This is a genomic window from Nocardioides mangrovi (genome assembly GCF_020073815.1).
In the GTDB taxonomy this organism is placed as follows: Bacteria; Actinomycetota; Actinomycetes; order Propionibacteriales; family Nocardioidaceae; genus Nocardioides; species Nocardioides mangrovi.
Window position 1 is genome coordinate 168,170 of record NZ_JAIQZJ010000007.1, and the last position, 54,851, is coordinate 223,020.

Consider the following 54,851-nt stretch of genomic DNA (forward strand, 5'->3'; position numbering starts at 1 on the left):
GGCGCCCTGGACCGGCTCGGCCGGCACCGCCGGCCTGGAGCTGCGCCGGGTCGCGTCGTACACCTTCCGTGCGCAGGTCGCGGACCGCTGGCGCGACCGCCGGGTCCTGCTCCTCGGCGACGCCGCCCACCTGACGCCGCCGTTCATCGGCCAGGGCATGGGAGCCGGGATGCGCGACGCCCACAACCTGGCGTGGAAGCTCGCCGGCGTCCTCGCGGGCGACCTCGAGGAGTCCTGGCTCGCGACGTACGAGGCGGAGCGCGCCCCCCACGCCCGGACGATGATCGGCGTCGCGGTCTGGATGGGCCGCGCGATGACCGCGGGCGGCCGGCTCGGCGACCTGGCCCGCAACGTCGCGGCCCCGCGGGTCGCTCGCCTGCCCGGCCTGCGCGAGCAGATCGTCGACGGCGCCACCCCGCCGCTGCGGGTCCGCGGCCGCCGGCCGGCCGGCCGGCTCCTGCCCAACCTGGAGGTGCCGGGCGGCAGCCGGTACGACGCGACGCCGGCCGCCGGCCGCTTCGCCCTGGTGACCTCGGGCGCGCTCGACCAGTACCACCGCGCGCTCGTCGAGCACCGCGGCGGCCACGTCGTCGACACCGCCCCGGGGGACCCGCTCCGCGACTGGCTGGAGAGCCAGCGGGTGCGGGCCGCGCTGGTCCGCCCCGACGCCACCGTCCAGGCCGCCGGTCCGAGCGCCGCCGCGCTCGCCGAGCTCCTGCCGACCTTCCACCCGACCGACCGCACCACCGACCGCACCACCGACCGCACCAGCCAGGGAGAACACGCATGGAGATGAACCGCCGCCAGGTCCTGGGCACCGCCGCCGCAGGAGCCGGAGCCGCCGTGGCCGCGACCGGCCTCGCGGCCGGGCCCGCGCAGGCCGCCACCGTCGCCCGTTCCGTGCCGAGGACCGGCATGCACGTGGTGCTGCTCGGCACCGCCGGCGGCCCGCCGCCGGTCGCCGGCCGGCTCGGCATCTCCACCGCGATCGTCGTCGACGGCCGCGTCTACCTGGTCGACCTGGGCCACGGCGCCTACGACCAGTTCTTCAACGCCGGGCTCCAGGCCTCCGACCTGCGCGGCGTCTTCGTCACCCACCTGCACTCCGACCACATCGCCGACCTCTTCACCCTGCCCTGGCTGCGCTTCGGCGGCGGGTCGACGCTCGGCCCGGCCATGATGCGGCCGCTCAAGATCTGGGGTCCGGGTCGCCCGGGTGCGCTCCCGAAGGTGCGCGAGGGCGGTACCGATGCCGTCGTGCACCCGAGCGACCCGACCCCGGGCACCAAGGGCTTCATCGACGGCGCCATCGCCGCGGCGGCGTACGACATCAACATCCGGATGCGCGACCAGGGCTGGCCCGACATCCGCACGATGATCAAGGTCAAGGAGATCGAGCTGCCCAAGAAGGTCAAGGCCAAGCCGCACGGCCCGGTCGCGCCGGCGATGGAGCCCTTCCAGGTGATGAAGGACGGCTACGTGACCGTCACGGCGACCCTGGTGAAGCACCCGCCGGTCTTCCCGTCCTTCGGCTTCCGCTTCGACTCGCAGTACGGCTCGGTCGCCATCAGCGGCGACACCGCGGCGATCCCCAACGTCGTGACCCTCGCCCGGGACACCGACCTCCTCCTGCACGAGGTCATCGACCTGGCGCTCGTGAAGTCCGCGGGCGGCGTCGACGACACCCAGTACGGCCACCTCGCCGAGAGCCACACGGATGCGACCGAGGTCGGGGGGATCGCGCAGGCCGCCGGCGCGAAGAAGCTCGTGCTCCACCACCTGTCGCCGGGCACCAACCTGGTCCCGGACTCCAACTGGCAGACCAAGGCGCAGCAGGGGTACGACGGCGAGGTCGTCGTCGGCCACGACCTCACGGTGCTCACGGTCGGGGAGTGAGCGCGCGCAACCTCACCCTGCGCCCCAGGATGCGTCGGGCGGTCCCGCTGACACTGGCGGCGCTCGGCGCCTTCCTCGCGACCGCCGGGGTGATCGCGCTGACCTGGGTGCCCGGGCAGGTCGAGCGGACGCCGCTCGACACCGACAAGGCGACGCTCCTCTCCGGGTCCGCCAGCGTGCTGGGGGCCGACGGAGAGCTCCACGAGGGCCCCGTCCTGGCCTTCAGCCACCACGCCGTCGATGCGGCCCGCTCCGACCACGACGTCGCCGTCTGGTCCACCTCGCTGTGCCTGGTGCGCGACGAGGACGGGATCGACGGCTGCGTGGACGCCGACGACCCCGACGCCCGCCTGATCAACGTCGACGAGCGGCTCTTCGTCACCGACCGGGTGACGGCCGAGGCCGTGTCCGACGACGGCTACCTGCCGGCGGGCACCCCCCAGCCGAGCGGACTCCAGAACAAGTGGCCCTTCCACGCCGAGAAGCGGACCTACCCGGTGTGGGACGACATCGTGGGCGCCGCCGTCGAGGCGACGTACCAGGGCGTGCAGGAGGTCGACGGTCTCGAGGTGTACGAGTACTCCTACGCATCGAGCGTCGGACCGGTGGTCCTCGTCGGGGACATCGAGGGCACCTACGACGCGACGTACACCTTCGACGTCGAGCCCACGACCGGGGTGATCGTCGACCAGGTGGTCCACCAGGAGCGGATCGCCCACGGGATCGACCCGATCCTGGTCCTCGACCTCCGGCTGACCGACGACCAGGTGCGGGCCAACGTCGAGGAGGCCCGGAAGAGCCTCGCGACGCTGCAGCTGCTCGAGGTCGTGGTGCCGGCGGTCGGGCTCGGGGCGGGGGTGCCGCTGCTGCTGGTCGGCCTCACGCTCCTGGCGCTGTCGCCTCGCACGCGGCGCTGACCTCGACCACGTCGACGACGCGGGTCAGCTTCGCGGCGACGCGGTCGACCTGCCAGTCGTCGCCCTCGACGTCCACGACCACGTGGGCGCGCCCGTCGGGGACGGTGCGGTAGCTGAAGCCGCTGACGTCGTGCGGGCCGAGCAGTGCGGTGAGCCGGCCGAGGAGCGCGTTGCGGTGCACGGCGGTGACGTGCAGCCGGCGGGTCATGCCGCCAACGTAGGGCCGCCGCCCGCCTGCGCCGTGGTCCGCTACGACGAACCGGCACGGCTCATGTCGTCGGATCGGACGAACATCGCGGACGGCGCGGCTCCTACGTTGCCGTCGTGGGCACTCTCAACGACGTACAGGCCTGGGTCGAGGACACCCTCCCCGGGCTCCTGGCGAAGTACGACGTCCCGGGTGCGGCCTGGGCCGTCCTCAAGGACGGCGACGTCGTCGACGGCGCCGCCGGGCTCCTCAACAAGGGGACCGGCGTCGAGGCGACCGCCGACTCCCTCTTCCAGATCGGCTCGATCACCAAGCTGTGGACCGCCACGCTGGTGATGCAGCTGGTCGACGAGGGCCTCGTCGACCTCGACGAGACCGTCCGCACCTACCTGCCGGACTTCCGGGTCCGCGACGAGAGCGCCGCCGCCTCGATCACGGTGCGGATGCTGCTCACCCACACCGCGGGCTTCGAGGGCGACATCTTCACCGACACCGGCGTCGGCGACGACTGCGTCGAGAAGTACCTCGGCGTCCTCCACGACGTGCCCCAGCTCTTCCCGCCGGGCGAGCGCTTCTCCTACAACAACGCCGGCTACTGCGTCCTCGGCCGCCTCGTCGAGGTGCTGCGCGAGAAGTCGTACGACGACTGCCTGCGCGAGCACCTCTTCGCCCCGCTCGGCCTCACCCATGCGGCCGCCGGCCCGTACGAGGCGATCATGTTCCGGGCCGCGATGGGCCACGTCGAGCTCGAGCCCGGCGCCGGCTACCAGCCCGCCCCAGTCTGGTCGTTCGCCCGGTCGAACGCACCGGCCGGCTCCCAGCTCTCGATGCGCCCGCGCGACCTGCTCGCCTTCGCCCAGATGCACCTCCGCGACGGACAGGCGGCCGACGGCACCCCGGTGCTCGCGCCCGGCACCGCCGCCCGGATGCAGGCGAAGGCGGTGGAGCTGCCCTACCTCGGCGTGATGGGCACGTCGTGGGGTCTCGGCTTCGAGCGCTTCGACACGGCCGACGGGGACATCGTGGGCCACGACGGCAGCACGATCGGCCAGAACGCCTTCCTGCGGATGGTCCCCGAGGCCGGCCTCGCCGTCGCGCTGCTCACCAACGGCGGCGACGTGCTCTCGCTCTACCACGACCTCTACGACCACGTGCTCGGTGAGCTGAGCGACGCCACCCTCCCGCCGATGCCCGTGCCCCCGGCCGAGCCGCGGCAGATCGACGCGAGCCGCTACCTGGGCACCTACTCGGCCGAGGTCTTCGACCTGAACGTCACCCAGGACGACGACGGCCGGATCTGGATCGAGACGGTCCCCAAGGGCCTCTTCGAGGAGCTCGGCGAGCAGCCGGAGCGCAAGGAGCTCGTCCCCTACCGCGACGACAGCCTGATCCCGGCCGAGGCCGAGCGGGGCATGCACCTCCCGCACGCGTTCCTCGGGGACGACGGGCAGGGTCGCGCCCTCTACCTCCACATCGGTCGCGCCGTCCGGCGTGCCGACAGCTGACCCGCACCGCCACCACCGCCACCACCGCCAGACAGGAACCGCCCATGAAGGTCGCCGCCTCCGCTCTCGGTCTCTGCATCACCGCCGCCCTGCTCGCCGCCTGCGGGGGCAGCAGCGACGGCTCGTCCGGCGGGGGAGGTGACAGCGAGTACGTCAGCGGTGGCACCTTCACCCTCTCGATGGCCGGTGACCCGGGGAAGCTCGATCCCCAGTCCTCGGCCAGCACCCAGCTCTTCACCGTCAACCAGATCGCCTACGACAACCTGGTGTCCGTCGACGGCAAGACCGGCGAGATCGAGTCGCAGCTCGCGACCGACTGGAAGGTGGACGGGACGACCGTCACCCTCACCCTGGGCAGCGGCATCACCTGCTCCGACGGCGCCGACTTCACGGCGACGATGGCCGCGGACAACATCAACTACGTCGCCGACGTGAAGAACAAGAGCCCCTACCTCGGCACGTTCATCCCGGCGGGCGCGACCGCGAAGGCCGACGACACGGCCGGCACCGTGACCATCACGCTGGCCTCCCCGGCGCCGTTCGTGCTCAACGGCCTGGCCAGCCTGCCGATGGTCTGCGCCCAGGGCATGGACGACCGGAAGTCCCTCGCGAACACCACCGACGGCACCGGCCCCTACGAGCTCACCGAGGCCGTGCCCGGTGACCACTACTCCTACCAGATCCGGGACGGCTACACCTGGGGCCCCGACGGCGCCACCACGGCGACCCAGGGGATGCCCGACACGATCGTGGTGAAGATCGTGCAGAACGAGGGCACCGCCGCGAACCTGCTCCTCTCGGGCGACATCAACGCCGTGACCATCCAGGGCCCGGACGCCAAGCGCCTGGACGCCGCCAAGCTCTTCAGCACCAGTACGCCGGCGATGGTGGGCGAGCAGTGGTACAACCACAACTCCGGCCACGAGACCAGCGACGCCGCCGTGCGGATGGCGCTGACCCAGGCGATCGACTTCAAGGAGCTCGCCTCGGTCGCGACCGCCGGCGCGGGCGGTCCGGCCACGACGTTCGCGGCCATCGAGCCGGTCTCCTGCCCGGGTGACTCGATCTCCGGGTCGCTGCCGGCCCAGGACGTCGACGCGGCGAAGTCGGTCCTCGCCGGCAAGAAGCTGACCTTCCTCTACTCCAGCGCCGCCGGGTCCGCGGTCTCCGCCGCGGCCGAGCTCGCCGTCCAGGAGTGGGAGGCCGCCGGCGCCACCGTCACGGCCAAGGGCGTCGACGAGACCGCGCTCCAGGGCGCGATCTTCGGCACCGGCGACTGGGACATCGCCTGGGTCCCGCTGAACGTGAACAGCCCCGACCAGCTGGTGCCGTTCCTCTCCGGCCCCGGCCTCGCCGACGGCGGCACCAACTTCTCGGGGATCGACAACAAGGACTACACCGACGGGGTCACCCAGGCCAGCTCGATGAACGGCACCGACGGCTGCGACACCTGGCTCGACGCCGAGTCGAAGCTCGTGGCCGCGGCCGACATCGTGCCCTTCGCGAACAGCGCGGTGAAGACCTACGGCAACGGCGCCGAGTTCGAGTACCCCGGCACGTTCATGCCCACCAGCATCCGGATGACGAAGTAAGGCACGACGACTGATGTCCCTGGCGAGCTCGGTCGCCCCGGCGTCCCCACGGGTGGGAGTGGCCTCCCACCCGTGGGTCCGGTTCGGGGTACGACGCCTCGGACGCCTGCTGGTGTCCATGTGGGTGCTGGTCACCGCGTCGTTCCTGATGATCCACCTGATCCCGGGCGACCCGGTGCGGGCGGCCCTCGGGCCGACGGCGCCGGCGAGCCTGGTGGCCGCGAAGCGTGCGGAGATGGGCCTCGACGACCCGATCCTGGTGCAGTACTGGCACTACCTGCAGCACCTCTTCACCGGTGACCTCGGCACCTCGATCGTCTCGCAGCTACCGGTCTCCGAGATCGTGTCCCAGCGGCTGCCGGCCACCCTCCAGCTGGCGCTGCTGGCCTTCGTCGTCGCGGTCCTCGTCGCGGTGCCCGTCGGTGTCCTCATGGGCGTCCTCACCCGCCGCGGCCACGGGCGCCGCACCGAGCTCGCCTTCACCACGACCAGCGTCGTGCTCGGCATCATCCCCGACTTCCTCGTCGGCGTCGGCCTCGTCTACGTGTTCGGCGTCCACCTCGGCTGGCTGCCGGTCGCGGGCGACGACACGCCCTCGGCGTACGTCCTGCCCGTGCTCTCGCTGGCGATCGGCCCGGCCGCGATCCTGTCCCGGATCATCCGGGTCGAGATGGTCACCGTGCTCGAGGCCGACTTCGTCCGAACCGCGCGCGCGAAGCGGCTGCCGGCCCGGACGGTCTACCTCGGGCACGCGCTGCCCAACGCGCTGACCGCGTCGCTCACGATCGGCGGCCTGATCCTCGGCTCGATGGTGGCCGGCACGGTGCTGGTCGAGAACGTCTTCGCCTGGCCCGGGCTGGGCAGCACCATCGTCTCCTCGATCCTCAACAAGGACTACCAGGTCGTGCAGGCCGTCGTGATCGTGTACGGCGCCAGCGTGCTGGTCGTGAACACCCTGGTCGACGTCGCCCTCGCCGTCCTCGACCCGCGCTCGATGATCCGAGAGGACTAGATGGTCCCGATGCGCCGCTGGATGAACGTGTTCCGCAGCCCGCTGGGCCTGGCGGCCACCGCACTGACGGCGGTGGTCCTGGTGCTCGCCGTGGTCGCACCGATCCTCTGGACCGACGACGCGGACGCGACCGACACCAGCAACATCCTGGCCGGGCCGTCCGGCGACCACTGGGCCGGCACCGACAACCTCGGCCGCGACATCTTCTTCCGCACGCTCGTCGCCACCCGCCTCTCCGTCGAGCTCGCGCTCGCCGCGACCGTGATCGCGGTCGTGGCCGGGCTGCTGCTCGGCACCGCGGCGTTCCTGCTCGGCCGGCGGCTGGGCCGGGTCGTCACCGCGAGCATCAACATCGCGGTCGCCTTCCCCGGCATCCTGCTCGCGCTCTTCTTCGCCGTGATCTTCGGCGTCGGCGCGACCGGCGCCGTGCTCGCGATCGGGCTGGCCGGCGCCCCGGGCTTCGGGCGGCTGACGCAGACGCTGGTCGCGGGCATCGAGTCGCGCGACTACATCGCCGCCGCCCGGGTCGCCGGCGTCGGCCGGGTCCGCATCCTCTTCCGCCACGTGCTGCCGAACATCGCCGAGCCGCTCGTCGTCAACACGACCATCAGCGCCGGCGGTGCGCTGCTCGCCTTCGCCGGCCTGTCCTTCCTCGGCCTCGGCGTCCAGCAGCCCCAGTACGACTGGGGCCGGCTGCTCTTCGACGGCATCTCCTCCATCTACGTCAACCCGGCCTCGGCGCTCGCGCCCGGCACGGCCGTGCTGCTCGCCGGACTGGCCTTCAACCTCTTCGGCGAGTCGGTCGCCAAGGCCCTCGGGGTCAGCGTCGTCGGCCGCCTCCCCGTGCTTCCGGCCATGGCCGCGACGCTCGACGAGGACGAGGCTCAGGTGGCGGCGACCGGCCACGCCGCCGGCGAGCTGGTCCTCGACGTACGCGACCTCGAGGTGACCTTCCCCGGACCGGGTGGTCCGGTCCGGCCGGTCCGTGGCGTCACCTTCGCCGTACGACGCGGCGAGGCGGTCGGCGTCGTCGGCGAGTCCGGCTCGGGCAAGTCGCTGACGGCGCTGGCGGTCTCGCGCCTGGTCGGGGACCCGGGCCGCGTCGACGCGGCGCGCCTCGAGCTGCTCGGCACGGACCTGCGGGCGGGGGACGACAAGGCGCAGCGGCAGTTCCTCGGCACCTCCCTCGCAATGGTCTTCCAGGACCCGATGACCTCCTTCAACCCCACCCAGCGGATGGGCCGCCAGCTCGCCGAGGTCGCGACCCACCACCAGGGGATGGACAGGAGGTCGGCTCTCGCGCGGGCGGTCGACCGGCTGCGCGCCGTGCGGATCACCGAGCCGGAGCGCCGGGCGCACCAGTACCCCCACGAGTTCTCCGGTGGCATGCGCCAGCGCGCGATGATCGGGATGGGCCTGATGGGCTCGCCCGCGCTGATCATCGCCGACGAGCCGACCACCGCGCTCGACGTCACCGTGCAGCAGCAGGTGCTCGACCTGCTCGCCTCGATCCGCGCGGCCGACGACGTCGCGCTGGTGCTGATCAGCCACGACGTCACCGTCGTCGGCGAGGTCTGCGACCGGGTGATGGTGATGTACGCCGGCCGGATCGTCGAGGACCTGCCGGCCGCCGACCTCGCGACCGGCGCGCGGCACCCCTACACGCGGGCGCTGGTCGCGGCCGTGCCCGACATGGACACCGACCTCGACGCGCCGCTCGCGACGATCCCCGGCCGCCCGGTCGACCCGTCCGAGGTGCCCGCCGGCTGCGCCTACGCGGCCCGCTGCCCGCTCGCCTCGGCCCGCTGCACGACCGAGGAGCCGGCGCTCGTGACCGACGGCGCGGGTCGTCGGGTCGCCTGCTGGCACGCCGGCGAGGCGATCGATCTCGTCGTACCCGCCCCGCGCGAGGAGGTCGAGGCATCGTGAGCGACCTGCGCTTCGAGGACGTCACCGTCGAGTACGGCGCGACGCGTGCCGTCGACGGCGTCAGCCTGACCGTGCCGGCGGGGGAGGTGGTCGGGCTCGTGGGGGAGTCCGGCTCCGGCAAGTCCACCCTCGCCCGGGCCGCGGTCGGGCTCGCCCCGGTCGCCGGCGGGCGGATCACGCTCGCCGGCGCACCGGTGCCCTCCCGCGGTCGCCACCGCCCGCTGCAGATGGTCTTCCAGGACCCCTACTCCTCGCTCGACCCGCGGATGAGCATCGGCGAGAGCATCGCCGAGGCGATCCCGCCCGGCTCGTCGCGCGCGGCCCGGAAGGCCGAGGTCGAGCGGCTGCTCGAGCTCGTCCACCTCGACCCGGCCCGGGCCGGCGCCCGTCCCTCGGAGCTCTCCGGCGGCCAGCGCCAGCGGGTCGCGCTCGCCCGGGCGCTCGCCGGCCGCCCGGCCGTCGTGATCGCCGACGAGATCACCTCCGCGCTCGACGTCTCCATCCAGGGCGCGGTGCTCAACCTGGTGCGCGAGCTCCAGCGCGAGCTCGGCCTCTCGATGCTCTTCATCTCGCACAACCTCGCGGTGGTCCGCTACGTCGCCACCCACGTCGCGGTGATGCGCGACGGCCGCATCGTCGAGGAGGGGCCGACCGCCGAGGTGCTGGCCCGCCCCGACCACGACTACACGCGCGAGCTGCTCGCCGCCGTACCCGGACGCCACCACGAGACCAGGAGTCCCCGATGACCCGCCGCCAGCGCATCGACGACCTCATCGACATCGCGGTGCCCTCGCAGCCCGCGCTCTCCCCGGACGGCACCCGCGTCGTCTACGTGCTCCGCACGCTCGACGCCGAGGCCGACCGTCCCGTCGACCGGCTCTGGACCGTCCCCGCCGCGGGTGGCACGCCGCGCCGGCTGACCGTCGGCACCGGCGACTCGAGCCCCGCCTGGTCGCCGGACGGCACCCGGCTCGCCTTCCTGCGCGAGGGCCAGGTGCACGTCCTGGGCGCCGAGGGCGGCGAGCCCGAGCAGGTCACCGACCTGCCGCTCGGCGCCGGTGCCCCGGTGTGGAGCCCGGACGGCGAGCGGATCGCCTTCGCCGCCCCCGTCGACCCGACCGACGGGAAGGGCCCCCTGGTCACCCGACGGGTCGACTACCAGGCCGACGGCGCCGGCGTCTTCGGCGCGGTCCGCGGTCAGCTGCACGTCCTGGACCTCGGCACCCGCGAGCTCCGGCAGGTCACCGACGGCGACCACGTCGGCAGCCCGGCCTGGGCGGCGGACGGCCGCACCATCGCCTTCACCCGCAGGGTCGGCGCGGACAGCGACCTCACCTTCCGGACCGCCGTCCACCTCCTCGACGTCGACGACCCGAAGGCGCAGCCGCGGGTGGTCGCCCTCGAGGACGGCATCGCCGGCACCGTCTCCTTCAGCCGTGACGGCGCCAGCCTCCTGGTCGTCGGCCACCCCGGGCTGGAGCTCGGCCACGCGCACCTCCTGCGCGTCCCGCTCGACGGCGGCCCGGTCGTCGACCTGGCCGCACACCTCGACCGCAACGTGATGCCCGGCGGCCCGGCCTACCCCGGCGCGCTGCCGGCGGAGACCGAGGGCGGCCGCGTGCTCTTCGCGGTCCGCGACCACGGCTGCTCCCACCTCCACGACGAGGACGGACCCGTGCTGGCCGGCGCCGGCCGCGTCGTCTCCGGCCTCTCGGTCGCGGGCACGACCGCCGTGGTCGCGCTCGCCACGCCCACGTCGTACGGCGAGATCGTCGCGCTCGACCTGACCACCGGCACCGAGACCGTGCTGACCGACCACGGCGCCGGCCTCGCCGAGGTCGAGCTCTTCGTCCGCGAGGAGCGGACCTTCACCGTCTCCGACGGCACCGAGGTGCAGGCCTGGCTGGTCCGCGACCCCGAGCGGGAGGGCCCGCTGCCGCTGCTGCTCGACGTGCACGGCGGCCCCCACAACGCGTGGAACGCCGCGGCCGACGAGATGCACCTCTACCACCAGGAGCTCGCCGCCCGCGGCTGGGCGGTGCTGCTGGTCAACCCGCGCGGCAGCGACGGCTACGGGGAGGGCTTCTACCGCGGCGTCGACGGCGGCTGGGGCGTCGCGGACGCGCAGGACTTCCTCGAGCCGATCGACGCGCTCGTCGCCGAGGGCCTGGTCGACGGCGACCGGCTCGCCATCACCGGCTACAGCTACGGCGGCTTCACCAGCTGCTGGCTCACCGGCACCACCGACCGCTTCAAGGCGGCCGTCGCGGGCGGCGTGGTCAGCGACCTCGTGAGCGAGTACGGCTCCAGCGACGACGGCCCGCTGATGGCCCGCTACGAGCTGGGCGGCACCCCGTGGGAGTCGGCCGCGCGGTACGCCGAGATGTCGCCGCTGACCCGCGTCGACCGGGTGACCACCCCGACGCTGGTCCTCCACGGCCAGGACGACCTGACCTGCCCGGTCGGCCAGGCCCAGCAGTGGCACACCTCCCTGCGCCAGCGCGGCGTCCCGACCGAGCTGGTGCTCTACCCGGGCGCCTCGCACGTCTTCATCCTGCTCGGCCGCCCCTCGCACCGGATCGACTACAACCGCCGCGTGGTGGCCTGGCTCGACCAGTACGTCGAGCGTGGCGGCCGACCGCGCCTCGACCTCGCCCACTGGCAGCGCCGCCTCGAGGTGCTCGCCCGCAAGCACCACGTACCGGGCGCGCAGCTCGGCATCCTCGACGGGGACGACCGGAGCTGGGACATGGTCGAGGCGGCGTACGGCGTCCTCAACGTCCGTACCGGGCAGCCGGCGACGACCGACTCGGTCTTCCAGATCGGCTCGATCAGCAAGGTGTGGACCGCGACCGTGGTCATGCAGCTGGTCGACGAGGGCCGGATCGCGCTCGACACCCCGGTCGTCGAGGTGCTCCCCGAGCTGCAGCTCTCCGACCCGGACGTCACCAAGCAGCTGACCATCTGGCACCTGCTCACCCACACCAGCGGCATCGACGGCGACGTCTTCACCGACACCGGCCGCGGCGACGACTGCCTGGAGAAGTACGTCGCGCTGCTGGCCGACGTCGCGCAGAACCACCCGCTCGGCGCCACCTGGTCCTACTGCAACTCCGGCTGGTCCCTGCTCGGACGCGTCATCGAGGTGCTCACCGAGCAGACCTGGGACCAGGCCATGAGCGAGCGGCTCTTCACCCCGCTCGGCCTCGACCACACCGTCACCCTCGCCGAGGAGGCGATCCTCTTCGCCGCCGCGGTCGGCCACGTCGACGGCCCGGACGGCCAGATGCCCACCCCTGTCTGGGACCTGCCGCGCTCGGTGGGTCCGGCCGGATTGATCAAGTCGACCGTCCGCGACGTGCTCGGCTTCGCGCGGATGCACCTCTCCGAGGGACGCGCGCCGGACGGCACGCAGGTCCTGTCGCCGGCCTCGACCGAGGCGATGACCCGCCACGAGGCCGACCTGCCCGACAAGTACATCCTCGGCGACTCCTGGGGCCTGGGCTGGATCCGCTTCGGCTGGGACGGCGAGCGGCTCGTCGGTCACGACGGCAACACGCTCGGCCAGGCCGGCTTCCTGCGGCTGCTGCCCGCCACCGACGACCACGGCCCGCTCGCGGTCGCGCTGCTCACCAACGGCGGCCACACCCGCGACCTCTACGAGGACCTCTACCGCGAGGTCTTCCGTGAGGTCGCCGGCGTCGAGATGGCGACGCCGTTCGCGCCGCCGGCCGAGCCGGTCGACGTCGACATCGCGCCCTACGTCGGCACCTACGCCCGCTCCTCGGTGCGGATGGAGGTCCTGGCCGGCGAGGACGGCAACGGTCCGACCCTGCGCACGACGGTGCTCGGCCCGCTCGCCGAGATGGTGCCGGACCCGGTCGACGAGTACCCCCTGGTCCCGGTCGGTCCCGCGCTCTTCGCGGTCCGGCCGCCGGAGGCCGACACCTGGGCGCCGGTCACCTTCTACGAGCTGCCGACCGGCGAGCGCTACGTGCACTTCGGCGTCCGCGCGACCCCGAGGGTCGACTGATGGATCTCGACTCCCTGCTGGCCGACGTCCGCGAGCTCGTCGAGTGCGAGTCGCCCTCGACCGACCTCGCCGCCGTCGCCCGCTCCGCCGACGTCGTCGCCCGCCAGGGCGAGCGGCGGCTCGGACTGCCGCCCGAGCGGATCGTGGTCGACGGCGTCACCCACCTGCGCTGGCGCCTCGGCGGCCCGACGCGGGTGCTGCTGCTCGGCCACCACGACACCGTGTGGCCGCTCGGCTCGCTCGCCGACCACCCGTGCGCGGTCGTCGACGGCGTGCTGCGGGGCCCCGGCTGCTTCGACATGAAGGTGGGCGTCGCGATGGCGCTGCACGCGGCCGCGCTGCTCGACGACCGCGACGGCGTCACGATCCTGGTCACCGGCGACGAGGAGGTCGGCTCCCTGACCTCGCGGACCCTGATCGAGGACGAGGCCCGCGGCGCCGAGGCGGCGCTGGTGCTCGAGGCCTCGGCCGACGGCGGCGCGATCAAGACCGAGCGCAAGGGCGCGTCGATGTACGACGTCCGGGTGATCGGCCGGGCCGCCCACGCCGGGCTGGAGCCCGAGCGCGGGGTCAACGCGACCCTCGAGCTCGCCCACCAGGCGCTCGCGGTCGCCGAGCTCGGCCGTCCCGAGGCCGGCACCACCGTGACGCCGACCGTGCTCGCGGCCGGCACCACCACCAACACCGTCCCGGCCGGCGGCTCCTTCTCCGTCGACGTCCGCGCCACGACGCTCGCCGAGCAGGAGCGGGTCGACGCCGCGATGCGGGCGCTGTCACCGGTGCTCCCCGGGGCCGAGCTGGTGGTCACCGGTGGCATCAACCGCCCGCCGCTCGCGGCCGCCGACTCGGCGGCCCTCTACGACCGCGTCCGCGCCCTCGCCGTACGACGGGGGCTCCCGGTGCCCGGGTCCGCGGCCGTCGGCGGTGCGTCCGACGGCAACTTCACCGCCGGCGTCGGCACCCCCACCCTCGACGGCCTCGGCGCCGTCGGCGGGGGAGCCCACGCGGCCGACGAGCACGTCCTGGTCGACGAGATCCCGTCCCGCACGCTGCTCCTCCACGCGCTGGTCGCCGACCTGCTGGCGCACCCGACGAACCGTCCCGAACCGACTGGTGCGGCACGACCATGACGAGCCCGGAGAACCTCAGCAGCATGAGACGCGTGACGAACCTCGCCTCGGTGCCCCCCGTCGTCGACAGCGACCTCGACGACGCCGTCCAGGCCGCCGACGCCGCGGCCCTGGCCTCCGGCGTCTCGGTCCGGGAGGTCACCGACCTCGCCGAGCTCGACGCGGTGGTCGCCCTCTTCGCCCACGTGTGGGGCCGCCCGGACAGCCCGCCGCTCCCGCTGGAGCTGCTGCGCGCCTTCAGCAAGGCCGGCAACTACGTCGGCGGCGCGTTCGAGGGCGAGCGCCTGGTCGGCGCCTGCGTCGGCTTCTTCCACGCCCCCGGCGAGGACGCCCTGCACAGCCACATCGCCGGGGTCGCCGGCGGTCTCGCCGGCCGGCACATCGGCTTCGCGCTCAAGCTCCACCAGCGCGCGTGGGCGATGCTGCGCGGCGTCTCGGAGATCGCCTGGACCTTCGACCCGCTGGTCAGCCGCAACGCCTACTTCAACCTCGTCAAGCTCGCGGCCCGCCCGGCCGAGTACCTCCCCAACTTCTACGGCGCGATGCCCGACGCCATCAACGGCGCGGACGACTCGGACCGGCTGCTGGTCCGGTGGGTGCTGCGCGACCCGGCCGTGGCCGCGGCCTGCGCGGGCCGCACCGCCCCGGCGACCGCGGACGACGAGCTCGCCGCAGGCGCTGTCGTCGGCGTCGGCATCGGCGCCGATGGGGGACCGGAGGACGGCTCGCTCGACGGTGGGACCGTGCTGGTCGCCGTACCCCCGGACATCGGGGTGCTGCGGACCACCGACGCGGAGCTGGCCGCCCGCTGGCGGCGCGCCGTCCGCGACGCCCTGACCGCGCTGGTCGCCGACGGCGCCCGCATCACCGGCTTCGACCGTGCCGGCTGGTACATCGTGCGAAAGGACAAGTCGTGAAGCTGACCGGGGTCGAGCTCCGCCGGGTGACCATGCCGTTGGTCGCGCCGTTCCGTACGTCGTTCGGGACCCAGACCGCCCGCGAGCTGATGCTGCTGCGCGTCGTCACCGACGAGGCCGAGGGCTGGGGGGAGTGCGTCGCGATGCCGGACCCGCTCTACTCCTCGGAGTACAACGAGGCGGCCGCCGACGCGCTGCGCCGCTTCCTGGTGCCGGCGCTCGCCGCGGCCGGACCGGTCGACGCGGCCGCGGTGGCGCACGTCCTCGAGCCGTTCAAGGGCCACCGGATGGCCAAGGCCGCCCTGGAGATGGGGATCCTGGACGCCGAGCTGCGCAGCGAGGGCCGCTCCTTCGCGCGCGAGCTGGGTGCCGTGCACGACCGGGTGCCGTGCGGGGTCTCGGTCGGGATCATGGACAGCATCCCGGCGCTGCTCGACGCCGTCGGCGGCTACCTCGACGAGGGCTACGTCCGGATCAAGCTGAAGATCGAGCCCGGCTGGGACGTCGAGCCGGTGCGCGCCGTGCGGGAGACGTACGGCGACGACGTGCTGCTGCAGGTCGACGCCAACACGGCGTACACGCTCGCCGACGCCCGGCACCTCGCGAAGCTCGACCCCTTCGACCTGCTGCTGATCGAGCAGCCGCTGGAGGAGGAGGACGTGCTCGGCCACGCCGACCTGGCGAAGGTGATCCGCACGCCGGTCTGCCTCGACGAGTCGATCGTCTCGGCCCAGACCGCGTCCGCGGCGATCCGGCTGGGCGCCTGCGCGATCGTCAACATCAAGCCCGGACGGGTCGGCGGCTACCTCGAGGCCCGGCGCATCCACGACGTCTGCGTCGCCGCCGGCGTGCCCGTCTGGTGCGGCGGGATGCTGGAGACCGGTCTCGGCCGGGCCGCCAACGTCGCGCTCGCCGCGCTGCCGGGCTTCACGCTGCCCGGCGACACCAGCGGGTCCGGCCGCTACTACCGGACCGACATCACCGAGCCGTTCGTGCTCGAGGACGGCCACCTGCGCGTCCCGACCGGACCGGGCCTCGGCGTCGTACCGCTGGAGGACGAGCTGGCCGCGGTGACGACCTCGAGCGAGTGGCTGCCGGTCTGAGCACGACCACGACCGCCCGTAGGCTGGCCACCGCCATGACCACGGTGCCCAACCCCCGCCCGCGCGCCAGTCTCGGCCGGGTCCTCGACGACCTGGGCGCGACGCTGCTGGACCTCGTCCACGGCGACGCCGAGAGTGCGGACGAGATCGGCGGCGTGGTCATCCACGACCCGGTCGACGCGCCGGTGCTGCCGGCGCACGCGCTGGTGCTCGGCGTCGGGGTCGAGGACCCCGACCGGGTGGTCGCCCTGCTCGGCGAGCTCGGGCGTGCCGGAGCCGCGGGCCTGGTGGTCCGCGCACCGGTGCCCGCCACGCCCCAGGTCCGGGCCGCCGTCGACGCCTCCGGCGTCGCGCTGCTCGGGCTCAGCCGGGGGGCTCCCTGGGCCCACCTGGCCGCGATGCTCCGCTCGCTCCTGGCCGAGGGCGACGTCGGCACCGACGGCCAGGAGTCGCTGGGCGGGCTGCCCTCCGGTGACCTCTTCGCGGTCGCCAACGCCATCGCGTCCCTGCTCGACGCCCCGATCACGATCGAGGACCGCAGCTCGAGGGTCCTCGCCTTCTCGGGCCGCCAGGACGAGGCCGACCCGTCGCGGGTCGAGACGATCCTCGGCCGGCAGGTGCCCGAGCGCTACTCGCGCTACCTCAACGAGCGCGGGGTCTTCCGCGAGCTGCACCGCAGCGACGAGCCGGTGTTCATCAGCCCGGTCCCCGACGGCGGCGACGCCTTCTCGATGCCGCGCGTCGCGATCGCGGTGCGTGCCGGCGACGAGGTGCTCGGGTCGATCTGGGCGGCGGTGTCGGGGCCGCTGAGCGAGGAGCGGACCCAGGCGCTCGAGGACGCCGCCAAGCTCGTCGCGCTGCACATGCTGCGGGTCCGTGCCGGCGCCGACGTCCAGCGTCGGGTCCGTGCGGACCTGGTCGCCTCGGTCCTCGAGGGCGGGTCGGGCGCCCGCGAGGCGCTGGAGCGGCTCGGCCTGCTCGGCACCCCGCTGATCGTGCTGGGGCTGACCCTCGCCGTACGCGACCCGGCCGACGACCACGCGGCGGACGCCGCAGTGACCCAGGAGCTCCAGCGGCTCGGCGACGCCTTCGCGATGCACCTCAACGCCGTCAGCACGCGCTCCGCGGCCGCCGTCCTCGGCGGGGTCGTCTACGCGCTCGCGGCGGTGAGCGGTACGCCGGCCGACGCCGAGCAGCGGGCCGTCCAGCTCGGCACGGACTTCCTCGACCGGATCGGCGACCGGTCCCGCGCCGTGGTGGCCGTCGGCGGCCTGGCCACCGTGGTGCCGGAGATCGTGCGGGCCCGGGCCACCGCCGACCGGATCCTGCGGGTGATGCGCGAGCGCGCCGTCGAGCAGCCGGTCGCCCGGCTCTCCGACGTCCAGACCGACGCGCTGCTGCTGGAGCTGCGCGACCTCGCGGTCGCGCGCGGTGAGGAGCCCGAGGGCGCGCTGGCCCGGCTGATGGCCTACGACCGCGAGCACGGCGCCCACCTCGTCGACACCGTCGGCGCCTGGCTCGACGCCTTCGGCGACGTCGCCCGGGCGTCGACCGCCCTCTACGTGCACCAGAACACCTTCCGCTACCGGCTCCGGCGCGCGACGGAGGTCGGGGGGCTCGACCTGGGCGACCCCCGGCAGCGGTTCGCGCTGATGCTGCAGCTCGCGATCCTCGACGAGCGGTGACTCACCTATCCGGGTGAAGTCGGTCGGCAGCTGGGGGATACCGCCACGGCGGCCGGGCCGTTGTGCCACGATTTGCCCCGTGGCGGAGTCGCGCGCGGCCGTCGGCCCGGACCTGTCCCGGGTGTGCCTCGCGGCGATCCGGGCGCTCGACGCGCCCGCCGCCACGCTCTCGCTGGTCGCCGACGGCGGCTGGACCTGGGCGGTCGGCGACGCGACCGCGACCGGTGACAGCCTCGAGGTGTCGCTGACCTCCGTCGACGAGCAGGTGCTCGGCACGCTGACGGTCACCGCGATCGGTGCCCGCCTCTGGACCGACCGCGACCGCGAGCAGCTCGAGGACCTCGCGCACTGGGCCGTCACCGAGCTCGCGCTCGACCGGGCGCTCACGACCGCCGAGGCCGACCGGCTGGCGTGGCGGCTCGCCGTGGACGCGGCCGGGGTCGGTGCCTTCGAGTGGGACCTCGTCACCGGTGACCTGCGCTGGGACGCCCGGCTGCTCGAGCTCTTCGGGCTCGACGAGCGCTCCTTCGGCGGCACCATCGAGGCCTTCAACGAGCGGCTCCACCCCGAGGACCTGCCGCGCGTCACCCACGCGCTCGAGCACGCCATCGAGACCTGCGGGGAGTACGTCGCGGAGTACCGCATCCTGATGCCGGGCGGTGGGGTGCGCTGGATCGCCGCCCGCGGGCGCGCGCTCGCGTCCCGGCCCGGTGGCGAGGCGGTCCAGCTGCTCGGCGCGGCGTACGACACGACCGCGGTGCAGGAGGGCGAGGCCCGGGTCGCGCGGGTGCTCGAGTCGATGCCGACGGCGTTCTTCCAGCTGGATCCGGTCACCTGGCGCTTCACCTACGTCAACTCCCAGGCCGAGCGGCTGCTCGGCATGACCCGGGCGGAGATGGTCGGCGGAGTGATCTGGGACCTCTTCCCGGGGGCGGTCGACAGCGACTTCGAGGACCGCTACCGCTATGCCGCGGAGACCGGCGAGCCGGTGTCGTTCGACGCCTACTACCCGCCGCCGCTCGACGCCTGGTACGAGGTGCGGGTGTGGCCGGCGCCCGACGGGCTGGCGGTCTACTTCCTCGACGTCACCGCCCGCCACGTCGCGCAGGAGGAGCTGGACCGTGCGGCCCGGCGGGGCCACCTGCTCTCCTCGGTCACCGATGCGCTGGCCGGCACGCTCGACGCCACCGAGGGCGTGAGCCGGCTCGCGGACCTGCTCGTGCCGCTGCTCGCCGACTGGTGCCTGGTGACCCTGGTCGACGACCCCAGCCGGAGCGACTGGCGCCGTGGCCTGCGCGACCTCGGCTGGGCGCACGCCGACCCGATCCACCGCGACACCCTCAGCCGCTACGCCGACCTGCGCCTGGACGCCATGACCGACGCGTCCTACCTCGTCCGGGCGCTGCACAGCACCACGCCGATCGTGATGGCACAGGACGCGGCCGGGGAGATCGCGGACGTGCTCGTCCCCGGTGAGGCGCGCGACCTGGTCCGCGAGCTCGACCCGAGCGCGGCGTTCATCGTCCCGCTGCCCGGACGCGACCGCACCGTCGGCGTGCTCAGCGCCTTCCGCGGCCGGCATCGCGCCGAGTTCTCCGCCGCGGAGCAGGCGCTGCTCGTCGACATCGGCGCCCGCGCCGGGCTCGCGCTCGACAACGCCCGCCTCTACGCCGAGCAGCGCGACGTCTCCGAGGCCCTGCAGCGCAGCCTGCTCACCGAGCCGCCGCAGCCGGCCGGCCTCCGGATCGCGGTGCGCTACCAGCCCGCCGCGGAGGCCGCGCAGGTCGGCGGCGACTGGTACGACGCGTTCGTGCAGTCCTCGACGGCGACGGTGGTCGTGGTCGGCGACGTGATCGGCCACGACGTCGCCGCCGCGGCCGCGATGGGCCAGGTGCGCGGGCTGCTGCGCGGCATCGCCGCCCACAGCGGGTCCGCGCCCGCCGACGTGATCCACGGCGTCGACGCGGTCATGGAGTCGCTGCGGGTCGACACGACGGCCACGGCGGTGGTCGCCCGGGTCGAGCGCGCCGGCGCCGACCTCGTGGTCGGCTGGTCCAACGCCGGCCATCCGCCGCCGGTCCTGGTCACCGCCGACGGGCGGGTCACGGTGCTCGCAGGCCCGGACGGCAACGACCTGCTGCTCGGCTTCGACCCCGCCACCGACCGCCACCAGCACACCGCGACCATGGCGCCGGGCGCCACGCTGCTGCTCTACACCGACGGCCTGGTCGAGCGCCGCGGCCGGCACATCGACGACGGCATCGCCGACCTGGTCCAGCACCTCGGCGAGCTCGTCACCGCGGGCACCGACGTGGAGGACCTCTGCGACGGGTTGCTCGAGCGGATGGTCGCCGACCGGCCCGAGGACGACGTGGTCGTGCTCGCCGTCCGCGTCGACGGCTGACCCGGCCCGACGGTGTCGGGACTCACCCCGGATGGGCGGTTACGACCGGGCCTCGGGCGGGTAGTGGCACATCGTGACTGATGGGTGGGGTGCGGTGTCGCGGACGGCGACACTCGATGCGGCGGAGCTGTCCGCGCAGGCGGCACGTGACGTGCTGCGCGACACCTGCGCCGTCGCCCATGTTCCGACCGAGTCGACCGAGACGGCGCTGCTGCTGACCAGCGAGCTGGTGACCAACGCCGTGCTGCATGCCGGCGGCAACCCGGTCCTCGACATCGACGTGCAGCCGGCCCGGCTCCGGGTCACGGTCACCGACGGCGGTGCCCCGCTCCCGGACCAGCCGGACGCGCCGGTCACCCCGGCGCCGCTGGCCGAGAGCGGCCGCGGGCTCTTCCTCGTCGAGACGCTGGCGGACCGCTGGGGCAGCGAGCCGCGCTCGCCGTACGGCAAGGCCGTGTGGTTCGAGCTCGGGCCCGGGCCCGGCTGAGGGCTGGTCCACACCGGGGATTGGCCGCACCTGCGGGCGGGTACGTCGAGCCCATGACGGTCGTTCCGCCCATTCTGGAGGTCGCCGAGTTCGGCACGCTCGCCATCACCTTCGACGAGCGGGTGCTGCGCCCCCGGCCGTGGACGGCCGACCAGTCGGCCTGGGCGGCCGAGCTGCTCCGGTCCGCGCCCGCAGGCCCGGTCCTGGAGCTCTGCGCGGGCGCCGGGCAGATCGGGCTGCTGGCCGTCGCCGACTCCGACCGACAGCTGGTCTGCGTCGACCTCTCGCCGGTCGCCTGCCAGTACGCCCGGCTGAACGCCGACGCCAACGGGCTGGGCCACCGGGTCGAGGTCCGGGAGGGTCCGATGGACGAGGTGGTCCGCGACAGCGAGCGCTTCGCCCTCGTCGTGGCCGATCCGCCGTGGGTACGCCGTACCGACGTGCAGCGCTACCCCGAGGACCCGGTCCTGGCGATCGACGGCGGCGACGACGGCCTCGACGTCGCCCGCACCTGCCTCGACGTCGCCCGCCGGCACCTGCGCCCGGGCGGGTCGGTGGTGCTGCAGATCGGCACCCAGGACCAGGTCGAGCTGCTGCGCGAGGCGTGCGGCGACCTCGAGCTCGTCGAGGTGCGGCAGGGCGAGCGCGGCGTGCTGGTCCGCCTCGACCTCCGCTGATCTACGTCTAGCTCGGTCGCAGCCGCTCCGGCAGCACCTTGTGGGTGCCGTCGCACCACGGGAAGAGTGCCGACCGGTCGCACCGGCAGACGGCGGTGACCGGTCGGGTCGTCTCGTGCGTCTCCCCGTCGCGTCCCGTCACGACGTGCCGCCCGCGCAGCAGCAGCGGCCCCCCGGGGCAGACGATGGTCTCCGGGTGCTCGTAGCCCTTCACGCGACGCGCTCCCGCTCGAGCACGCCCCAGTCGGTCAGCATCCGGCGCGCGACCCGGTCCTCGAGGTCGAGGCACGTGAAGGCGCCGAACCAGGCCTGCTCCTCCAGCCCGGGCTCGTCCGCGAGCAGGCCACCGACGATGGTGCGCACGGCGAGCTGCTCGTGCACCGCGTCGGCCGCCACGTGCTCGGTGTAGTAGTCCACGAGCTCGGCCGGCAGGCCGAGCCGTTGGAGGCCCTGCGCCATCCGACGAGACGGGAGCGAGCTGGTCGCCTCGAACGCCGCGAGGTGGCCGAGCGCCGCGCCGCGCAGTCGCCGGTGCAGCCCGAAGAGCGTCATCGCGTTGTTCTGCTCGAGGACCTCGAACGGGGCGTTGTCGGCGTAGACGCCGTACGACGGGTCGAGGTCGCAGGCGGCCATGCCCCGCGCCCAGAGGTGGTGGTGCAGCCGGTTGGGGTCGCCCGCGCCGTACTCGTCGTACTGCAGCTCCATCAGCGCCGCCTTCGCGCGGACGCCGAGTCGCGGCACGACCCACGCCGTCGGGTCGGACTCCATCAGGTGGTAAAGCGAGCGGACCCGCACCAGCTCGAGCACCTGCTCGCGGGTCGCGTCGCGGTGCACGTACGTCGCGAGCGAGTGGCCGTCCTGCTCGTCGACCCAGGTGAGGAGGTCGTCGGTGAAGGTGCGGCCCGACGGCGCGGAGAAGCGCGCGCGGAGCCGGCTCTCCAGCGCGTGCTCGAGGACCGTGCGGATCCGGATCAGCTGCGGGTCCCACTCCAGGTCGTCGGGGACGCCCGCGAGGTCGCGGTAGTGGAGCTGGTGCAGGACCCAGAGGGCGAGCGCGCCGTCCTCGGTGTCGTGGCCGGTCGTGAGCGGCAGGACGCCGAGGAACTCGCGGTCGGTGCGCAGGGCGGCGACCAGCGCCTCGCTCAGCGGGCCGCGCGGGGTGGGGAGGTCCATGCCTCGCCCGTACCCCCGCGCCCGCGTTGCACGCCCACCCTTGTGGGCGGTGCGTCGGAGTGTGCCGGGGCGGGTACGGGTGCCTCGTGCTGAGGTTCTTCGTGCTCGCAGGCCTGGTCCTGCTCGGTGCTCTCACCGTCCTCGCGGCGGCGATCGGCGGATGGGGGTGGTGGCTCCTCGCCGCCCTGCTCCTCGTGCTCGCGCTGGTGGGCTGCTACGACCTGCTCCAGCGGCGCCACTCGATCCTGCGCAACTACCCGGTGCTCGGCCACCTGCGCTTCCTGCTCGAGGGCATCCGTCCCGAGCTCCAGCAGTACTTCATCGAGCGCAACTACGACGGCCGCCCCTATGACCGGGACACGCGGTCGGCGATCTACCAGCGGGCGAAGGGCATCAAGGAGGAACAGCCGTACGGCACCGAGCGCGATCTCTACGCCACGGGCTACGAGTACCTCGTGCACTCGACCGCGCCGGTGCCCACGATGGACGCCACGCCGCGGGTCCGGATCGGGGGACCGGACTGCACGCAGCCCTACGACATGGCGCTGCTCAACGTCTCCGCGATGAGCTTCGGCTCGCTGTCCGCCAACGCGATCGAGGCGCTCAACCGCGGCGCGGCGATCGGTGGCTTCGCGCACGACACCGGCGAGGGCGCGATAAGTCCCTACCACCGCAACGGCGGCGACCTCGTCTGGGAGATCGGGTCGGGCTACTTCGGTGCCCGGACCGACGACGGCCGGTTCGACGAGCGAGAGTTCGCCGACAAGGCCGCCGACGACCAGGTCAAGATGGTCAGCCTCAAGCTCAGCCAGGGCGCCAAGCCCGGCATCGGTGGGGTGCTTCCCGCCGCGAAGGTCTCGGCCGAGATCGCCCGGACCCGCGACATCCCGCAGGGCGAGAAGTGCGTGTCCCCCGCCTACCACCAGGTCTTCTCGACGCCGCGCGAGCTGATGCGGTTCGTCGCGCACTTCCGCGAGCTCGCCGGCGGCAAGCCGGCCGGCTTCAAGCTGTGCGTGGGCTCGCGGGTCGACGTGCTGGCGATCTGCAAGGCGATGGTCGCCGAGGGGGTCACCCCCGACTTCATCGTCGTCGACGGCGCCGAGGGCGGCACCGGGGCGGCACCCCTCGAGTACGAGGACCACGTCGGCATGCCGCTGACCGAAGGCCTCCTGACGGTCCACAACGCGCTGGTCGGGGTCGGGCTGCGCGACCGCGTCCGGATCGGCGCGAGCGGCAAGGTCAGCAGCGGCATCGACGTCGTGAAGCGGATCCTGCAGGGCGCCGACTACACCAACGCCGCGCGCGCGATGATGCAGGCCGTCGGCTGCATCCAGTCGCAGAAGTGCCACACCAACCGCTGCCCCGTCGGTGTCGCCACGCAGGACCCCAAGCGGATGCGCGCGCTGCACGTCCCGACCAAGACCGAGCGGGTCGTCCGCTACCAGGCGGCCGTCGTCGACCAGGCGACGCAGGTGATCGCATCCATGGGGCTGACCTCCTTCGAGGAGCTCCGGCCCCACATGCTGCGTCGGCGCGTGCACGACGGCGTCATCGCGTCGTACGCCGAGCTCTTCGACCACCTCGAGCCCGGTCAGCTGCTCGCGGAGCCGCCGGCTTCGTGGGAGCACGACTGGGTACTGGCCGACCCGGACCGCTTCCGTCCCTGACCGTCCGACCCCTTGGAGGACCCATGCCCACCGTCGCCGAGCTGCTCGTCGACGCCCTCGCCGAGCACGGCGTGACCCAGGTCTGGGGTGTCGTCGGTGACGCCCTCAACCCGGTCACCGACGCCATCCACCACAGCGACCGCGTCGAGTGGATGGGGGTGCGGCACGAGGAGGCGGGCGCGTTCGCGGCCGGGGCGCAGGCCCAGCTGACGGGTCGGCTCGGGGTCTGCATGGGCACCGTGGGCCCGGGGTCGATCCACCTGCTCAACGGCCTCTACGACGCCAAGAAGTCGCACGCGCCGGTGCTCGCGATCTGCGGCCAGGTGCCCCGTGCCGAGATCGGGAGCGACTTCTTCCAGGAGGTCGACAACGACGTGCTCTTCTCCGACGTCGCGGTCTTCTCCGCGACCGTGACCACTCCGGAGCAGCTGCCGGACCTCATCGAGCGGGCGGGCAACGCCGCCCTCCAGGAGCGGGGCGTCGCCGTCCTCACCCTTCCCGGCGACGTCGGTGGCATGGACGTCCCGAAGGGCACGCCGGTGCCACGGTTCGTCACCGACCACCCGCCGGTGCCGCCGTCCGCCGACGCCGTGACCGCCGCGGCCGAGGCGATCAACGCCGCCGGCACGGTCACGATGCTGGTCGGCCGCGGCGCTCGCGAGGCCCGCACCCACGTGCTCGCCGTGGCGGAGCGCCTGTCCGCCCCGATGGTCCTCACGCTCAAGGCCAAGCCCGGTCTCGAGCGCGACAACCCCTACGAAGTGGGGCAGTCCGGCCTCCTCGGCAACCACGCGAGCGCCGTCGCCCTCGACGGCTGCGACCTGCTGCTGATGGTCGGCACCGACTTCCCCTACAAGGAGTTCTACCCGTCGGGGAAGGTCGTCGTGCAGATCGACGCCAGCGGCGAGCACATCGGCCGGCGCCACCCGGTCGACCACGCCCTCGTCGGCGACGCCGAGGTCACGCTGGCCGCGTTGCTGCCGCTCCTGCAGGCGAAGGAGGACACGGGCCTGCTCGACAAGGCGCGTTCGTCGTACGACGCCTGGCGCGAGCGGCAGAGCCACCTGACCGACCCCGACTACGAGCGCAAGCCGCGCGGTCTCCTGCGTCGCAAGGTGGAGAACCCGAGCGACCGGATCCGTCCCGAGCTGCTCGCCTCGGTGGTCGACCGGCAGGCCTCCGACCGGGCCGTCTTCACCACGGACACCGGCATGGCCACGACCTGGCTCGCGCGCTTCGTCCGGATGCGCGGGGACCGCGAGCTGCTCGGCTCCTTCAACCTCGGCTCGATGGCCAACGCGATGCCGCAGGCGCTCGGCGCCCAGGCCCTCGACCGGGACCGTCAGGTCGTCGCCTTCTGCGGCGACGGCGGCCTCACCATGCTGCTCGGCGACCTGATGACCGCCGTGCGCCACGAGCTGCCCGTCAAGCTGGTGGTCTTCGACAACGGCAGCCTCGGCATGGTCAAGCTCGAGATGGAGCAGGTCGGCCTCTCGCCGTACGGCACGAAGCTGGACAACCCCGACCTCGCCCGCGTCGCGGAGGCGATCGGGATGCGCGGCATCCGGGTCGAGGATCCCCACGACGTCGAGCAGGCGGTGCTCGAGGCGTTCACGCACCCGGGGCCGGTGCTGCTCGACGTGCTGACCAACCCCGACGAGATCGCGATCCCGCCGAAGCCGACCCTCGAGCAGGGCTGGGGCTTCGCGATCGCCAAGAGCAAGGAGTTCCTGGAGAGCTCGGAGTAGCTCAGCCTGCAGCGGCCCGCAGCTTCTCGAGGAGCGGCCCGGCCGCCTCGGCGAGGAACCGGTCCTGACCCTCGTCGCCGATCTGCACGAGGGCGACGTCGGTGAAGCCGGCCGTCCAGTAGGCGCTCACCGCCTCGACGATCGCGTCGAGGTCGGGTCCGCAGGGGATCGAGCCCGCGACGTCCTCGGGCCGCACGAACTGGGTCGCACCCGCGAAGCCAGCTGGCGTCGGCAGGTCGGCGTTGACCGGCCAGCCGCCGCCGAACCAGCGGAACTGCTCGTGCGCCTTCGCGACGGCGGCGTCCTCGTCGGGGTCCCAGCAGATCGGGATCTGACCGATCGCGCGGGCGTCCTCGCCGATCCGCTTCGCGCCGTCGACGGCGTTCCACCCGCTCACGAGGGACTCCTCCGGCTCGACGCCGACCAGGTGGTCGCCGAGCGGGGCCAGGGCCTCGATCGCCCGGTCGCCGGCCACGGCGAGCGCGAGGTCGACGCCGTCGTCCGGGACGTCCCAGATCCGCGCGGAGTCGACCTGGTAGTACTCGCCACGGTGGTCGACGAGCTCGCCGGTGTGCAGCGCGCGGATGATCTCCACCGCCTCGCGCAGCATGTCCTGCCGGTCCTGGATCGCCGGCCAGCCCTCGCCGACGACGTGCTCGTTGAGGTTCTCGCCGCTCCCGAGGCCGAGGGTGAAACGGCCCTCGGCAAGGATCTGCAGCGTCGCGGCCTTCTGCGCCACGACGGCCGGGTGGTAGCGCATCGTCGGGCAGGTCACGTAGGTCATCAGCCCCACCCGCTCGGTCGCCTGCGCGACCGCGCCGAGCGTCGTCCAGGCGTACGGCGCGTGCCCCTGCTCGGTGAGCCAGGGGGAGTAGTGGTCGCTCATCACCTCGAAGTCGAAGCCGAGGTCCTCCGCGGCGGCGGCGTACCGGACCAGCTCGCGCGGTCCGCTCTGCTCGGTCATGAGGGTGTAGCCGAATCGCGTCATGCGATGCCGGTACCCGGCTCGACCGCTCTCACCCGCACCCCGACGGGCGAGGTTGGGGGCCGGACGCCGGGGTACGCCGCTGCGGCGCCCCGCCTACCTCGGCCGTCGGCGCGCGGCGTCCTGGGCGGAGGGGCGCGGGGCGAGCAGCACGTCGAGGTCGAGATCGAGGTCGCGCTCGACGGCGTCGCAGATGGGGGTCTCGTTCATGGTGCCCGTCTACCCAGGACCGACGGTGCTCATCCTGTGACGTCGGTCCCGGCCGCGGCGTCCCGCTCCGCCGCCGCGAGCTGACGGTCGACGTCCGAGCGGTGGCGGCGCAGCACGGTGATCCGCCGGCCGCCCGCGCGGGCGTCCCGGGCGGCGACGATCGCCGCGGCGACGGACCTGCCGAGCGCGGTGGCGGCCGTCAGGTCGATGGTCAGGGTGTCCTCACCTGCCGCCGACGTCGAGATCGCGTGCTGGACCGCGGCCCGGTCGCCCTCGACGCAGGGTCCGGCGATCCGCAGGCGGCGCAGCCGCCGTTCGTAGCTGATGGTGCACACGTGCCCTCCCCGTCCTGGGGCAGTAACCACGAGGGCCCGCCGGCAAACGGGTGTCGGCGCGACCTGTGTCCACTTTCGGCGTGGCGGGTGTGTATTCGGACGACGGGTGTCCTAGTCTCTGGCCCGGCCCGTGGTGCCACAACGTCGTTGTCGGGTCACACACCTCGGACCGAGCGGAGCCGCCTCTACGGATGGGGAAGTCCCTGGGGGCGGCTTCCGCCTTTCCCGGGCCCTGTCCTCAGGTGGGCAGGCGGTCGGCGCGGGCGGTCACGAGCTCGGCGGGCGCGCTCAGCCGCCAGGCCTCGAAGGCGAGCTCGGCCAGCTCGTCGCGCTCGACGCCCTCGAGTCGCACCACGACCCAGCCGAACCCGCCGGCGGTGAACTGCACCTCGAAGACCTCGGGCCGCTCGGCCACGAGCGCCAGCTGCTCGGCGATGGTCTGCTTGAGGCCGACGGTGCGGGTGGCCGGCCAGAGGTAGCCGAAGACCCGGCCCGCGACCTCGAAGCGGCTCCACTTCTCACGGTCGTGCTGGCCGACCTCGGGCAGCTGACCGACCAGGTCGAGGAAGTCGGGGATCCGGCAGGGCACGGGCCGATCATGGCAAGGCCTTCCGACAGCAGGACACCCTTGTCCCGGTCGAGGAGCGCACCCTAGATTGGACACCTGTCCAAACAGTTGTTCAAGGGGAGGGTGACGTGGCATCTGCGATGCCCGAGATCGGGTGCTACGGGCTGGCCGGGCACACCGACAGTCCGCGGGACGTGGTGGCCGAGGCACGGCTGGCCGAGGAGCTGGGCATCGGGTCGATGTTCCTCTCCGAGCGCTTCAACGTGAAGGACGCCGGCGTGCTCGCGGGTGCGGTCGCGGCGGTGACCGACCGGCTCGGGATCGGGACCGCGGCGACCAACCACAACACCCGCCACCCCCTGGTGACCGCGACCCTCGCGACCACGGTGCACCGGATGTCCGGCGGCCGCTACGCCTTCGGGCTCGGCCGCGGCTTCGACCTGCTCTTCGACGTGATGGGCGTCCCGCGGGTCACCTCGGCGCAGCTGGCCGACGCGATCGGGATCTACCGGAGCCTCTGGCACGGGCAGGCCGTTCTGGGCCACGACGGCCCGGCCGGGCAGTACCCCTACCTCTCCCAGGACAGCTCCTTCGACGAGGACATCCCGGTCCTGATGATGGCGATCGGCCAGCAGAGCCTCGAGCTCGCCGGCCGGGTCGCCGATGGCGTCGTGCTGCACACGTTCCTCACCGACGAGGCGCTCGCCCGGTCCGTCGCGACGGTGCGGCGCTCGGCCGAGGAGGCGGGGCGCGACCCGGCATCGGTGCGGGTCTGGGCGGTGCTCGGGACGGTGCCCGACGGGTTGCCCGAGGAGCTGCGACTGCGCAAGCTGGTCGGCCGGCTCGCGACGTACCTCCAGGGGTACGGCGCGGTGCTCGTGCGGGCCAACCAGTGGGACGACGCGGACCTCGAGCGCTTCCGCTCCGACGAGCTCGTGCAGGGCTACCCGGGTGCCTTCGACGCGATCGGCAGCGTCGAGGAGCTCAGCCACCTGCGCGACGACGTGCTGCCCGCGTCCTGGCTGGCCGCGTCGGCGACCGGCGACCCGGCGGCCTGCGCCTCGCGCATCCAGGACCAGCTCGACGCCGGCGCCGACAGCGTGATCCTGCACGGGGCTACCCCGACCGAGCTGGTGCCCGTGCTCGAGGCGTGGCGCGCCGTACGCCCGTCGGGGCTGGACGTGCTGCCCGCCAACCCGGGCTGGGTGACCGCGCCGTGAGGCTCGAGGAGCTCACCCCCGCGTGGCTCGCGGGGGTGCTCGGGCGACCGGTCGACGCGCTGGACGTCGCGCAGGTCGGCACCGGCCAGATCGGCACCTGCTTCCGGCTGCGCGCCGCGGGCGGGTCGCCGGAGACGGTGCTGGTGAAGCTGCCGCCGCCCGACCCGGCCGCCCGGGACATGATGGCCGGCGCCTACCGGGGCGAGGTCCGCTTCTACCAGCTCCTCGCGGACACGGTCACGGTCCGGACGCCCGCGTGCCACCTGGCCGAGGTCGCCGACGACTCCGGCGACTTCGTGCTCGTGCTGGAGGACCTCGCGCCGGCCGCCCAGGGTGACCAGATCGCCGGCTGCTCGGTCGACCAGGCCCGCGACGCGGTGGTCAACCTGGCCGGCCTGCACGGGCCGCGTTGGAGCGACCCGAGCCTGCTCGACATCGACACCCTGACCCTGAACGGGCCGGACGAGATCGCGCTGCTGCTGGAGATGTACGGCCCGACGACCGAGCTCTTCCTCGACGGGCTCGGCGACCTGGTCGCGCCCGCCGACGCCGCGGTGCTCCGGGCGTGCGTGGACGCGATCGGGCCATGGCTGCTCGGCCGGACCGAGCGCTTCGGCCTGGTGCACGGCGACTACCGGCTGGACAACCTGCTCTTCCCGCCGGACGGCGGCCCCGGCGTCGTCGCCGTCGACTGGCAGACGCTCAGCCTGGCGCTGCCCGCCCGCGACCTCGCCTACTTCCTGGGCACGAGCCTCCGCGTCGCGGACCGGCGGGCGCACGAGCGCGACCTCGTGGCGGCCTACCACCACGCCCTCGCGTCGTACGGTGTCGCCGACTACTCGCTCGACGACTGCTGGGACGACTACGTGTTCGCGCTGATCCAGGGCCCGCTCGTGTCGGTGTTCGGCTGTGCCTACGGCACCCGCACCGAGCGTGGCGACCGGATGTTCGCGGCGATGGTCGAACGTTCGTGCGCCGCCATCCGCGACCTCGGCACCCTCGATCTGCCGGAGCTCGCCGCGCGATGACGACCGAGGTCCGCACCGAGCTGCGCCCCGACGGCGTGGCGGTGCTGACCCTCGACGGCGGCGACGGTCGCAACGCCTTCGGTGCCGCGACCGGCCGAGCCCTCGGCGAGGCCTACGCCCGCTGCGACGCCGACGACGACGTCCGGGCCGTGGTGCTGACCGGCGCGGGCTCGTCCTTCTGCGTCGGCGCGGACCTCGCGTCCGCCGACGTCTTCGGCGCCGCGGGGGAGTCGTTCTCCGCATCGCCGGTCGACCCGCCCGCCTTCGCGGTCCGCAAGCTCGTCGTGGCCGCCCTCAACGGCCACGCGATCGGCATCGGCCTCACCCTCGCCCTGCAGTGCGACGTCCGGATCGTCGCCGCCGACGCCAAGCTCGCCATCCCGCAGGTGCGCCGCGGCATGCTCGGCGACGCCGCCAGTCACTGGACGCTGCCGCGCCTCGCCGGCCGCGCCGTCGCCGCCGAGCTCCTGCTCACCGGCCGCACCCTCTCGGGCACCGAGGCCGTCGCCCGCGGCCTCGCCACCGAGGCCCTCCCCGCCGCCGACGTCCTCCCCGCCGCCCTCGTCCTCGCCGCCGACGTCGCGGTCCACGCCAACCCCGCCTCCGTCGCCCTCAGCAAGCGCCTCCTCTGGTCCGACCTCGGCCCCGACGAGATCGCCGCCGCCGAGACCGACGCCCACCGCCTCCTCATGGGCACCCCCGACGCCGCCGAGGGCCCCGCCGCCTGGCGCGAACGCCGTACACCCGAGTGGACGTCGCGCGTCTCGGACCTCCCACCCCTCGACTGAGCCGATGCCCGTTGGTCGGGGTGCGAAGGCGCGCAAGCGGTCCGCAGGTTGAGGTGCGAGGAGCGTCAGCGACGAGCCTCGAAGCCCGGTGAGTCGAGAATCGGGGTCCGGAAGGAGAGCGCCGCGGCGCTATTCGCGCCGGTGAAAGGTGACCGACCCGTTCGGGCCGCGGCTCATGCCGTACCCGTTGTCGTGGGCCTTCATGTGGTGCCAGTGGCAGAGCCCGATGGCGTTGGCGAGGTCGGTGCGGCCACCCTTGGCCCAGGGGGTGGCGTGGTGGGCGTGGAGGCCGGTCGTCCGGTCGCAGCCCTCGGTCGCGCACTGACCCTGCTGCTTGATGGCGATGCCGATGCGTTGGGCCTGGGAGTGCAGCCGCTGCTCACGACCGAGATCGAGGACCTCGGACTTGCCGTTCATGACGACGGGCAGGACCCCTGCCTCGCAGGCCAGCTGCCGGGCGAGGGCGGGTGAGATGCGGTCGCCGGTGTCGAGGATGGTCCCGGCCTGCTCGAGCCGGCCCATCAGGGAGTCTTCGGTGATGGTGACGAGGAGGGTGGCGTTGAGGCTCCCGGTCTTGGGGAGCTTGTCCTTCGGGTAGCGCATGATCAGCTCGCTGAATGCCTGTCCCATCTCCTCGGGTCCGGTCCCGGAGCCCTTCACCGCGTTCTGGTGCTTGGCGGCCATGGTCGCGAGGACGATCTTTGTGAACGCCGTCCCTTCGAGGGTGGGCATGACGCCTTGGTAGTGGGTCTTCCCGTGCCCGTCGTCCCAGATCCGCAGGTAGGTCGCCCTCAAGGCGGCTTGTTCTTGGCGTTCGAGGATCTCGGCCTCGTGGGCGTCGGCGCCGTCGGGGTCGATGACCTCCCACAACCGCCGGCCGAGCCGGTCCAAGGCTGTGGCGTCGTGGTCGGCCGCGAGGTCGAGCAGGTGCTGCTCGGCCTTGGTCTTCTGCTCGGCGGTGGTCTCGTCGGGGAGGGTGTCGACCCACCGCAGGATCACCCGGGCCTGGTCGCGACCGATCAGCCCGGCAGCCAAGGCGGCTCGGGTGAACGGGTGGGCGTGCAGCTGCTTGCCGAGCTTCACGATCGCGTGGGCTGCGGCGCGGGTGGTCCGGGTCTGGTTGGCCAGCCACACCGCGGTCGAGGACGCGCCGCGGTCCTGCCCGACGTGTTGGTCGTCGGCGTGCCGCGCGACCCGGGCCTCGAGCTCGGCGACCTGCGCCTTCAGTGACTGAAGCTCGATGAGCGCGTCCGCGGCTTCGGTGTCGGTCATCGACCATGCGGCAGCGTCGGCGACGGAGGTCAGATCAGCACTGGCGTGCGCGATCGCCACCGACACTCGGTGGGTGGGAGTCGCGTTCGTTGCCATACGTCCACTCAACCACTGGCCACCGACACTGATGATGCTCAGAACCCCCGTATCCACAGGGCTCTGGGTCACAGGATGGTCACGATCCCGAGCCGTGTTCCGGACATCGGGCCGTGGTTGGCTTTCCGGGGTTTCGAGGCTCGTCGCTGGCGCTCCTCGCACCTCAACCACCGTGCCGAGATCACCGGAAACCCGGGAGGCGACGTCGACGCGAAGCGCGCCGTACCCGCCTTTGCTGCCTGTCGGCGAGTAGTCCGTGTCCTCCCGCAGGTCGAAGGTCAGCTCGCCGGGTTTCGAGGCTCGTCGCTAGCGCTCCTCGCACCTCAACCAGCGGAATGGCTCAACCAGCGGTGCCGTAGCTGACCTGGAGCTCCTTGACGCCGTGGATCCAGGAGTGGCGGAGGCGGCGGGGTTCGGCGAGCTTGCTGATGTCGGGGACGCGGTCGGCGAGGACGTCGAACATGATCGCGACCTCCTGGCGGGCGAGGTTGGCGCCGAGGCAGTAGTGGGCGCCGTGGCCGCCGAAGGCCAGGTGGGGGTTGGGGTCGCGGGTCACGTCGAAGGTGAAGGGGTCGCGGAAGACCGACTCGTCGAAGTTCGCGCTGGCGTAGAAGAGCGCGAGGCGCTGCCCCGCGGGGATCGGCGTACCGCCCACCACCACGTCGCGCAGCGCCGTGCGCTGGAAGACCGTCACCGGCGTCGCCCAGCGGATCACCTCGTCGACCATGGTCGCCGGCCGCTCGGCGTGCCACAGCGCCCACTGGTCGGGGTGGTCGAGGAAGGCGTTCATGCCGTGGGTGATCGCGTTGCGGGTGGTCTCGTTGCCGGCCACGGCCAGCAGGATCACGAAGTAGCCGAACTCGTCGTCGTTCAGCCCGCGGCCCTCGTCGGAGGCCTGCAGCAACGTGGTGATGAGGTCGGCGCGCGGATGGAGCTTGCGGTCCGCCGCCAGCTCCATCGCGTAGAGCACCAGCTGCGCCGCCGCCTGCGACGGGTCGCCCGGGAAGTCGGGGTCGTCGGACGCGAGCATCGTGTTGGACCAGTCGAAGACCTTGCGCCGGTCCTCCTGGGGGATCCCGAGCAGGTCGGCGATCACCATCAGCGGCAGCTCGGCGGCGATCTGGTCCACGAAGTCGCCGGACCCGCTGGCCAGCGCCTCGTCCACCAGTGCGTGCGCGCGCTCAGTGGTGATGTCGTGCAGACCCTTCACGTTGCGGGCGGTGAAGCCGCGCGCGACGATCCGCCGCATCTCGCCGTGGTGCGGCTCGTCCTGGTTGATCAGCATCACCCGCGTCGCCTCGAGCGACTCGCGCGTCACGTCCTCGGCGTTGGAGCGGATGATCGCCGTGTTCTCGTACGTCGAGAAGTCGCGACTGCGCGAGACCGCGGCGACGTCCTCGTGCCGGGTGAGCGCCCAGTAGCCGGTGCCGGACTCGGGCGCCATGCCGCGCCGCGCCGACGCCGGCTGCTCCACCCAGTGCACGGGTGAGGTGGCGCGGAGCTCGCGGAAGTAGTCGTGCGGGAGGCCGCGTTCGTTGACCTCGGGGTCGGTCGGGTCCACGCGCGCCAGTGTGGACCAGGGGCTTGCGGCGCGTCATCGGATCCGGTTAACTGGACACGTGTCCAGCCAACTGTCTGTCTCGCCGCGCCAAGGGCTCAACGCGCGCCAGGCCGAGACCGCCGAGCGGCTGCTCGCCGCGGGGCTGGCGGAGCTCGAGGCGGTCGGTCACGAGACCCTGACCATCCGCACGGTCGCCCAGCGGGCGGGCGTCTCGCCGGCGACGGCGTACACCTACCTCGCCTCGAAGAACCACCTCTTCGCCGAGCTCTACCTGCGCTACCTGGTCGCCGACGAGGGCTGGTCGCCGTCGGGCGAGACGCCGCTCGAGCGGCTCCAGTCGGTCACCCGCCACCTCGCCGAGCAGCAGGCGGCGGCCCCCGCGCTCGCCGCCGCCGTCACCCCGGCGCTGCTGGGCTCCGACCCGGACGTCGAGCGGCTGCGGCTGCGGATCGGCGCGGAGTTCGTGGACCGCTTCCGGGGCGCGCTCGGCGACGACGCCGACCCGGCGGTCGTCGAGGCGGTCGCACTGGCCTTCTCCGGCGCGCTGCTCCAGGCCGGCATGGGCCTGATGACCTATCCCGAGCTCGCCGACCGCATCGACGCGGTCGTCGCCGTGATCATGAAGGGCCACTGATGAGCACCCTGCAGCAGGCGCCCCACGTCCTGGACCCCTACGACTACGGCTTCCAGAACGACCCCTATCCGACGTACGCCTACCTCCGTGAGCACGAGCCGCTCCACCACAACCCGACGCTCGACCTCTGGGCGCTGACCCGGCACGCCGACATCGCCGAGGCCGTCCGCACCGAGGGCACCTACTCCAACTCCTGGGGTGTCGCGATCGAGGAGTCGGCGTGGGGTCCCGACGCCCACAAGGTGATGTCGATCCTCGGCATGGACCCGCCGCGCCAGAAGCAGATGCGCGCCCTGGTCTCCCGCGGCTTCACCCCGCGCCGCGTCTCCGACCTGCTGCCCCGCATCCAGGCGCTCACCGACCGCTACCTCACCGAGTGCCTCGAGCGCGAGAGCTTCGACTGGATCGCCGACTTCGCCGGCAAGCTCCCGATGGACGTCATCTCCGAGATGATGGGCGTCCCGGAGGAGGACCGGGCCGAGATCCGGCGCCAGGCCGACATCGTCGTCCACCGCGAGGAGGGCGTGTACGACGTACCACCCGCCGGCGCGGAGGCCTCGCTCTTCCTGGTCGGCTACTACCAGGACATGGTGGCCCAGCGTCGTCGGCAGCCGACCGACGACCTGACCAGTGCGCTGATCGAGGCCGAGGTCAACGGCGAGCGGCTCTCCGACGAGGACGTCATCGCCTTCCTCTTCCTCATGGTCGTCGCGGGCAACGAGACCACCACCAAGCTGCTCGGCCACAGCCTCGTCCACCTGACCCGGCACCCGGACCAGTTCGAGAGCGTCTTCACGCGGCCCGAGCACGCCGACGACCTCGTGATCCCGTGGATCGAGGAGACGCTGCGCTTCGACACCTCGAGCCAGCTGCTCGCCCGCTACCTGCTCCGCGACGTCGAGATGCACGGAGTCGTCGCCCCCGCCGGCTCGAAGCTCCTGCTCTGCCTGGGCTCGGCCAACCGCGACGAGCGGGTCTTCAGCCGTCCCGAGGAGTACGACATCTCCCGGGACAAGGAGGAGCTGTCGCACCTGCTCAGCTTCGGCGGCGGCCGGCACTTCTGCCTGGGTGCCAACCTGGCCCGGCTCGAGGCGCGCATCGCCCTGGCCGCACTGGTCAGGCGGGTCCGCACCATCGACGTCGCGCACGACGACTGCGTGCGCGTGCACTCGGTCAACGTGCGCGGCTTCGCGTCCGTCCCGGTCACGGTCGGGGTGCGCTGATGGGCCGCTTCGTCCACCCCGAGCGCCGGCCCGCCGCCGTCACCGGCGCCTCGTCGGGCATCGGCGCCGCGACCGCGCTCGCGCTGGCCGCGCTCGGCCACCCGGTCGCGCTCGGCGCGCGCCGTACCGACCGGCTCGACGAGCTCGCCGCCCGGATCCGCGCCGAGGGCGGCGAGGTGTCCGCCCACGCGCTCGACCTGACCGACGACGAGTCCGTCGCCACCTTCGCGGAGAAGGTGACCGCCGACCTCGGCGACATCGAGGTCGTGATCAGCAACGCCGGGCTGGTGCAGCCAGGGACGACGTACGAGGTCGAGACGGCGCAGTTCGCCCATGAGATCGACCTCAACATCGTCGGCGCGCAGCGGCTCGCGCGCGCCTTCGTGCCCGGCATGGTCGAGCGGCAGCGCGGCGACATCGTCTTCGTCTCCTCCGACGTGGCCGTCCGGGCCCGGCCCTTCATGGCGTCGTACGCCGCCGGCAAGTGGGGCCTCGAGGGCTTCGCCCACGCCATGCAGATGGAGCTCGAGGGCACCGGCGTGCGCGCGTCGATCGTTCGTCCCGGCCCGACGCAGAGCGAGATGGGCTCGGCGTGGGCCGACGAGGACGCCGCCTTCGTCATCACCCAGTGGGTGCGCTTCGGCCTGGCCCGCCACCCGCGCCTGCTCAAGGCCTCTGCCCTGGCCGATGCGATCGCCACGATCGTCACGGCGCCGCGCGGGGTCCACCTCAACCTGGTCGAAGTCACCCCCGAAGCCACCGTGGAGCCCCGATGACCGTGTCCGACATCCCCGAGGTCTCCTACGCCGTCGCCGACGACGGGCACGGCCACCTGGCCGAGATGCGGGTCGACCCGATCGGCCTCTTCCAGCGCGTGTACGACGAGTGCGGCGACATCGGCCGCTTCCGGCTGGCCGACAAGGACGTCGTCCTCGTCTTCGGCGGCGAGGCGCAGGAGCAGTTCTTCCGGGCCCCCGACTCGACCCTCGACCAGGCGGCGGCGTACCCCTTCATGACGCCGATCTTCGGCAAGGGCGTGGTCTTCGACGCCTCGCCCGAGGAGCGCCAGCAGATGCTGAAGAACCAGGCCCTGCGCGGCGAGCAGATGCGCGGGCACGCCTCGACGATCGAGGCCGAGATCAACCGGATGGTCGCCGCGTGGGGCGACGAGGGCGAGATCGACCTGCTCGACTGGTTCGCCGAGCTGACCATCTACACGACGTCGTCGTGCCTGATCGGCAAGCCCTTCCGCGAGGAGCTCGACGAGCGCTTCGCCCACGAGTACCACGAGCTCGAGCGCGGCACCGACGCCATCGCCTACGTCGACCCCTACGCCGACATCGAGTCCTTCCGCAGGCGCGACGCCGCGCGCGAGAACCTCGTCGCGCTCGTCCAGGGGATCATCGACAGGCGCAAGGCGCGGGCCGAGGTGAATGGAGGGAGCGTCGCCAAGGAGGACCGCGACCTCCTCGACGTGCTCATCTCGATCGACATGAGCGCCGACTACATCACCGGCATCTTCATCTCGATGATGTTCGCCGGCCACCACACCTCGTCGGGCACCGCGTCCTGGGCCCTGATCGAGCTGATGCGCCACCCGGAGACGATGTCGGCGGTGGTCAAGGAGCTCGACGAGCTGTACGCCGACGGCTCGGAGGTCTCCTTCCAGGCGCTGCGGTCGATCCCGGTGCTGGAGTCGGCGCTCAAGGAGACGCTGCGGCTGCACCCGCCGCTGATCATCCTGATGCGGGTGGTCGTCGAGGAGATCGAGCTGGCCGGCCACGTGATCCCGGCGGGCACCGTCGTCGCCGCCTCGCCCCGGGTCTCCAACCGGATCGCCGAGGACTTCCCCAACCCGGAGTCCTTCGACCCCGGCCGCTACATCGACCCGCGCCAGGAGGACCTCCAGAACCGCTGGACCTGGATCCCCTTCGGCGCCGGCAAGCACCGCTGCGTCGGCAACGCCTTCGCGATGATGCAGATGAAGGCGATCTTCTCGGTGATCCTGCGCGACTACGAGTTCGAGATGGTCCAGCCGTCCGAGGACTACCGGGACGACGTGTCGAAGATGGTCATCCAGCTCGCGAAGCCCGCCCGCGTGCGCTACCGCCGGAGGGCGCGATGACGCTGGTTGAGGTGCGAAGGCGCCCCGCGCCTGAGCCTCGAAACCCGGTGAGGCGTACGACGGCCCCGGACCAGGCGGTCCCCCGGCAAGACGGGTTTCGAGGCTCGGCGCTAGCGCGCCTCGCACCTCAACCGGCGTGGGGTTGCCCCGACCGAGGTGGTGCGCGATGAGCTTCAGGGTGGTCGCCGACCTCGGGCTCTGCCAGGGGCACCAGATGTGCCAGGGCGAGGCGCCCGACGTCTTCGGCTTCGACGACGACACCGACCAGGTGGTGCTCAAGCAGGAGCACCCCGACGAGTCCCTGCGGTCCGACGTGCAGTCGGCCGTGACGTACTGCCCAGCCATGGCGCTCGCCATCGAGGAGGATCAGTGAGTCTCACCCGAGCAGAGATCGAGGAGTTCTGGGACTCCTGGCTCGACATCAACCGCAAGGCCGAGGCCAGCGGTGACTGGCGCGTGATGGCGGAGTGGTACGCCGAGGACGCGACGTACGGCTGGATGCTGACGCCGGACGAGCACTTCATGGCTGTCGGCCGCGACCAGATCCGGGACTGGGCGATCGGCATCGAGATGGACGGCTTCGACGGCTGGCACTACGACTACCAGGCGACCGTCATCGACGAGAAGAACGCCATGGTCGTGGGCTTCTGGAAGCAGCGCGCCGGCATCACCGACGACGCCACGGGCAAGGAGTTCGAGATCCCGGGCCTCGGCGGCAGCTGGTTCGGGGTCGAGCGCCAGCCGGACGGCGACCTCAAGTTCGCCTGGCAGCGCGACTGGTTCGACTTCGGCGCGATGGCCCACACGATGGGTGCGATCCTCAAGTCCGGCAAGGCGCCCGACACGCTCCACGAGCGGCTCAAGGTCTTCGGCCTCGGCGTCCCCGGCCACTACAAGCCCGAGGACCTGCCGTCGACCGTGTGGCCGCCGCCGGTCGAGGTCGGCCAGTTCCGCACCCAGGAGACCGCACCCGAGGCGACCGCATGAGTGCCCTGCCCCCGCCGGCCCAGCAGCTCATCGACGGCAAGCTCGTCGCGGCCAGCGACGGCGCGACGTACCCGGTCCTCAACCCCGCCACGGGCCAGGAGATCGGCGTCGCCCCGGACGGCACCGCCGCCGACGTGGACGCCGCGATCGCCGCCGCCCGACGCGCCTTCGACGAGACCGACTGGTCGACGAACACCGAGCTGCGGCTGCGCTGCCTGCGCCAGCTCCACCAGGCGCTGCTCGACGACGCCGAGCCCTTCAAGGCGCTGACGACCGCCGAGGTCGGCATGCCCGGCTTCATGATGGGCGCCGCCGGCTTCGACGTCCCGGTCGGCGGCCTCAAGTGGGTCACCGACCTGCTCGAGGGCTACGAGTTCGAGAGCGACCTCGGCGTCGCGTCGCCGATGGGCATCCCGAGCCGGCGCACCGTGCGCCGCGAGCCGGTCGGCGTCGTGGCCGCGATCTCGCCGTGGAACGTGCCGACCCAGATCAACCTCGCCAAGATCGGCCCGGCCCTCGCGGCCGGCTGCACCGTCGTGCTCAAGCCGGCGCCGGACACCCCGTGGGTGGCCGCCGAGCTGGGCCGCCTGGTGGCCGAGCACACCGACATCCCGGCCGGCGTCTTCAACGTCGTCACGCCGCGGTCCAACGAGGTCGCCTCGCAGCTGACCACCGACCCGCGGGTCGACATGGTGTCCTTCACCGGCTCCACCGGCGTCGGCCGCGCGATCATGGCCGCCGCCGCCCCCACGCTGAAGAAGGTCTTCCTCGAGCTCGGCGGCAAGTCCGCCGCGATCGTGCTCGACGACGCCGACATCGCCTCTGCTGCGGGCGCGACGGCCTTCACGTCGATCATCCACGCGGGCCAGGGCTGCGCGATCACCACCCGCCTGCTCGTCCCTCGGGAGAAGTACGACGAGGCCGTGCAGGTCGCCGCCGCGACGATGGAGTCGATCGGCGCCAAGGATCCGGCCGACCCGAGTGCGATCTGCGGCCCGGTCATCTCGCAGGCCCAGCGCGACCGCGTCGAGGCCTACCTGCGGCTGGCCGAGGAGGAGGGTGGCACGTTCGCCACCGGTGGTCACGTCATCGACCAGGACGGCTACTGGGTCCAGCCGACCGTCATCGCCGGGCTCGACAACTCCAGCCGCCTGGCGCAGGAGGAGATCTTCGGGCCGGTGCTCGTCGTCATCCCGCACGACGGCGACGACGACGCGGTCCGGATCGCCAACGACTCGGCGTACGGCCTCTCGGGGTCGGTCGAGTCCGGCGACCTCGAGCGCGCGAAGGCCGTGGCGGCCCGGATCCGCACCGGCACGATCGCCGTCAACGGCGGGGTGTGGTTCAGCCCCGACGCGCCGTTCGGCGGCTACAAGCAGTCCGGCATCGGCCGCGAGATGGGCGTCGCCGGCTTCGAGGAGTACCTCGAGACCAAGACCATTGCCGAACCCGCGAAGGGATGAACATGCGTTTCGAGAACAAGGTCGTCGTCGTCACCGGCGCGGCCCAGGGCATCGGTGAGGCCTACGCCCGCGCCCTCGCGGCCGAGGGTGCCTCGGTCGTCGTCGCAGACCTCAACGCCGACGCCGGTCAGAAGGTCGCGGCCGACATCGGCGGGCTCTTCGTCCGGTGCGACGTGTCGTCGCACGAGGACGCGGCGGCGCTGGTCGAGGCGACGGTCGCGGCGTACGGCGGGATCGACGGGCTGGTCAACAACGCCGCGATCTACGGCGACATGGCCTTCGACCTGCTGATCAGCGTCGACTGGGACTACTACCGGACGTTCATGTCGGTGAACATGGACGGCGCCCTGGTGATGACCCGGGCCGTCTACCCCGAGCTGCAGAAGCGCGGCGGCGGCGCGATCGTCAACCAGTCGAGCACGGCTGCCTACCTCTACTCCGGCTTCTACGGGCTGGCGAAGGTCGGCGTCAACGGCCTCACCCAGCAGCTCGCGCACGAGCTCGGCGGCATGAAGATCCGGGTCAACGCGATCGCGCCCGGCCCCACCGACACCGCGGCGACCCAGAAGCAGGCCGGTGACGCGGCCAAGGACCTGGTCAAGGGTCTGGCGCTCAAGCGGATGGGTCAGCCGGAGGACATGGTGGGCGCCTGCCTCTTCCTGCTCTCCGACGAGTCGTCGTGGGTGACGGGCCAGATCATCGCCGTCGACGGCGGACAGACGTTCCGCGCATGACGACGCGTGTGGGCTTCGTCGGCCTCGGCAACATCGGCAGGCCGATGGCGCTGCGGCTGGCGAAGAGCGACGGCATCGACCTGTGGGTGTACGACGTGGTGCGCGAGCCGGTCGCGGAGCTGGAGGAGGCCGGTGCCCGCGGAGCGGACTCCGTCGCCGCGCTGGCCGCGCGCTCGGACGTCATCTGCGTGATGGTCCGCGACGACGACCAGGTGCGCGACGTGCTCGGCGAGGTCCTGGGCGTCTCGGGAGACGCGCAGACGGTGGTGATCCACTCGACGGTCGCGCCGGACACCCCGGCCCAGCTCGCCGACGTGGCCGCGAGGCACGGCGTGAAGGTGCTCGACGCCCCGGTCAGCGGCGGCGCGATGGGCGCCGCCGAGGGCACGCTGGCGATCATGGTCGGCGGCTCCGACGAGGCGTTCGCCGCGGCCCGGCCGGCGCTCGACGCGATGTCGTCGTACGTCGTGCACGCGGGGCCGATCGGCGCGGGCACGAAGTTCAAGCTGGCCCGCAACCTCATGCACTTCGTGGCCTTCACGGCCGCGACCGAGGCGCAGCGGCTGGCCGAGGCCTCGGGGCTCGACATCGTCGAGCTCGGCAAGGTCGTGCGGCACACGGACGCCATCACGGGCGGTCCCGGCGCGATCATGCACCGCGCCACGACCGCTCCCATCGAGGAGGGCGACTTCTGGATGGGCGTCATGGAGCACGTGGTGGCGCTGGGGGAGAAGGACCTGCGGTTCGCGATCGAGCTCGCGGACGAGCAGGGCGTGGACGTCCCGCTCGCGAGGCTGTCTCTCGAGCGACTCGGAAAGGGGCTCGGCCTTGGGTAAGTTCGACGACCTCCCGGAGGCCCGCCGGCGCGGGCTGGAGAAGATGGAGGAGGTCTACGGCTTCGAGATGACCGACGGGAGCGGCGACTTCTTCCGCTACACCGCCGAGCACCTCTTCGGCGACATCTGGCAGCGGCCGGGCCTCTCGACCCGCGACCGCCGGATCTTCCTGATCGGCATGCTCGTCGGCCAGCGCGCCAACGACGTGCTCACGATCCAGGTCCCGGCCGCGCTCGCCAACGAGGAGCTGGACGCCGAGGCGCTGCGCGAGCTCGTGATCCTCGCCTGCCACTACGACGGCTGGCCCAACGGCTCCCGGATGAACGCCGTGGTCGAGGACTCCATCGCCAAGGCCGAGCGCGCCAGGGCGAAGAAGGAATCGTGAGCCTCGAGGGCTTCATCCAGGACGAGACGCCGACCGCGGTGGTCCAGCGACGGGAGGCGTCGCTCGGTCCGCTCGCGGCGTCCCTGCGCGAGCTCCTCGACGCCACCATCCGCACCACGGTCGACGACGAGGAGATCCGCGCCGTGCGCGGTGAGGTCGAGGCGCTGGTCGAGCGGCTCCGCGTCGACCAGCGGGACGGCACGCCGGGGGTGCGCTTCAACTCCGAGGGCTACGCCTGGAACTGGGGCAACGCGGTCGTCGGCCTCGGCAACGCCATCGCGCCGCCGCTGGGGATCGTCCACGAGGCGCCGGGGCGTGCTCGCGCCGAGGTGCACCTGGGCGCGGCGTACGAGGGGCCGCCGGGGCTCGTCCACGGCGGCGTCTCCGCGATGCTGCTCGACCACATCATGGGCGAGACCGCGGCCAACGGCTTCACCCGGATCACCTTCACCGGCACGCTGACGTTGACCTACCGCCGCGGCACCCCGCTCGGTCCGCTGCACCTCGAGGCCCACATCGACCGCGAGGAGGGTCGCAAGGTCTGGGTCCTCGCCTCGATCGGCGACGTGGAGGGTCCCACCGTCGAGGCCGAGGGCGTCTTCATCGTCCCCGCCTGGGCCGGGTGACCGACTGCGCCGTCTAGGATCGTCGGGATGTCCGAGCCGTCGACGCTGCCCCGCCGGGGGCTCAACAGCCGCCAGATCGAGACCGTCGAGAAGCTCTACGCCGCTGCGACGGAGCTGCTCGACGAGGTCGGGTACGACGACCTGACGGTCCGGCTGGTCGCGGCGCGCGCCGGCGTCTCGCCCGCGACGGCCTACACCTACCTCGCGTCGAAGGACCACCTCTGCGCCGCGCTCTACTGGCGCCGGCTGGTCGCACTGCCGCCGGTGCCGGAGGACGAGGGCACGCCCGTGGAGCGGCTGCAGCGCGCCGTCCGCGAGGTCGCGGGCATGCTCGCCGACGCGCCGGCGCTGGCCACCGCCGCGACCCGGAGCCTGCTCGGTCCCGAGCCCGAGGTGGCCGAGCTGCGCTCGGCGATCGGGCAGCACTGGGCCGAGCGGTTCCGCGCGGCGGTGGGCGACGACGTGCCCGACGAGGTCCTGATGACCGTCGTCGCGATGTTCACCGGCACCCTGCTCCAGGCGGGCATGGGTGTCATCGGGTACGCCGCCCTGGGCGACCACCTCGCCGCGTCGGTCGAGGTCATCCTCAAGGGCTGGTGAGCCCGGCGGCCAGCCCGGCCGCGGTGAAGACGGCCAGCTGCTCCACGAAGTCGGGGTCGAGCCCGGTCTCCGGGCTGAAGGCGCCGTCGTACCCGACCAGGTCGGCGCCGGCCAGCGCGGTCAGCATCCCGAAGATCGCGAGGCCGGTCCGGCGCCCGACCACGGGCGTCCGCTCGCCGAGCGTGGCCGCGCTGGCGTCGCCGAAGAGGACATTGAGGTCCCGTCCGGTCTGCACCCCGTCGTAGAACGCCGGGTCGTCGGTCACCGCCAGCCGCGCGATGATCTTCATCCAGTGCAGGCCGCCGACCGGGTCGCCGTCGACGACGGCGACCATCGGCTCGAGGATCGCGTCGACGAGGTCGCGTACGCCGGGGGCCGGCTGCTCGAGCAGCGCGGTGAGCCGGTCGCGGATCGTGCGCCCGACCTCGCGGCTGCGGCGCTCGACGACGGCGGCGACCAGGATGTGCTTGGACGGGAAGTGGTAGGTCACCGCCGCCGGCGCGACCCCGGCCTCGCGCGCCACCGACCGCAGCGAGACCGAGTCGATGCTGGCCTCGCCGAACATCCGCTCGGCCACCGAGATGACGGTCTCGGGGACGTCGAGGTCGAGTCGGCGGCCCGGGCGGCGGGCGGGCTCGGTGGTCATGCGCGGAAGCCCTGCAGGCTCCGGACCGCCGGCAGGTCGGCGGTGGTGGCGAAGCCGGGCGGTGCGGCGTGCACGGCGGGGATGGCGTTGACGACCTGCATCGCGGTCGCCGTGCTGGCGGCGTGGACGTGGTCCTCCATGGACCGCGGCTCGCTCAGGCTCGCGAGCGTCATCAGGTGCGCGGAGACCGACGGGTCGCCCTCGATGGTGACGGTCCAGCCGTGCTGGGTGGGCGGCCAGTCGGCATCGGTCGGGCCGACGGTCCACTGGCAGTCGATCTCCACCAGGTCCGCTCCACCGGCGCGGCCCGTCCACCGCCACCGCTGCGCGTTGACGGTGCCGGCGGCGATCGCGCGGTCGAAGACGGGTACGTCGGCGGCCGCGGTCGCGACGTCGTGCCGCGTCACCACCTCGTCGAGGTCGGCGCCGAGTGAGTCGCCGAGCAGCCAGACCTGCTGCCGGAAGAGGTCGGCGTTGAAGGCCAGGAAGTCCGAGGCCGCCTCGGTGACCTCGGCCGGTGGCGCGCCGAAGCGCATCGCGTCGAAGGTGATCTGCGTGCTCTCGTAGACCGACCAGTCGGCCCGCTCGGTCAGCGTCACCCTCCGCACCTGCCGGACCAGGCCGGAGAGGGCGAGCGGCACCGCCGCGCCGAAGCTGCCCGGGTTGAGGCCCGAGCCGTGCAGGGTCGCGCCACCGTCGAGCGCGGCCGCCAGGAGCAGGTCGCGGTCGGCGGCGGCCATCCGGGCCGGGTGGAAGCAGAAGGCCGTGGTGACCACGTCGATCCCGGCACGCAGCAGGTCCGCGACCTCGCCGACCGACGGCGTACGCGGGGTGTAGACGACGCAGTCGGGTCGCGCCGCCAGCAGCTCCTCCGCCGTGGCGACGGTGGTGACGCCGGGCGTCACCTCGACGCCTGCCTTGGCCGGGTCGTGCACCTTCACCGCCACCAGGTCGAGGCCGGGGGCGCCGAGCACGCCGCGGATCGCCTCCTGGCCGACGGCGCCGGTCGCCCACTGCGCCACCCGGACGACCATGGGTCAGACCGCGAAGATCGGGAGTGTCCGGCGGCCCTCGAACTCGAACGCCGCCCCCTTGCTGAACCTCGTCACCGCCACCTCGCTCGCCTCGGGCGCGGCCGTCTCGGCGCGGACGACGGTCGCGGTCCAGGCTTCGTCGGTGCCGGTGACCTCGACGTCCAGGTGCGGGTCGAGCGCGCGCACGATCGCCTGGAGCGACTCGAGCCGGCCCGGGCCGCACAGGGAGATCCACGCGCCGTCGTCGTGCGCCGCCGAGCGCGACACCGTGATCGTCGCGCCGTCGCGGACCAGGTCGACGTACGGCAACGGGTTGACGACGGGGTGCAGCTCGACCAGCCGGGCCGCCCCCTCGGGCGTCGCCGGGAGGTCGAGGGCGCGGGCGAGCCGCTCGGCGGTCACCCCGGCGTGCCCGGTGAGCTGGCGGGTGCCGATCCGCAACGCCTGCTGCTCGCTCTCGGTGCGCGCTCCCACGGCGAGCAGGAAGGAGAGGTTGAGCAGATGCATCTGGAGGCAGACCTCGTCGGCGATGCGGACCAGCGCGGCGTGCGAGAAGCCCGGGAAGTCGATGTCGTCGACGAGGTCGCCGCTGTAGTCGGCGTTGCCCTCCTGCGACCGGTCGATCTCGTCGAGCTCTAGCCTCGCCGCCTGCGAGGCCGCGTTGACGGCCAGGGCCGGGATCGGCAGCACGTCGGGGGAGTCCTCGTCGATCTCGACGGTCCACGCACAGTGGGGGTGCCGGTCGGCCGGGGTGCGCGGCGGCCGGTGGATGGGCCGCATCCGCGCCTTCGGGTTGGTCGCCACGGCGGTGGCGTCGAAGGTCGGGTCCTCGATGTCGTGGCACATCTTCTTCACGTACGAGTCGCCCATCGGCTCCACGTCGAGCAGGGCGCCACAGTGGTCGAGGTGGAAGCCGCCGTGGTAGCGGTCGGTGACCGAGTAGCGGAAGTCCATGAACTGCGGCGGCGCCCCGATCTCGAGCTGCATGCCCTTGAAGATGGTGACCACGTCGTCGCCCTCGAAGCGCAGGGCCCGCTGCATCCGTTTGGTGTAGATCGGACTGGCGCCGGCCCACTCCTCGATGGCGACCTCGGTCATCCCGTCCTGGCCGAACGCCTCGATGCACCACGGCATCCCGGCGCGGTCGATGAGGTGCCCGGTGAGCAGCAGCTCGGGCACGAGCACGGCGAGCTGCTCGCGGGTGAGGTCGGCGTACCTGCTGGCCATGGGCCGATTCTGATCACCTGATCAGACAGGTGTCAAGGTCGGCGTGGACAGCCCGCCGGTCAGCGGCGGCCGAGCGCCCCGGCGACCAGGTTCGCGAGCTGTTCGGGGGTCGCCGCGGAGCCGAGCTCGTTGACGAACGAGGTCTTCACGCAGGCGGTGGCGACCTTCTGGAGGAGGGCGAGGTAGCCGTCCGGGTCGTCGCCGGCGGCCGCGATGAGCAGCACGATGCGGACCGGGTCGGTGCCGCTGGACCAGGTCACCGCCTCGGGCAGGCGGGCCGCGGTGACCGAGGCGGTCGTGACGGCCGCGCTGCGGGCGTGCGGCATCGCGATGCCGACGGGCAGCACCGTCGAGCCGAGCGCCTCGCGAGCCAGCGCGGCGTCGGTGAAGACGTCGATGTCGCTGATCCGGCCGGCGTCGTGCAGCCGGGTGGCGAGCGCGCGGATGATCGACGCGCTGTCGTCGCCGAGCGGCTGGTCGATGCTGGCGAGGTCCGGGGAGATGACCGGGGGCGTGTCGTTCATGCCCCCTATTTCACACCCGACGTGTTTCGCGGAGGTCAGTGGTCCCGCCCGCGCCGGGGAGAGCGGCGCTCGTAGGCGTCGTTGAAGGCGCGGAGACCGCCGATCAGCTGGCGCGCCGGCGCGGCGCCCATCTCGGCGAGGACCGACCGGAGCAGGTCGGCGTGGATCGCGCTGTCGTGCGCGTAGAGACGCGCGCCCTCGGTGCTCGGCCGCACGGGCTTGCTCGTGCTGCCCTCGACCGCGAACCGCTCGAGCAGCCCCGCGCGCACGGCCGCGTTGACCTGCCGGTTGATCGTCGACAGCTCGAGGTCGAGCTCGTCGGCGAGCTCGCGCAGCGTGCGCGGCCGGCCGTCGGAGAGGATCCACAGGAGCCGGAAGGCCGAGGTGTCGAGCTCGGTGCCCTCGACGTTCGCGTGCCGACGCCGGGCGATCCGCATGAGCTCGTCGGCCAGCTCGGTCAGCAGGGCCTGCTGGGTCTGCTGAGGCATGGCACTCCTGGGTACGGCGGCGGTGTGACGGATGTTACCGCGCGTGTGCATCTTACATATGTAAGATGCACAGGTCCGGAGGTGCCGGGCGCGCAGAAGGGGGAGTCGTGACCGACACCGTGCAGACCGCCGGCCCGGTGGACGAGGACGTCCAGCAGGAGGGTGCGTCCGCCGTCCTGACGGTGGTCTTCCTCTGCTTCAGCGGCATGAGCGTGGCGCTCATGCAGACGTTGGTCATCCCGATCCAGAGCGAGCTCCCTCAGCTGCTGCACACCAGCGCCTCCAATGCGTCGTGGGTGGTCACCTCCACGCTGCTCGCCGCGGCCGTCGCGATGCCGATCGCCGGCCGGCTCGCTGACCTCTTCGGCAAGCAGCGCGTGCTGGTCGGCAGCGCCGTCCTCATGCTCGCGGGGTCGCTGGTCGCCGCGCTCGGTGGCGGCCTCGTCTCCGTCCTGGCCGGCCGCACGCTCCAGGGCCTCGCCATGGGCTTCATCCCGGTCGGCATCAGCCTGATGCGCGAGGTCGTCCCGCCGGCGATGGCCACCACCGCCGTCGCGGCGATGAGCGCGACGCTCGGCGTGGGCGGCGCGATCGGCCTGCCGCTCGCTGCCTGGATCGCCCAGGACTTCGACTGGACCGTCCTCTTCTGGGTCGCGACCGGCCTGGCCGCCCTGGTGCTGCTCGGCTGCGTCTTCATCGTCCCGCACGTCCACGACGCCCACCCGGCCTCGCTCGACATCGTCGGCGCGGTCGGACTGGCGGTCGGTCTGGTCACCACGCTGGTCGGCGTCTCGAAGGGCAACGACTGGGGCTGGGCCTCGGGCCAGACCCTCGGCTGCCTCGCCGGCGGTGTGGTCGTGCTGCTGGTGTGGGGCGTCTACGAGCTCCGCCGTACCGACCCGCTCTGCGACCTCCGCGTCACCTCGCGCCGGCCGGTGCTGCTCACCAACCTCGCCGCGATCGCCGTCGGCTTCGGGATGATGGCGCAGGCGATCGTCTTCCCGCAGCTGCTGCAGTCGCCGGAGGAGACCGGCTACGGCCTCGGCCAGACGATCCTCGCGGCCGGCCTCTGGATGGCGCCGAGCGGCCTGATGATGCTCGCCTTCGCCCCGGTCGCCAGCTGGCTGATGCGCACGTTCGGCGCCAAGTACGCCCTGGCACTCGGCGGCGCGGTGCTCGGCGCCGGCTACCTGGTCTCCTTCTTCCTGATGAGCGCCCCGTGGCAGATCCTGCTCGCCGCGATCGTCTGCTCGGCCGGCGTCGGGATCGGGTACGCCGCGATGCCGACCCTCATCATGGACGCCGTCCCGATGGCCGAGGCCGGATCGGCCGTCGGCATCAACGCACTGATGCGCTCGCTCGGCACCACCTCCGCCTCGGCGGTGATGGCGGCGCTGCTGACCAGCCAGACCACCGACCTCGGCGGCATGGCGATCCCGTCCGAGAGCGCCTTCCACCTCTGCTTCCTGGTCGCCGCCGTCGCCGCCTTCGTCGGCGCCGCTCTCGCCCTCACCATCCCCGCCTCGCGCCGCGCCTGAGCGCCGCTGCGGGATTCACCGGTGCACCGGTGACTCCCGCACTTCTCAGGGATCGCAACGCCTGAGAAGTGACAGGGTCGCCTGAGAAGTCCTCCCCGAGGCCGGCTCAGCGCGCCCCGAACGCCGCCATCCACGCCTCGCCCTCGGCCGAGAGCCGGCCCTGCTCGCGGGCGAGCTTCGACCACCGGCGGACGGCGCGCAGGAAGGTCGCCGGGTTGTAGACGTCCTCCTCGCAGGACCAGCGGTTGTCGCCGGCGTAGGTGAGGATCGTCAGGTTGCTCGCGCCGTGCCGGACCCCGTCGCCGAGGTCGTGCAGGTCGTTCCAGACCTCGCAGACGATCCGGCCGCGCTCCTCGTCGACGAGGTACCAGTCGATCGGGAAGTGCGGCATCTCGCTGCCGGGGAAGGTCGTCATCGTCGAGACGATCCACTCGCGGATCGCGGCGCGTCCCTCGAAGCGGCCATAGGCGTGCTCGAGGTAGGTCGCGTCCTCGGTGAAGAGTGCGGCGAAGAGGTCCCAGTCCCGGCTCGCGCAGGCCTTCTCGACCTCGGCCTGGTAGTGGGCGAAGGCGGACTCGAGCTCGGCGCGCGACCAGGTGGCCGGAGCGGTCTGCGTGGTCGTCATGAGGCGACCCTAGGGCCAGAACTGGAACGTGTTCCAGTAGGACCTCCAGTCAAGCCCCAGTCGGTCTCAAGAGGGGAGCGGCACCGTGGCGCCGCCGGGAGGTTCCCGGCGTCCCCCACCCAGGAGCCCTCCATGATCGAGACCAGCATCTTCCTGCCCCTCGCGGTCGTCTTCTTCGTCGTCGCCGCCGTGGCCGTCGTCGTGGCCGTCGTCGCCGTGGTCACCACCGTCCGCGACGCCCGTCGTACGCCGGCCGTCGTCGGCAGCCGCCCGGTCGACCTGGTCCGCGCGGCGTGACCCGCACAACGCGCTGACCTGCAACTTTCACCCCTTCGGGGGGTGAGTTCGGCTGGCTCGCGGGCCGGTCGGCTCGACAGGATCGAGCCATGCCCGATCGCCCGCTCCGTCTGGCCATCGCCAGCCCGGACGAGGTGCTCGCGCTGGCCCAGCTGCACCCCGACGGCACGGTCGAGTGGGTCACCGTCCACGACGACGTCGAGCACCTGCTCGCGCTCGTCGAGTCCGCCGTCGCCTCCGCGGGCGTCCCGCAGGCCGACGCCCCCGGGCTGACCGAGCGCGAGACCCAGATCCTCGACTGGATCGCCCAGGGCCTGAGCAACCGCGAGATCGCCGAGCGCGCCTACGTCAGCATCAACTCGGTGAAGACCTACATCCGTTCGGCCTACCGCAAGATCGGCGCCAAGAGCCGCAGCCAGGCGGTCGCCTGGGCGGTACGCCGGGGGTACGGCGCCGGCGAGTGACGGCTCACGCGGGCGTGTGCACCGTGACCATCGTGTAGTCCTTCTGCGGACCCCGTGCGGTCCAGGTGACCGTCCACCGGTCGACCGGGTCGCCCTCGGTCTCGACCCGGCCGCGGTAGTGGTCGGGCGCGCAGGGATGGTCGACCTCGGCCCCGACCGACCACGGGTGGAAGAGCCGCCCGTCGGAGAAGCGGACCTCCCAGCCCGTGTCGCCGGCACCCGTGCGCACGACGTGCAGGGTCCGGCTGACCGGGACCGACCGACCGGCCCAGGTCATGGTGCCCTCCTCGGACCAGCGCACCCGGTCGGGTGCCGCGAGGTCGAGCACGGCGCGGCCGACCACGTCACGACGCTCGCCGGCGAGCCGGTCCTCGACCACCCGCCTGAGGGTCCAGGCGCCGAGCAGAGCGGTCGGCTCGAGCACCGGTGGACCGTCCGTCAGCGCAGCTGCATGCTGCCCGACAGCGTGGGCTGCCAGGACTGCGCGGCGTCCTCGGCGATGCGCTTGTCGAGGGCGGCGGCGACGTCGTCGGGCCAGGGCGCGGTGCGCCGGGTCTCCATGAGGACGTGCAGGAAGATCTCCTCCATCACGTAGCTCACCCGCTGGTGGGTGTCGTCGAGGAGGTAGACGATCGCGTGCGCCGCGCGCTCGGAGCGCCCGACCAGCACGGCGCGGACCGAGATCCGGTCGCCGGTGCGCAGCTCGGACAGGTAGGTCATGTGGTGCTCGGCGCTGAAGACCGCGTGCCCGGCGACGGTCGGCCAGTTCTGCGGGATCCCGACGCCGGCGAGCGACTCGTCCAGCCCCTCGCTGGCGATGCCGGCGTAGTGGCGGATGTTCAGGTGGCCGTTGATGTCCTCGAACGCGGCGGGCACGGCCTGGGCGGAGAACGCCGGCAGCTCGGAGAGCTCGTCGTACGACGGGTGGGAGGTGGTCACGCGGTGACAGTACCCATCCGGCGACACGGGTCTCTCCTGCGGGGTCCGGAGGCCGGACGGCACTAGCGTGATCGGCAACATCCGCACCAGCAGCACCATGAGTCAACCGCAGACCGAGCCGAGGGGAAGCCGCGTGGTCCGACGGGTCCGTTCCGGGCGCCCGGAGGACGCTGCGCGACCCCGCAGCCGCAGCCGCTGGGCGGGTCCGCCGCCGCTGCTCCTGCTCGCGACCGTGCTCGGCTTCGTGGTCGCGCCGCTGGTCGACCAGACCGCGTCGACCGCGCTCGCGCAGCCCGGTCCGGCGACCTCCTTCGTCTCCCCGCGCTCGGTCGAGCCGCGGATCGTGCGCGACCCCGCCGGGCCGCACGACGAGGACACGGGCACCGCCCGCGCCGGCGAGAGCGTCCGCGGTGCGAAGCCCGTGGAGCCGGCGCCGATCAAGGTCGGGGTCGCCAGCTACAACATGTTCCGCAAGATCTCCACGGCCGAGGCCGCCGAGGACGCCCGCCGGCTGACCTCGCGGCCCGGCGTGGACGTCGTCGGCTGGCAGGAGGCCGAGCGCTTCGGCGGTGCGCTCAAGGGCATCGCCGGGTGGCGCACCCAGACCTTCGCCTACGGCCAGGGCATCTCCGAGGTGGCCATCTCCTGGCGCACCGACCTCTTCCGGCTGGTCAAGGCCCGGCAGTACCAGGTGGCCAAGGGCGTGAGCTACCGCGAGGGCAGCTACCCCTTCGGCAACCGGCTGGTGGCGGTCGTGACCCTCGCCGAGCGGAGCACCGGCCGGATCCTCACCGTGGTCAACACCCACCTGCCGCAGAAGATCGAGGACTTCGACGACCCCGGCCACTGGCTGCCGACCCTCAACGCCGGGCGGGCCCGCGAGCAGCTGGCCAAGGTGGCCGGCATCTGGCGCACGGCCGACCGGACCTCGCGCTGGGTCGCCGGCACCGGCGACTTCAACTTCGACGCGAGGAGCGACGAGCGCGCGCAGGTGTCCGGCGGTCCGCTGGCCCGGCTCGGCGGCCGCGCGGTGTCGTCGTACGAGGAGCTCGGCACGGACATCGGTCCCACGCACCCGCCGACCGGTCGCAACATCGACTACGTCTGGTCCGACAAGGCCGCCGTCGACGACGGGCGGATGCAGGTGCAGGCGCAGCGCGTGCTGAGCGGCTACCACAGTGACCACCGGCCGATGGTGGTCCAGCTGAAGCTCGACTGACTGGGCGGGCCGAGCGCGTCGCGACGGAGCTCCGCTCCGTGCCGCGCCGCGGCGGCGCCACGCTGCCGGCCGGGCTAGAGCTCGACGGACTCGCCCGGAGCGATCAGGAGAGCCTGGGCCGGCACGTCCTCCATCGCGGCGAGGAAGCGCTCGCCCGGGGTGACGAAGAGCCGGTCGTGGTTGGCCTTCGCCAGCCGGCGCAGGCCGCGCGGCCAGAAGGTCCCCCAGTGCACGGGTACGGCGACCTCCGCGCCCACCCGCCGCACCGCCTCGGCCCCGTCGACCGGGTCCATGTGGCCGTCGTCGAGGGTCGGGCCCCAGCCGCCGATCGGCACGAGCGCGAGGTCGACCGCCCCGACGGCGTACATGTCCTCGCGCAGCTCGGTGTCGCCGGGGAACCAGCAGGAGCGCCCGGCCGCGTCGATGCGGAAGCCGAGCGGCGGACCCTCGGCGCGTGACTGCGGCCCGCGGCTCCCGTCGTGGGTCGCGGCGAGCACGGTGATCCGCGCACCCGCGACGTCGTGGACCTCGCCGGGCGCGACCGGGACCACGCGGTCGGCGCCGAGCCCGCGCAGCAGGGACTCGCCGCCGCGCGGGACCAGGATCGGGACGTCGGCGCCGAAGAGCTGCAGCGACGGCAGGTGCAGGTGGTCGTGGTGGAGGTGCGAGACGAGCACGACGTCGGCGTCGGCGGCCTCGGCCGGGGGAGGGGCGGTGTAGCGGTGCAGGTGGAAGAGGTGGTCGCCGAGCAGCGGGTCGAGCGCGACCCGGGTGCCGCCGACGGTCACCGTCGCGGCCGCGTGGCCCCACCAGGTGAGGGCCAGGTCGGTCATCTGGTGGCCCGGTCGTAGGCCCAGCGCACCAGCGGGGCGAGCAGGTCGTGTGCCTCCCGCCCGGGCTCGGTGAGGGAGTACTCCACGTGCGGGGGTACGACGGGATGCGCGGTGCGCAGGACGAGCCCGTCGGCCTCGAGGGTCTGCAGCGTCTGGATCAGCATCTTCTCGCTGACGCCCGGGATCTCGCGCTTGAGCTCGCTCCACCGCATCGCCGGCCGGTCGGCCAGCGCGATGAGGACCAGCACGCCCCACTTGCTGGTCACGTGCTCGACCAGGGTCCGGGTCGCGGGGCAGACGCTGTCGAGCTGCAGGGTGCGCGCGGTGGCCATGCGGCCAGGGTACTCACCTCCGGGTGAGTACCCCACTTTGAAGTGGGTACCGCCGATCGGGAAGGTACGCCGCACCGGGGTCGTTCGGCTGGGCGAGAACCGATCACATCCCTGGAGGAGAGTCATGTCGTACGTCGTCACCGGAGCCACCGGACCCCTCGGCCGCGGGGTGGTGGAGTCCCTGCTCGAGTGCGGGATCGACCCCGCCGAGATCGTCGCGACCGGCCGCTCGGTCGAGAAGCTCGTCGACCTCGCCGAGCGCGGCGTACGCGCGGAGCGGCTCGACTTCGACGACGTGCCGGAGGCCGTCGACTGGCTCGGCGCGGACGACGTGCTGCTGCTGGTCTCCGGCAGCGAGGTCGGCCGGCGGGTGCCGCAGCACCAGGCGGTCGTCGACCTGGCCGTGCGCTCCGGCGTACGCCGACTCGTCTACACGAGCGCGCCCAAGGCCGACGACACCACGCTCGCCGTCGCCCCCGAGCACGCGGCCACCGAGGCCCTGATCCGGGCCAGCGGGCTGCCCTTCACCTTCCTGCGCAACGGCTGGTACACCGAGAACTACCTGCCGGCCTTCGAGCAGGCCAGGGCCGCGGGCGTGGTCGTCACCAGCGCGGGCGACGGTCGGGTCGCGAGCGCGCCGCGGTCCGACTACGCCGAGGCGGCCGCGGTCGTGCTGAGCTCCGACGGCCACGAGGGCGCCGTCTACGAGCTCTTCGGGGACGTCGCGTGGAGCTTCGCCGACCTAGCCGCGGTCTTCGCCGACGTGCTGGGCCGCGAGGTCGCTCTCCAGTCGCTGAGCGCCGAGGACCACCGCGCGGCCCTGCTCGGTGCCGGCCTCGACGAGGGCACGGCCGGCTTCCTGGTCGCCCTCGACCAGAACATCGCCGACGGCCTGCTCGGCCTCACGACCGGCGACCTCTCCGGGC

Annotated in this window: 56 protein-coding genes (2 of these 56 running past the window's edge); 38 read left to right on the top strand and 18 right to left on the bottom strand. The window is 72.9% G+C overall.

The features are described 5' to 3' along the window. The 3 genes in view from mhpA to K8U61_RS13330 are tightly spaced (each overlapping or abutting the next) and all read left to right on the top strand, a layout consistent with a single transcriptional unit that may run on beyond the window. Positions 1 to 796, top strand: partial view of a bifunctional 3-(3-hydroxy-phenyl)propionate/3-hydroxycinnamic acid hydroxylase MhpA gene (gene mhpA, locus K8U61_RS13320; protein ID WP_224123520.1) — the 3' portion only. The gene continues 746 nt to the left of window position 1, outside the view; 796 of the gene's 1,542 nt are visible here — the last part of the coding sequence; its start codon lies beyond the left edge, outside the window; its stop codon occupies positions 794 to 796. Continuing rightward, positions 787 to 1,896, top strand: a complete 1,110-nt coding sequence (locus tag K8U61_RS13325; protein WP_263427118.1) for an MBL fold metallo-hydrolase — start codon at positions 787 to 789, stop codon at positions 1,894 to 1,896. The genes mhpA and K8U61_RS13325 overlap by 10 nt, the downstream gene beginning before the upstream one ends. After that, complete coding sequence (locus K8U61_RS13330; protein WP_224123521.1) at positions 1,893 to 2,813, top strand: PorA family protein; 921 nt, start codon at positions 1,893 to 1,895, stop codon at positions 2,811 to 2,813. The genes K8U61_RS13325 and K8U61_RS13330 overlap by 4 nt, the downstream gene beginning before the upstream one ends. On the opposite strand, the gene K8U61_RS13335 is transcribed toward K8U61_RS13330, so the two are convergent. Further along, positions 2,776 to 3,021, bottom strand: a complete 246-nt coding sequence (locus tag K8U61_RS13335; RefSeq protein WP_224123522.1) for an ACT domain-containing protein — start codon at positions 3,019 to 3,021, stop codon at positions 2,776 to 2,778. The two genes, K8U61_RS13330 and K8U61_RS13335, sit on opposite strands and share 38 nt — an antisense overlap. 116 nt (positions 3,022 to 3,137) lie before the next feature. On the opposite strand from K8U61_RS13335, the gene K8U61_RS13340 reads away from it, so the two are divergent. The 13 genes from K8U61_RS13340 to K8U61_RS13405 all read left to right on the top strand — a co-directional run bounded on the left by K8U61_RS13340 (position 3,138) and on the right by K8U61_RS13405 (position 21,495). Continuing rightward, on the top strand, positions 3,138 to 4,526 hold the full coding sequence (locus tag K8U61_RS13340) for a serine hydrolase domain-containing protein (RefSeq protein ID WP_224123523.1): 1,389 nt from the start codon (positions 3,138 to 3,140) through the stop codon (positions 4,524 to 4,526). Positions 4,527 to 4,570: 44 nt separating this feature from the next. Further along, positions 4,571 to 6,118, top strand: coding sequence for an ABC transporter substrate-binding protein (locus K8U61_RS13350; protein ID WP_263427119.1), 1,548 nt, complete (start codon positions 4,571 to 4,573; stop codon positions 6,116 to 6,118). Between the two features lie 13 nt (positions 6,119 to 6,131). After that, complete coding sequence (locus K8U61_RS13355) at positions 6,132 to 7,130, top strand: ABC transporter permease (protein ID WP_224123524.1); 999 nt, start codon at positions 6,132 to 6,134, stop codon at positions 7,128 to 7,130. A gap of 9 nt (positions 7,131 to 7,139) precedes the next feature. Then, entirely contained in the window at positions 7,140 to 9,059 is a 1,920-nt protein-coding gene (locus tag K8U61_RS13360; RefSeq protein ID WP_224123525.1) for a dipeptide/oligopeptide/nickel ABC transporter permease/ATP-binding protein, read from the top strand. Next, the gene (locus tag K8U61_RS13365; protein ID WP_224123526.1) at positions 9,056 to 9,805 is read left to right on the top strand and encodes an ABC transporter ATP-binding protein; all 750 of its coding nucleotides are present in this window, start codon (positions 9,056 to 9,058) and stop codon (positions 9,803 to 9,805) included. Before K8U61_RS13360 ends, K8U61_RS13365 begins: the two co-directional genes overlap by 4 nt. Next, the gene (locus K8U61_RS13370; RefSeq protein ID WP_224123527.1) at positions 9,802 to 13,092 is read left to right on the top strand and encodes a serine hydrolase; all 3,291 of its coding nucleotides are present in this window, start codon (positions 9,802 to 9,804) and stop codon (positions 13,090 to 13,092) included. Before K8U61_RS13365 ends, K8U61_RS13370 begins: the two co-directional genes overlap by 4 nt. Then, complete coding sequence (locus K8U61_RS13375) at positions 13,092 to 14,222, top strand: M20/M25/M40 family metallo-hydrolase (RefSeq protein WP_224123528.1); 1,131 nt, start codon at positions 13,092 to 13,094, stop codon at positions 14,220 to 14,222. Before K8U61_RS13370 ends, K8U61_RS13375 begins: the two co-directional genes overlap by 1 nt. Positions 14,223 to 14,245: 23 nt before the next feature. Further along, the gene (locus K8U61_RS13380; RefSeq protein ID WP_224123529.1) at positions 14,246 to 15,139 is read left to right on the top strand and encodes a GNAT family N-acetyltransferase; all 894 of its coding nucleotides are present in this window, start codon (positions 14,246 to 14,248) and stop codon (positions 15,137 to 15,139) included. After that, on the top strand, positions 15,136 to 16,242 hold the full coding sequence (gene menC, locus K8U61_RS13385; protein WP_224123530.1) for an o-succinylbenzoate synthase: 1,107 nt from the start codon (positions 15,136 to 15,138) through the stop codon (positions 16,240 to 16,242). Before K8U61_RS13380 ends, menC begins: the two co-directional genes overlap by 4 nt. 35 nt (positions 16,243 to 16,277) lie before the next feature. After that, on the top strand, positions 16,278 to 17,927 hold the full coding sequence (locus K8U61_RS13390; RefSeq protein ID WP_224123531.1) for a PucR family transcriptional regulator: 1,650 nt from the start codon (positions 16,278 to 16,280) through the stop codon (positions 17,925 to 17,927). Between the two features lie 79 nt (positions 17,928 to 18,006). Then, positions 18,007 to 20,331 carry a SpoIIE family protein phosphatase gene (locus K8U61_RS13395; RefSeq protein ID WP_224123532.1) on the top strand — a complete coding sequence of 775 codons (2,325 nt, stop codon included), beginning with the start codon at positions 18,007 to 18,009 and terminating at the stop codon, positions 20,329 to 20,331. Positions 20,332 to 20,404: 73 nt separating this feature from the next. Then, entirely contained in the window at positions 20,405 to 20,818 is a 414-nt protein-coding gene (locus K8U61_RS13400; RefSeq protein WP_224123533.1) for an ATP-binding protein, read from the top strand. Between the two features lie 53 nt (positions 20,819 to 20,871). After that, positions 20,872 to 21,495, top strand: a complete 624-nt coding sequence (locus tag K8U61_RS13405) for a methyltransferase (RefSeq protein ID WP_224123534.1) — start codon at positions 20,872 to 20,874, stop codon at positions 21,493 to 21,495. Positions 21,496 to 21,502: 7 nt separating this feature from the next. Here the strand turns inward: K8U61_RS13405 and K8U61_RS13410 are convergent, their stop codons facing one another. Then, positions 21,503 to 21,709, bottom strand: coding sequence for a CDGSH iron-sulfur domain-containing protein (locus K8U61_RS13410; protein ID WP_224123535.1), 207 nt, complete (start codon positions 21,707 to 21,709; stop codon positions 21,503 to 21,505). Beyond that, entirely contained in the window at positions 21,706 to 22,668 is a 963-nt protein-coding gene (locus K8U61_RS13415) for an iron-containing redox enzyme family protein (protein ID WP_224123536.1), read from the bottom strand. The genes K8U61_RS13410 and K8U61_RS13415 overlap by 4 nt, the downstream gene beginning before the upstream one ends. Before the next feature lie 86 nt (positions 22,669 to 22,754). Between K8U61_RS13415 and K8U61_RS13420 the strand changes: the two genes are divergently transcribed. Together K8U61_RS13420 and K8U61_RS13425 are read left to right on the top strand one after the other, a co-directional pair. After that, positions 22,755 to 24,335 carry an FMN-binding glutamate synthase family protein gene (locus tag K8U61_RS13420; RefSeq protein WP_224123537.1) on the top strand — a complete coding sequence of 527 codons (1,581 nt, stop codon included), beginning with the start codon at positions 22,755 to 22,757 and terminating at the stop codon, positions 24,333 to 24,335. 23 nt (positions 24,336 to 24,358) lie between these two features. Continuing rightward, positions 24,359 to 26,083, top strand: coding sequence for a thiamine pyrophosphate-dependent enzyme (locus K8U61_RS13425; RefSeq protein WP_224123538.1), 1,725 nt, complete (start codon positions 24,359 to 24,361; stop codon positions 26,081 to 26,083). A 1-nt stretch (position 26,084) separates the two neighbouring features. On the opposite strand, the gene K8U61_RS13430 is transcribed toward K8U61_RS13425, so the two are convergent. From K8U61_RS13430 to K8U61_RS13440, 3 genes are all read right to left on the bottom strand, one after another. Further along, positions 26,085 to 27,071: an LLM class F420-dependent oxidoreductase gene (locus K8U61_RS13430; RefSeq protein ID WP_224123539.1), complete on the bottom strand. Its 987-nt coding sequence runs from the start codon at positions 27,069 to 27,071 to the stop codon at positions 26,085 to 26,087. 236 nt (positions 27,072 to 27,307) lie between these two features. Then, the gene (locus tag K8U61_RS13435; RefSeq protein ID WP_224123540.1) at positions 27,308 to 27,613 is read right to left on the bottom strand and encodes a hypothetical protein; all 306 of its coding nucleotides are present in this window, start codon (positions 27,611 to 27,613) and stop codon (positions 27,308 to 27,310) included. 238 nt (positions 27,614 to 27,851) lie between these two features. Then, positions 27,852 to 28,202, bottom strand: a complete 351-nt coding sequence (locus K8U61_RS13440; RefSeq protein WP_224123541.1) for an MmcQ/YjbR family DNA-binding protein — start codon at positions 28,200 to 28,202, stop codon at positions 27,852 to 27,854. Positions 28,203 to 28,309: 107 nt separating this feature from the next. Between K8U61_RS13440 and K8U61_RS13445 the strand changes: the two genes are divergently transcribed. The 3 genes from K8U61_RS13445 to K8U61_RS13455 are packed head-to-tail and all read left to right on the top strand — an operon-like array spanning position 28,310 to position 31,217. Then, positions 28,310 to 29,401, top strand: a complete 1,092-nt coding sequence (locus tag K8U61_RS13445; RefSeq protein WP_224123542.1) for a TIGR03857 family LLM class F420-dependent oxidoreductase — start codon at positions 28,310 to 28,312, stop codon at positions 29,399 to 29,401. Next, entirely contained in the window at positions 29,398 to 30,429 is a 1,032-nt protein-coding gene (locus K8U61_RS13450; RefSeq protein ID WP_224123543.1) for a phosphotransferase family protein, read from the top strand. Before K8U61_RS13445 ends, K8U61_RS13450 begins: the two co-directional genes overlap by 4 nt. Next, positions 30,426 to 31,217: an enoyl-CoA hydratase/isomerase family protein gene (locus K8U61_RS13455; RefSeq protein WP_224123544.1), complete on the top strand. Its 792-nt coding sequence runs from the start codon at positions 30,426 to 30,428 to the stop codon at positions 31,215 to 31,217. Before K8U61_RS13450 ends, K8U61_RS13455 begins: the two co-directional genes overlap by 4 nt. Before the next feature lie 129 nt (positions 31,218 to 31,346). Here K8U61_RS13455 and K8U61_RS13460 read toward each other — a convergent pair whose 3' ends face one another. Both K8U61_RS13460 and K8U61_RS25495 read right to left on the bottom strand, forming a co-directional pair. Further along, the gene (locus tag K8U61_RS13460) at positions 31,347 to 32,489 is read right to left on the bottom strand and encodes an HNH endonuclease signature motif containing protein (protein WP_224123545.1); all 1,143 of its coding nucleotides are present in this window, start codon (positions 32,487 to 32,489) and stop codon (positions 31,347 to 31,349) included. 436 nt (positions 32,490 to 32,925) lie between these two features. Continuing rightward, a complete protein-coding gene (locus K8U61_RS25495) occupies positions 32,926 to 34,146 on the bottom strand; it encodes a cytochrome P450 (RefSeq protein WP_224123546.1) in 1,221 nt (406 codons plus the stop codon). 58 nt (positions 34,147 to 34,204) lie between these two features. Between K8U61_RS25495 and K8U61_RS13470 the strand changes: the two genes are divergently transcribed. The 12 genes from K8U61_RS13470 to K8U61_RS13525 all read left to right on the top strand — a co-directional run bounded on the left by K8U61_RS13470 (position 34,205) and on the right by K8U61_RS13525 (position 43,759). Beyond that, positions 34,205 to 34,780: a TetR/AcrR family transcriptional regulator gene (locus tag K8U61_RS13470; RefSeq protein ID WP_224123547.1), complete on the top strand. Its 576-nt coding sequence runs from the start codon at positions 34,205 to 34,207 to the stop codon at positions 34,778 to 34,780. Next, entirely contained in the window at positions 34,780 to 36,003 is a 1,224-nt protein-coding gene (locus K8U61_RS13475) for a cytochrome P450 (RefSeq protein WP_224123548.1), read from the top strand. Before K8U61_RS13470 ends, K8U61_RS13475 begins: the two co-directional genes overlap by 1 nt. Further along, positions 36,003 to 36,779 carry an SDR family oxidoreductase gene (locus tag K8U61_RS13480; protein ID WP_224123549.1) on the top strand — a complete coding sequence of 259 codons (777 nt, stop codon included), beginning with the start codon at positions 36,003 to 36,005 and terminating at the stop codon, positions 36,777 to 36,779. The genes K8U61_RS13475 and K8U61_RS13480 overlap by 1 nt, the downstream gene beginning before the upstream one ends. After that, the gene (locus K8U61_RS13485; RefSeq protein WP_224123550.1) at positions 36,776 to 38,128 is read left to right on the top strand and encodes a cytochrome P450; all 1,353 of its coding nucleotides are present in this window, start codon (positions 36,776 to 36,778) and stop codon (positions 38,126 to 38,128) included. Before K8U61_RS13480 ends, K8U61_RS13485 begins: the two co-directional genes overlap by 4 nt. Before the next feature lie 166 nt (positions 38,129 to 38,294). Next, complete coding sequence (locus K8U61_RS13490) at positions 38,295 to 38,501, top strand: ferredoxin (protein ID WP_224123551.1); 207 nt, start codon at positions 38,295 to 38,297, stop codon at positions 38,499 to 38,501. Then, positions 38,498 to 39,115, top strand: coding sequence for a nuclear transport factor 2-like protein (locus K8U61_RS13495; protein ID WP_224123552.1), 618 nt, complete (start codon positions 38,498 to 38,500; stop codon positions 39,113 to 39,115). Before K8U61_RS13490 ends, K8U61_RS13495 begins: the two co-directional genes overlap by 4 nt. Continuing rightward, positions 39,112 to 40,578, top strand: a complete 1,467-nt coding sequence (locus tag K8U61_RS13500; protein WP_224123553.1) for an aldehyde dehydrogenase — start codon at positions 39,112 to 39,114, stop codon at positions 40,576 to 40,578. The genes K8U61_RS13495 and K8U61_RS13500 overlap by 4 nt, the downstream gene beginning before the upstream one ends. Positions 40,579 to 40,580: 2 nt before the next feature. Continuing rightward, positions 40,581 to 41,312, top strand: coding sequence for an SDR family oxidoreductase (locus tag K8U61_RS13505; RefSeq protein ID WP_224123554.1), 732 nt, complete (start codon positions 40,581 to 40,583; stop codon positions 41,310 to 41,312). After that, entirely contained in the window at positions 41,309 to 42,148 is an 840-nt protein-coding gene (locus tag K8U61_RS13510) for an NAD(P)-dependent oxidoreductase (RefSeq protein ID WP_224123555.1), read from the top strand. Before K8U61_RS13505 ends, K8U61_RS13510 begins: the two co-directional genes overlap by 4 nt. Continuing rightward, complete coding sequence (locus K8U61_RS13515) at positions 42,141 to 42,533, top strand: carboxymuconolactone decarboxylase family protein (protein ID WP_224123556.1); 393 nt, start codon at positions 42,141 to 42,143, stop codon at positions 42,531 to 42,533. The genes K8U61_RS13510 and K8U61_RS13515 overlap by 8 nt, the downstream gene beginning before the upstream one ends. Next, entirely contained in the window at positions 42,530 to 43,159 is a 630-nt protein-coding gene (locus K8U61_RS25500; RefSeq protein WP_224123557.1) for a PaaI family thioesterase, read from the top strand. Before K8U61_RS13515 ends, K8U61_RS25500 begins: the two co-directional genes overlap by 4 nt. Positions 43,160 to 43,186: 27 nt before the next feature. Then, positions 43,187 to 43,759, top strand: a complete 573-nt coding sequence (locus tag K8U61_RS13525; RefSeq protein WP_224123558.1) for a TetR/AcrR family transcriptional regulator — start codon at positions 43,187 to 43,189, stop codon at positions 43,757 to 43,759. On the opposite strand, the gene K8U61_RS13530 is transcribed toward K8U61_RS13525, so the two are convergent. The 5 genes from K8U61_RS13530 to K8U61_RS13550 are packed head-to-tail and all read right to left on the bottom strand — an operon-like array spanning position 43,746 to position 47,678. Then, positions 43,746 to 44,405 (bottom strand): TetR/AcrR family transcriptional regulator, encoded by a 660-nt coding sequence (locus K8U61_RS13530; protein ID WP_224123559.1) that lies wholly within the window; start codon positions 44,403 to 44,405, stop codon positions 43,746 to 43,748. The genes K8U61_RS13525 and K8U61_RS13530 overlap by 14 nt on opposite strands. Then, positions 44,402 to 45,439: an NAD(P)H-dependent amine dehydrogenase family protein gene (locus tag K8U61_RS13535; protein ID WP_224123560.1), complete on the bottom strand. Its 1,038-nt coding sequence runs from the start codon at positions 45,437 to 45,439 to the stop codon at positions 44,402 to 44,404. Before K8U61_RS13535 ends, K8U61_RS13530 begins: the two co-directional genes overlap by 4 nt. 3 nt (positions 45,440 to 45,442) lie before the next feature. Next, entirely contained in the window at positions 45,443 to 46,666 is a 1,224-nt protein-coding gene (locus K8U61_RS13540; RefSeq protein ID WP_224123561.1) for a hypothetical protein, read from the bottom strand. Positions 46,667 to 46,725: 59 nt separating this feature from the next. Continuing rightward, on the bottom strand, positions 46,726 to 47,190 hold the full coding sequence (locus tag K8U61_RS13545) for a PTS sugar transporter subunit IIA (RefSeq protein WP_224123562.1): 465 nt from the start codon (positions 47,188 to 47,190) through the stop codon (positions 46,726 to 46,728). A gap of 35 nt (positions 47,191 to 47,225) precedes the next feature. Beyond that, positions 47,226 to 47,678, bottom strand: a complete 453-nt coding sequence (locus tag K8U61_RS13550) for a MarR family winged helix-turn-helix transcriptional regulator (protein ID WP_224123563.1) — start codon at positions 47,676 to 47,678, stop codon at positions 47,226 to 47,228. Between the two features lie 107 nt (positions 47,679 to 47,785). Between K8U61_RS13550 and K8U61_RS13555 the strand changes: the two genes are divergently transcribed. Beyond that, positions 47,786 to 49,216 carry an MFS transporter gene (locus K8U61_RS13555; protein ID WP_224123564.1) on the top strand — a complete coding sequence of 477 codons (1,431 nt, stop codon included), beginning with the start codon at positions 47,786 to 47,788 and terminating at the stop codon, positions 49,214 to 49,216. A gap of 106 nt (positions 49,217 to 49,322) precedes the next feature. Here K8U61_RS13555 and K8U61_RS13560 read toward each other — a convergent pair whose 3' ends face one another. Beyond that, entirely contained in the window at positions 49,323 to 49,841 is a 519-nt protein-coding gene (locus K8U61_RS13560; protein ID WP_224123565.1) for a nuclear transport factor 2 family protein, read from the bottom strand. A gap of 132 nt (positions 49,842 to 49,973) precedes the next feature. On the opposite strand from K8U61_RS13560, the gene K8U61_RS13565 reads away from it, so the two are divergent. Next, complete coding sequence (locus K8U61_RS13565) at positions 49,974 to 50,138, top strand: hypothetical protein (RefSeq protein WP_224123566.1); 165 nt, start codon at positions 49,974 to 49,976, stop codon at positions 50,136 to 50,138. 89 nt (positions 50,139 to 50,227) lie between these two features. Continuing rightward, a complete protein-coding gene (locus K8U61_RS13570) occupies positions 50,228 to 50,602 on the top strand; it encodes a helix-turn-helix domain-containing protein (RefSeq protein WP_224123567.1) in 375 nt (124 codons plus the stop codon). Between the two features lie 4 nt (positions 50,603 to 50,606). Here K8U61_RS13570 and K8U61_RS13575 read toward each other — a convergent pair whose 3' ends face one another. Next, entirely contained in the window at positions 50,607 to 51,026 is a 420-nt protein-coding gene (locus K8U61_RS13575; RefSeq protein ID WP_224123568.1) for a DUF6314 family protein, read from the bottom strand. 14 nt (positions 51,027 to 51,040) lie between these two features. Next, positions 51,041 to 51,541 carry a thioesterase family protein gene (locus tag K8U61_RS13580; protein WP_224123569.1) on the bottom strand — a complete coding sequence of 167 codons (501 nt, stop codon included), beginning with the start codon at positions 51,539 to 51,541 and terminating at the stop codon, positions 51,041 to 51,043. A 133-nt stretch (positions 51,542 to 51,674) separates the two neighbouring features. Here K8U61_RS13580 and K8U61_RS13585 point away from each other — a divergent pair, with 133 nt between their 5' ends. After that, positions 51,675 to 52,760: an endonuclease/exonuclease/phosphatase family protein gene (locus K8U61_RS13585; protein WP_224123570.1), complete on the top strand. Its 1,086-nt coding sequence runs from the start codon at positions 51,675 to 51,677 to the stop codon at positions 52,758 to 52,760. A gap of 74 nt (positions 52,761 to 52,834) precedes the next feature. Here the strand turns inward: K8U61_RS13585 and K8U61_RS13590 are convergent, their stop codons facing one another. After that, positions 52,835 to 53,593: an MBL fold metallo-hydrolase gene (locus K8U61_RS13590; RefSeq protein ID WP_224123571.1), complete on the bottom strand. Its 759-nt coding sequence runs from the start codon at positions 53,591 to 53,593 to the stop codon at positions 52,835 to 52,837. Next, positions 53,590 to 53,925, bottom strand: a complete 336-nt coding sequence (locus tag K8U61_RS13595; RefSeq protein WP_224123572.1) for a winged helix-turn-helix transcriptional regulator — start codon at positions 53,923 to 53,925, stop codon at positions 53,590 to 53,592. The genes K8U61_RS13590 and K8U61_RS13595 overlap by 4 nt, the downstream gene beginning before the upstream one ends. A gap of 124 nt (positions 53,926 to 54,049) precedes the next feature. On the opposite strand from K8U61_RS13595, the gene K8U61_RS13600 reads away from it, so the two are divergent. Then, positions 54,050 to 54,851: the 5' portion of an SDR family oxidoreductase gene (locus K8U61_RS13600; RefSeq protein WP_224123573.1), read on the top strand. The gene runs 53 nt beyond the window's last position; the window shows 802 of its 855 coding nt (coding positions 1-802); it begins with the start codon at positions 54,050 to 54,052; the stop codon falls past the right edge of the window.

Coding starts and splice junctions, on each gene's coding strand:
- K8U61_RS13325 (WP_263427118.1), top strand. CDS start 787: ATGGAGATGAACCGCCGCCAGGTCCTGGGCACCGCCGCCGCAGGAGCC.
- K8U61_RS13335 (WP_224123522.1), bottom strand. CDS start 3,021: ATGACCCGCCGGCTGCACGTCACCGCCGTGCACCGCAACGCGCTCCTC.
- K8U61_RS13350 (WP_263427119.1), top strand. CDS start 4,571: ATGAAGGTCGCCGCCTCCGCTCTCGGTCTCTGCATCACCGCCGCCCTG.
- K8U61_RS13355 (WP_224123524.1), top strand. CDS start 6,132: ATGTCCCTGGCGAGCTCGGTCGCCCCGGCGTCCCCACGGGTGGGAGTG.
- K8U61_RS13360 (WP_224123525.1), top strand. CDS start 7,140: ATGCGCCGCTGGATGAACGTGTTCCGCAGCCCGCTGGGCCTGGCGGCC.
- K8U61_RS13370 (WP_224123527.1), top strand. CDS start 9,802: ATGACCCGCCGCCAGCGCATCGACGACCTCATCGACATCGCGGTGCCC.
- K8U61_RS13375 (WP_224123528.1), top strand. CDS start 13,092: ATGGATCTCGACTCCCTGCTGGCCGACGTCCGCGAGCTCGTCGAGTGC.
- K8U61_RS13380 (WP_224123529.1), top strand. CDS start 14,246: ATGAGACGCGTGACGAACCTCGCCTCGGTGCCCCCCGTCGTCGACAGC.
- K8U61_RS13390 (WP_224123531.1), top strand. CDS start 16,278: ATGACCACGGTGCCCAACCCCCGCCCGCGCGCCAGTCTCGGCCGGGTC.
- K8U61_RS13405 (WP_224123534.1), top strand. CDS start 20,872: ATGACGGTCGTTCCGCCCATTCTGGAGGTCGCCGAGTTCGGCACGCTC.
- K8U61_RS13415 (WP_224123536.1), bottom strand. CDS start 22,668: ATGGACCTCCCCACCCCGCGCGGCCCGCTGAGCGAGGCGCTGGTCGCC.
- K8U61_RS13425 (WP_224123538.1), top strand. CDS start 24,359: ATGCCCACCGTCGCCGAGCTGCTCGTCGACGCCCTCGCCGAGCACGGC.
- K8U61_RS13430 (WP_224123539.1), bottom strand. CDS start 27,071: ATGACGCGATTCGGCTACACCCTCATGACCGAGCAGAGCGGACCGCGC.
- K8U61_RS13455 (WP_224123544.1), top strand. CDS start 30,426: ATGACGACCGAGGTCCGCACCGAGCTGCGCCCCGACGGCGTGGCGGTG.
- K8U61_RS13460 (WP_224123545.1), bottom strand. CDS start 32,489: ATGACCGACACCGAAGCCGCGGACGCGCTCATCGAGCTTCAGTCACTG.
- K8U61_RS13475 (WP_224123548.1), top strand. CDS start 34,780: ATGAGCACCCTGCAGCAGGCGCCCCACGTCCTGGACCCCTACGACTAC.
- K8U61_RS13480 (WP_224123549.1), top strand. CDS start 36,003: ATGGGCCGCTTCGTCCACCCCGAGCGCCGGCCCGCCGCCGTCACCGGC.
- K8U61_RS13485 (WP_224123550.1), top strand. CDS start 36,776: ATGACCGTGTCCGACATCCCCGAGGTCTCCTACGCCGTCGCCGACGAC.
- K8U61_RS13490 (WP_224123551.1), top strand. CDS start 38,295: ATGAGCTTCAGGGTGGTCGCCGACCTCGGGCTCTGCCAGGGGCACCAG.
- K8U61_RS13500 (WP_224123553.1), top strand. CDS start 39,112: ATGAGTGCCCTGCCCCCGCCGGCCCAGCAGCTCATCGACGGCAAGCTC.
- K8U61_RS13505 (WP_224123554.1), top strand. CDS start 40,581: ATGCGTTTCGAGAACAAGGTCGTCGTCGTCACCGGCGCGGCCCAGGGC.
- K8U61_RS13510 (WP_224123555.1), top strand. CDS start 41,309: ATGACGACGCGTGTGGGCTTCGTCGGCCTCGGCAACATCGGCAGGCCG.
- K8U61_RS13525 (WP_224123558.1), top strand. CDS start 43,187: ATGTCCGAGCCGTCGACGCTGCCCCGCCGGGGGCTCAACAGCCGCCAG.
- K8U61_RS13530 (WP_224123559.1), bottom strand. CDS start 44,405: ATGACCACCGAGCCCGCCCGCCGCCCGGGCCGCCGACTCGACCTCGAC.
- K8U61_RS13535 (WP_224123560.1), bottom strand. CDS start 45,439: ATGGTCGTCCGGGTGGCGCAGTGGGCGACCGGCGCCGTCGGCCAGGAG.
- K8U61_RS13540 (WP_224123561.1), bottom strand. CDS start 46,666: ATGGCCAGCAGGTACGCCGACCTCACCCGCGAGCAGCTCGCCGTGCTC.
- K8U61_RS13545 (WP_224123562.1), bottom strand. CDS start 47,190: ATGAACGACACGCCCCCGGTCATCTCCCCGGACCTCGCCAGCATCGAC.
- K8U61_RS13550 (WP_224123563.1), bottom strand. CDS start 47,678: ATGCCTCAGCAGACCCAGCAGGCCCTGCTGACCGAGCTGGCCGACGAG.
- K8U61_RS13560 (WP_224123565.1), bottom strand. CDS start 49,841: ATGACGACCACGCAGACCGCTCCGGCCACCTGGTCGCGCGCCGAGCTC.
- K8U61_RS13565 (WP_224123566.1), top strand. CDS start 49,974: ATGATCGAGACCAGCATCTTCCTGCCCCTCGCGGTCGTCTTCTTCGTC.
- K8U61_RS13570 (WP_224123567.1), top strand. CDS start 50,228: ATGCCCGATCGCCCGCTCCGTCTGGCCATCGCCAGCCCGGACGAGGTG.
- K8U61_RS13590 (WP_224123571.1), bottom strand. CDS start 53,593: ATGACCGACCTGGCCCTCACCTGGTGGGGCCACGCGGCCGCGACGGTG.
- K8U61_RS13595 (WP_224123572.1), bottom strand. CDS start 53,925: ATGGCCACCGCGCGCACCCTGCAGCTCGACAGCGTCTGCCCCGCGACC.